Genomic DNA, 49,143 nt, shown 5'->3' on the forward strand with positions numbered 1-49,143 from the left:
CGCGTGGGCTTCGCCGTTGGCAACGAAAGGCTGATCGCCGCACTGGCGCGCGTGAAATCCTATCTCGACTATGGCGCCTTCACGCCCATTCAGGTTGCCGCCGCCGCCGCCATCAATGCCGGCGACGAGGTGGTGCGCCATGCGCGCGACATCTACCACCACCGCCGCGACGTGATGGTCGAATCGTTCGGCCGTGCCGGATGGCAGGTGCCGCCGCCGCCCTCCACCATGTTCGCCTGGGTGCCGATTCCGGCTCCCTACCGGGACATGGGCTCCTTGGAATTCTCCAAGCTGCTGATCGAAAAGGCCGATGTCGCCGTGGCGCCGGGCATCGGCTTCGGTGAATATGGCGATGACCATGTCCGGATCGCGCTGGTCGAGAACGAGCATCGCATCCGACAGGCTGCGCGCAATATCCGCCGGTTTCTTGCAAGCGGCGACGAGGCGGGGCAGAAGGTGGCGTCGGCTGTCTGAGCCGGCACCCGCGTCGCGGGTGGTGCGTGCATCCGGGTGGTGCATTCCAGTGAACGGGCTCCCGGGCGGTCTCGCCCCGGGGGCGTGAAAACGTAGAGGATCGTGATGGCTTCCCCCTTGAAGCTCGGCCTGGCCGGGCTTGGCACCGTCGGCGCGTCGGTCGCGCGTATTCTGGCCGGCAAGCGGGAGCATTTCTCCGATACGATCGGCCGTGCGGTGGTGCTGACGGCTGTCAGCGCGCGCGACCGCAACCGCGACAGGGGCGTGGACGTTTCGGCGGCGGCCTGGTTTGACGATCCGGTCAAGCTGGCGGCCGAAGGCGATATCGACATCTATGTCGAGCTGATCGGCGGGTCCGATGGGCCGGCGCTGGACAGCGTGCGCGCCGCCCTCAACAGGGGCATACCGGTGGTCACCGCCAACAAGGCGTTGCTGGCCCATCATGGCGTGCAACTGGCCAAACTTGCCCAGCGCAAGAACACCACCATCCTGTTCGAGGCGGCGGTGGCGGGCGGCATCCCCATCATCAAGACCATGCGCGAGGCCTTGCGCGGCAACGGCGTCAGCCGCGTCTACGGCATCCTCAACGGCACCTGCAACTACATGCTGACGCGGATGGAGCGCGAGGGCATCGCCTTCGCCGACGTGCTGGCCGAGGCGCAGGGCCTCGGCTATGCCGAGGCAGACCCGACATTCGACATCGGCGGCTTCGACGCCGCCCACAAGCTGGCGATCCTGACCTCGCTGGCATTCGGCTGCGAAATCGACCTCGATGCGATCTACATCGAGGGCATCTCGCAGATCACGCTGGAAGACATCCGTGCGGCATCCGAACTCGGCTTCCGCATCAAGCTTCTGGCTGTGGCGCAGCGCACCGACACCGGCATCGAGCAGCGCGTTCACCCCACGATGATCCCCGCCAATGCGGCGCTGGCGCGCGTGGATGGCGTCGTCAACGCGGTTGCCGTGGATACCGACCTTCTCGGCTCCATTCTGCTGGCCGGCCCCGGCGCAGGCGGCGCCGCGACGGCCTCGGCCGTCCTGTCGGACATACTGGACGTGGCGGCCGGCACCAGCGTCCCGACGCTGGGCATCGCGCCGCAGCAGCTTGCACCCTATCGCCGGGCGCGCATGCGGGCCCATGAAGGCGGCTACTATATCCGGCTGCAGGTCGCCGACGAGGTGGGCGCCTTCGCCGCCATTGCCCGGCGCATGGCGGAAAATCAGATATCGCTGGAATCGATCGTCCAGCGCCGTCGAGAAGACGAGGATGGCGGCGTTCAGCCCGTCATCCTGATCACGCACGAGACGACAGAGGCTGCGGTACGCAAGGCGCTCGATGCCGTGCAACGCGATGGCCACCTGCGGGGAGACCCGCGCATGATCCGCATCGAGAAGCTGGCCTGACAGTGTCGGTTCCGGTTCTTCTGGGAGGCATGGCAATGAGTGAAAGCCAAAGGCAGAGCCCGCTGGACCGGGTGCTGTCCATCGAAATCGCCCGGGTCACCGAGCGCGCCGCCGTGGCCGCGGCCCTGTGGCGCGGCCGGGGCGACGAGAAGGCCGCCGACCAGGCGGCCGTCGATGCGATGCGCCGCGAACTCAACAAGATGCATATTGCGGGGCGCATCGTCATCGGCGAGGGCGAGCGCGACATGGCGCCCATGCTGTTCATCGGCGAAGAGGTCGGCACGGGGCAGGGGCCCGATGTGGATATCGCCCTCGACCCGCTCGAAGGCACCACCATCTGCGCCAAGAACCTGCCCAACGCGCTCACCGTCATCGCCGTGGCCGCCAAGGGCAGCCTTCTCAACGCGCCCGACGTCTACATGGAAAAGATCGCGATCGGGCCGGGCTACCCGCCGGGCGTCGTCAGCCTGCGTCGCAGCGCGTCCGAAAACCTCACCGCGCTGGCGGAGGCGAAGGGCGTTCCGGTGTCGCAGGTCACCGCCTGCATCCTCGATAGGCCGCGCCACGCGCCATTGATCGAGGAGATCCGGGCGCTGGGCGCCGCCATCCGCCTTATCGGCGATGGCGACGTGGCCGGCGTCATCCATACGACCGACCCGGAAGAAACAGGTATCGACGTCTATATGGGCATCGGCGGTGCACCCGAGGGTGTACTGGCGGCCGCGGCGTTGCGCTGCATGGGCGGCCAGATGGAAGGCCGGCTGCAACTCAACACCAACGAAAAGCGCGCCCGCGCCGAAGAAATGGGCGTACGCGACCCCTATCGCATCTACACGCTGGACGACCTCGCCTCCGGCGACGTCATCTTTGCAGCGACGGGCGTAACCGACGGCAATCTGTTGAACGGCGTGCGCATGTATTCCAACCGCATCGAGACGCATACGCTGGTGATGCGCTCCTATTCGCGGACGGTCCGCCACATCCGCGCGCGCCACTACGACCGGGAAAAATTCGGTCTCTGATGTCGGCCTTCGGTACGGAGCGGATTTTCCTCAATGTCGAGCGTTCCCTGGGGGGGCGGCGCTGGCTCCATGCCCTCGACCCGCGATCCGAGGCGCTCGCCACCCAGATGAGCCAGGCCCACGGCCTGCCCGATATCGTTTCACGTGTGCTGGCGGCGCGCGGCATCGCGCCCGATGATGCGGAACGCTTCCTGGCGCCCACCATCCGCGACTTGATGCCCGATCCGTCCAACCTGACCGATATGGACGTGGCCGCGGCGCGTATCGCCGACGCCATCGCGCGCAAGGAGCGGATCGCCATCTTCGGCGACTACGACGTCGACGGCGCTGCATCCGCGGCATTGCTGCATCGCTATCTGCTGCGGTTCGGCATCGAAGCGCCGATCCGCATCCCCGACCGGTTGACTGAGGGCTATGGCCCCAACCCGGCGGCGCTGACGGCGCTGGCCGATGCCGGCGCCACCCTGATCGTGACTGTGGATTGCGGCACGACCAGCCCGGAGGCCATCGCCGCCGTTGCCGGGCGTGCGGATGTGGTGGTGCTGGACCATCATCAGACAGGGGCCGAGCTGCCTGCGGCTCTTGCCGTCGTCAATCCCAACCGGCAGGACGATCTGTCCGGCCTCGGCCATCTCTGTGCCGCCGGCGTCGTCTTCATGACACTGGTTTCCGTATCGCGCGTCCTGCGGGCGCGTGGCGTGCCGAACCTGCCCGACCTGATGGACGAACTCGACCTCGTGGCGCTAGCCACGGTGTGCGACGTGGTGCCTCTGCTCGGCCTCAACCGGGCATTCGTCATACGCGGCATGGCGGCCATGCGCGCCCAGCGCAATGTCGGCCTTGCCGCATTGGCGCGGGCCGCGCGCCTGTCCGGCCCCATCTCGTCGCATCACCTGGGCTTTCTGCTCGGGCCGCGCATCAATGCCGGCGGGCGGATCGGCGATCCGGCGTTGGGCAGCCGTCTGTTGACGGTGGACGACGTCAACGAGGCCGACGAGATTGCCGGTCGGCTTCATCTCCTGAACGAAGAGCGCCAGACGATGGAGCGCGCCATGCTCGATCAGGCCGAGCTGGAGGTTCTGGGCGAGCAGGGGGACGGCCCCGGACCTTCCGTGCTCGTCACCGCGCGCGAAAACTGGCATCCCGGCATCGTGGGGCTGGTGGCGGCACGGCTGAAAGAGCGTTTCAACCGCCCGGCCATCGCCATCGCCTTCGACGCTGCCGGCAAGGGCAGCGGCTCCGCAAGGTCGATACCGGGCTTCAACATAGGCGGGCTGGTGCGCGAGGCTGTGCTGGCCGGCATTCTCGAAAAGGGCGGTGGCCACGCCATGGCCGCCGGGCTGACCATCCGCCGCGAACGGCTCGGCGATTTGCGCAGTTTCGTCGAGGCGGCTGCATCGGACAAGGTAGAGGCGCTGCGCGACGCCGACGGGCTGCGCCTCGACGGGGCGATCTCGGCGCGCGGCCTGACGCTGGAACTGGCCGAAACGCTGCGCCGCGCCGGGCCTTATGGCTCCGGCCACGCGCAACCCGTTTTCGCGATGCCACGCCACCGTGTGCAGAATGCGCAGCTTTTCGGGGCGGGAGGGCATGTGCGCCTGCGCCTGGCTGCGGCGGATGGGGCCGCCGTCTCTGCCGTTGCCTTCAGGGCGGGCGGCACGCCCATGGCAGAGCGGCTCCTGGCCGGCAGCGACAGGCCGTTGCATCTGGCAGGATCCATCACCCTCGATCATTTCCAGGGCCGGGCGCAGGCGGCTTTTCGCATCGTCGACGCGGCCGAAACCGTCGAATGAGAGCTGTTGCGTCAACGCGGCGTTAAGGCTGGGGCGATAGAATGCCGGCCTGTTTGCGACGGCTGGAACCCTCCGATGCGGCTTGGCGCCCCGACCCTACTGCTTCTGTCGACCATCATGCTCGTGTCCGGCTGCGCCTCGGTCAAGCAGCGGACGATGAGCGAGCATGAATGCATGACGCGCGTCATGTATTTCGAGTCCAACCGCTCCAGCGAAGAGGGCATGGTCGCCGTCGGAACCGTGGTGATGAACCGCAAGAATTCGGGTCGCTATCCGGAATCGGTCTGCGGCGTCGTCGGGCAGAAGAACCAGTTTGCCCCCGGCGTACTCACCAAGCCGATGGGCGCCGGGCGGGATCTGGCGGAAGCCACGGCACGCAAGGTGCTGCGCGGCGCGCGGCATACGGGCGTCGGCAACAACGCCATGTTCTTCCATACGGCGGGCTATTCCTACCCGTATAACAACATGCACTACGTGGCCATTGCCGGCGGTAACGCCTTCTACGAAAAGCGCAAGAACCCGACGCAGACGCAGGATATGTTCACCTCCCGCCCATCGCCGCGCTATTCGCCGCGCAGCATCGCGGCCAGCATGGCGCCGGCCGCGCCCCGGCCGGCCCCCTCCGCCATGACGATCGAGGAGCTGATCGCGCAAGGCGGAAGCTACTGACCCCTTAAGGTTGATTATACACCTAAAGTTGTAGTTTCGTCTTGCTGCACCTGCGAAGACGTGCAAGGCTTCGCTGCGATTGTCGAGGGCATTCGCCCAAACCGGACGCGGCAACGCTTGGCAGGCGTATGATCATAGACGACACGCCAGATACCGCCGTTATTGCGGATATCTGCATCGTCGGCTCCGGCCCCGTCGGCCTGGCGCTGGCTTTCCGATGCGCACGACAGGGGCTTACCGTTACGGTCCTGGAAGCGGGCTATCCCGTCTCGTCCGGCCACCGCGCGGAAGTGCCGGCAGTCGAACTTCTGAACAATCATCATGTCGGCGCCGAAACGGCCGTCATGCGCGCGCTGGGCGGCACCGCCAATCTGTGGGGCGGCCGTTGCGTCCGCTTCGACGATATCGATTTTCCGCGGCGCGGCCATGTTTCCCATTCCGGCTGGCCCATCGCCCATGCGGACATGGCCTCCCATTATGCCGAGGCGTTGCGCTTTCTTGGATGCGAGCCCACCGAACTTCCGGTTGACGCGTCCGGCGACAGGACGGTCGATGACGGCAACACCGAGTGGTGGAGCGGTTGCAGCGATATTGCCGCCTTGCACGCGAACGCCATTCGCGACCTGCCCAACCTGAAGATCCATACGGGCTGCGTGGCCCGCCGCCTGATCGTGGATCCCGCGTCCCAGCGTGTCACCGCCATAGAGGTGGAGCGCGCCGGACGCATTGTGCCGGTTGCTGCGGGCGCCTTCGCGCTGGCGGCGGGCGGGCTGGAAAATACGCGGCTGCTTCTGCAGACGCGTCGCGACCGGCCGGATTTGTTCGGCGGGGAAGACGGACCGCTTGGCCGCTACTATTGCGGGCACCTGACGGGATATCTGGCCGAAATCCGCTTCAACGATCCGCGCTTTGCGCGCAGCCTGTGGTTTCAGCGGCAGCGCGCCGGGGGCGTCAGCCGACGGCGCCTAACCCTCGGGCCTGCCGTCCAGATGCAGCAGGAGTTGTTGAATACGGCCTTCTGGCTGGAAAGCTATTCGATCTCGGACCCCGCACATGGCAGCGGCCTTCTCTCTACCCTCTACATGGCGATGAAGGGCCTTTCCGTCCTGCCCAGGGTGCGCACCGGACTTGCGCCCGCAGGGCCGCGTCAGGACGCGATGGCCGGCCATTTCGCCAATCTGCGCCGCTCCCGCATCGATCTGCGCGCCTGCCAGGGCATCGTCCGGCAATTGCTGCGGCGTGGGGTGGAGGGAAAGACATTCGCCCTGTTCAACCCCGAAGGCCGTTACCTGCTGCGCTATCACGCCGAGCATGCACCGAACCCGGACAGCCGGGCCGTTCTGTCTGCCGATGGTCGGCTGGCGGTGGATCTGCGCTTTTCCAACGCCGATCTCGATTCGGTGGTGCGCTCCCATGCGATCCTCGACCGCTGGCTGCAGGCCGAACAGATCGGGACGCTGCACTATCGCGTTTCCCCGGATGCGCTGGTGGAGCACGCCCGCGCGCAGGCGTTGGATGGCTACCACCAGATCGGGCTGACGCGGATGGCGCAACACCGTTCGGACGGCGTGGTCGATGGCGATTGCCGCTCTTTCGATCTCGGCAATCTGTACCTTGCCGGCAGCTCCGTCTTCCCGACCGCCGGTCAGGCAAATCCGACGCTGCCCGCCGTGGCGCTGGCGCTTCGCCTCGGCGATCATGTCGCCGCCCGCGCCAAAGCGCGGTCCGCAGCACCGGCGATGGCGCTCTAGAGCCTGGCCCTGTCTCTTTGCGTTCACGAAGCGTTGTTCTACTCTTCGTCGCGTTCAGTGGGGGGAGGTTATCATGGCTGGTTTCGGTCGTTTGGCGGCAAAGGTGCTTCTTGCAATGCTGCTGCTGGTCGAGGCGGCATCGGCACAGCCGGCCGAGCGCCGCATCGTGCCGACACCGGATGCCGATTATTTCGGCCATGACTACGATATCCTGCGCGACGTCGACGAGAACATCTGCGAGACGGCCTGCCTGTCCGATAATCGCTGCAAGGCTTTCACGCTCAACCGGTCGAGCGGCTGGTGCTTCCTGAAGGAAGAGGTGGGAGAGCTGCGGCAGACGCCCGGTGCGCTTTCGGGCCGCATCGTGCTTGCCACGATTGCCGACCCGAATGCGGTCGCCGCCCGCGAAAAGCTGTTGCCCTTCCTGCCGGCATCGCTGATCGACGAGGCGCGCAATGCCCGGCTGTCGCAGGACGGCCCTTCGAAGGACGCTTCGTCCTGGCTGGCAGAGGCGCGCGATGCCCTGAACACGCGCCCCGACGATTGGGATGCACGGCAGGACAATGCGTCCCTGCGTCGTACGGCGTCCATTTCGGCGTTCGTGCTGGCCGAAGACCCGGCCCAGCAGGCAGAGGCGCTCGATGTCATGGCCACCGCGCTCGGCGAGGATGGCGAGTGGAAGCCGGCCATCGCCGCGTGGCGGCTTGCGGTTTCGTTGAACGCCGACGATGCGATCGCCAGACGGCTCGACGAGGCGCTTGCGGCGCACGGCTTCCGGATCGTCGGCAACAGCGTGGACAATAATGCAGCGACGCCCCGCATCTGCCTGAACTTCTCCGAGGATCTGACGCCATCCCTTTCCGGCGGCGATATTGCGGGCGACTTCCTGTCGGTCGACGGCGGTGACGATTATCCCGTCTCGGCATCCGGCAGCCAGATCTGCGTGGAGGGGGTGAAGCATGGGCAGCGATACCGCATCCTTGCGCGCGCCGGCATCCCGGCCGCATCCGGAGAGACGCTGCCGCATCAGGCCGAAACAAACATCTATGTTCGCGACCGCGATCCCGCAGCGCATTTTGCCGGCAATGCCTATGTCCTGCCGGCCGGCGGCGCGGTTTCCATTCCCGTCACCAGCATCAACACCGACCGGCTGAAGCTGCGCCTGCTGCGGATCGGCGACCGGCAACTGGCCCGGACGATAGGCGAAAGCACGTTCCTGTCGCAGCTTGCCACCTATCAGCTCGATACGATTGCAGGCGAGACCGGCGAGGAGGTCTGGCACGGCGAAATGGATGTCTCGGGCGCCACGAACGCAGAGACGGTGACCGCCATTCCGCTGCGCGACGTGCTGGCCGAGGCCCGGCCCGGCGTCTACATCCTGTCGGCCGCGCCGGCCAACAGGCCGCGCGAGGACGACGCCCCCGCGCAGCAATGGTTCGTGCTCACCGATATCGGCCTGACAACGCTGTCCGGCGCCGACGGACTGACCGTTTCCGCCCGCTCGCTTGGGACCGCCGAGGCGCTGGAAGGGATCGATCTGGAACTCGTCGCCGCCAATAACGAGGTTCTGGGGCAGGCCCGGACCGATGCGGAGGGGCGCGCGGTCTTCGCGCCGGGCCTCAGCGCCGGCGACGGCGGGCAGAGGCCGGCGGTGTTGACGGCTTCGCGGGGCGATGGGCAGGACTTCGTGTTCCTGGATATGACGACCGCCCCCTTCGACCTGACGGACAGGGGGGTGGAAGGGCGTGCACCGGCCGGGCCGATGGATGTGTTCCTGACGCCGGATCGTGGAATCTATCGCCCGGGCGACACCGTCAACCTGACGATGCTGGTCCGCGATGGTGAGGCCCGCGCGGTGGAGGGTGCCGCGCTGACGCTCGTCGTTACCCGGCCCGATGGGGTGGAGTATCTGCGGCGCGCGGTGGCGACGGGCGATGCCGGCGGCACTGCGCAGGCTGTCGATCTGCCCGCCGCAGCCATGCGTGGCGGCTGGCGAATGGCCTTGCACATCGATCCGGAGCGTCCGGCCATCGCCTCGACCAGTGTCCAGGTTCAGGATTTCGAGCCGCAGAAGATCGATTTCGATCTGCCGCAACCGGGGCCCATCGATCCGCAAGCGCCGCCGGAATTGTCCTTCGACGTGCGCTATCTGTTCGGGGCGCCGGCCGCCAACCTGACGGTAGAGGGCGAAATCGTGGTCAGCGCCGTGCGCAGCCTCCCCGGGCTGAGCGGGTGGCTGTTCGGCCTTGCCGACGAGGAGTCGACGCCCGGACGCCAGGCGCTGGAGCCCATTGCCACCGATGAAGATGGCCGTGCGGCCTTGTCCTTGCCCGTGATCGATGTTCCGGGCACGACGCGTCCGGTGTCCGCCGAGTTGATCGTGCGCGTCACGGATGCCGGTGGCCGCCCGGTGGAGCGCCGCGTCGATGTTCCGCTGATTTCGCGTGGGTCGCGGCTGGCTGTCAGGCCCGCCTTCGACGGGTCGGTTCCGCAGGGTTCACAGGCCAGCTTCTCCGTCGCGCTGTTCGGCGAGGATGGGCAGCCAGTGGCCGCACCCGGGGTGAACTGGGTGCTGAACCGCGTGACAACGGATTTTCAGTGGTACTCCACCAATGGCCGGTGGAACTTCGAGCCGATCCGGCGGGTGGAGCGCGTGGCGGATGGTACGCTCGATCTTGCCGGCGGGGACCCGGCGAACCTGTCCGTGCCGGTCGACTGGGGCGGCTACGAACTGGTGGTCTCCGCCCCGGATGCCGTGCCGGCCAGCCTGTCCTTCAATGCGGGCTGGTATGTTGCAGCGGGTTCGGCCGATACGCCCGACATGGCCCGCCTGACACTCGACAAACCCCGCTACAGCGTCGGCGAGGAAGCCGTGGTGCGTATCGAGCCCCGGTTTGCCGGGCGCGCCGAGATCGTCGTCATGCGCGAGGGCGTCATCGGCCGCACGGTCGTGGATGTTCCCGCCGGCGGTGGAGAGGCGCGCCTGCCCGTAACCGCGGAATGGGGCGCCGGCGCCTATGTGACGGCCTTCGCCTGGCGGCCCATGGATATCGAGGCGCGGCAGATGCCGGCGCGTGCCATCGGCCTTGCCTATGCGGCGGTGGACCCGGGGGAAAGGGCGCTGTCGGTTACTATCGAAGCGCCGCAATCCATGCGTCCGCGCCGGCGGCTGGACGTGCCCGTACAGGTGTCGGGGGTGCGCCCCGGCGAGCGTGCCTTCCTGACGCTTGCCGCCGTCGATGCGGGTATCCTCAACATTACCGACTTCCAGCCCCCGTCGCCCGGCGACTGGTATTTCGGCCAGCGCCGGCTGGGTGTCGATATCCGCGATCTCTATAGCCGCCTGATCGACCGCATGCAGGGTGCGCCGGGCTCGGTGCGCTCCGGCGGCGATGCCGGCGCAGATGCCGTCAGCCCGCCTGCGATGGACGAGCTGGTCTCGCTCTTTTCCGGCGTGGTGCAGTTGGACGGTACCGGCCGCGCCGTGGTGCCGCTGGATATTCCCGACTTCGACGGCGAGTTGAAGCTGATGGCCATCGCCTGGAGCGACACGGGCGTCGGCCAGGCCGACGCCAGCGTTACGGTGCGCGATCCGGTGGTGGCGCAGATCAGCCGGCCGCTGTTCCTCGGCCCCGGCGATACGTCGCGCATCGCGCTCGACCTTGCCCATGCCGATGGCCCGGCAGGGGCCGTCCGCTATGCCTTGACCGGCGGCGACGGCGTCCTGCGGCTGGACGGCGCGGTGGCGGGCACGGTCGAGCTTGCCGAGGGGCAGCGGATACGCCGCCTCGTCCAGATGACCGCCATCGACGAGGGGGAGGCCACCCTGACGCTCGAGATGACACCGCCGGACGGAGAGGTGCTGACGAAACAGATGCGCGTGGCCGTGCGTTCGCTCAGGCCGGACGTCGTACGGCGCTCCAGCCTCGAACTGGCCGCCGGCCGCAGCCTGACGCTGGGGCAGGACATCTTCGTCGATCTTGCACCGGATACCGCCTCGGCGACGCTGACCGTGTCGAGCTTCCCCGGCTTCGACGTCGCGGGTGCGGTACGCGCCCTGGATCTGTATCCCTATGGCTGTACGGAGCAGCTCACCAGCCGCGTGCTGCCGATGCTCTATCTCGACGAGACGATCCTGTCGGCGGGCCTCGGCGAGCGGCCCGATATCGGCGAGCGCGTCATTAAGGCCATCTCGGGCATTCTGGCCAACCAGGGCTCCTCGGGAAGCTTCGGCCTCTGGGCGCCGGATTACGGCGATCTGTGGCTCGATTCCTATGTCACGGATTTCCTGTCGCGTGCCGCCGCCAAGGGCCAGCCCGTGCCGGCCGAAGCGCTGTCGCTGGCGCTCGACAACCTGGCAAACCAGGTTGCCTATCTGCCGGAAAAGCCGGACTGGGCGTCCGCTGCCTATGCCTATTACGTGCTGGCCCGCAATGGCCGTGCGGCGATCGGCGACCTGCGCTATGTGGCGGACAACCGCATGGACGAGTTCGCCACACCGCTGGCCCGCGCCCAGCTTGCGGCCGCACTGGCCCTCTACGGTGACCGGCTCCGTGCCGAGACCGTTTACCGCACGGCAGTTGCGAGCGCACTCGACAGCGATGGCGACCGGTTGGGCCGATCCGATTACGGCTCCGCGCTGCGCGATGCGGCCGGCGTCGTGACACTTGGCCTGGAGCAGGACATTCCCGGTACGGATCTGGACCCGCTGGTGCGCAAGGTCGGCATGGAGCGGGCAGCCGCGCGCTATACCTCGACGCAGGACGAAGCATGGTCGCTTCTGGCGGCCCATGCCATCGTAACGCGCGACAAATCCGTGCTGGAACTCGATGGAGAGCGGCGCGAAGGCGCCTATGCCACCCGCTTCGATGCGGCCTCGCTGGCTGCGCCGGCAGCAATCCGCAATGCCGGCGCCAAGGCGCTGACGGCGGAAATCACCGTGCGCGGCAAGCCGACCGTGGCCCTGCCGGGCGAGAGCGCCGGATATGCCATCGCGCGCAGCGTCTATACGCTGGATGGAGCGCCCGCATCGCTTGATACCGTTGCGCAGGGCGACCGGCTGGTGGCCGTCATCGAGGTGACGCCCATCGACCGGCAGTCGGCACGCCTGATCGTCGACGATCCGCTGCCCGCCGGCTTAGAGATCGACAACCCTTCGATCCTGAAGGGCGGGGATGTGGCCGCACTGGATTTCCTGGACCTGACGGACGATGCCGCGCACACGGAGTTTCGGGCCGACCGGTTCATCGCTTCGGTCGACAAGGATGATGGCGACGTCGCGCCGATGCGCTTTGCCTACATCGTGCGGGCCGTCTCGCCGGGCCGTTTCCTGCATCCGGCCGCGCTGGTGGAGAACATGTACCAGCCGGAGCGGCGGGCGCGGACAGAGGAGAGCCTTGTCGAAGTCGTCGGTCCGCTGCAATGAGGGTTGGGCGCTGGCTTATCCTGCCGGCGCTGCTGGCCGTTCTTGTCGGGCTTCTGGCCGTATCGGGCCTCGTGCGGCAGGAGGGCGACAGGCGGCTTGCCGATTGGCGCGAGCCGCAATTGGGGGCCGTGGCGCTGGACAGGAACGGCGCGTTGCTCCGGGTCTTTCCCGTGGATGCGGGCCGATGGCGCATGGATGTGGCGCTGGCCGATGTCGACCCGCGCTTTTTAAGCATGCTGCTGGCCTGGGAGGACAGGCGCTTCGAAGGCCATTCCGGCATCGACTGGCTGGCCATCGGCCGTGCGGCATGGCAGTCGGTGCGGCATGGGCGGATCGTCTCCGGCGGATCGACGCTGACCATGCAGGTGGCGCGCATGGTGCGCGGCCTGCCGACCGGCAGCATGACGGCCAAACTGGAACAGGCCGTGGTTGCGCTGGCGCTGGAACGGCGCTTCACCAAGGACGAAATCGCCAGCCTGTATCTGCGCCTGGCGCCCTATGGTGGGCCGGTGGAAGGGATACGGGCCGCCAGTCTTGCCTGGTTCGGCAAGGAGCCGCGCCGCCTGACGGCAGGTGAGGCCGCGCTTCTGGTGGCGTTGCCGCAAGCGCCCGAGCGGTTCCGGCCGGACCTTTATCCCGAGCGTGCGGAACGCGCGCGCAACCGTGTCCTGGCGCGGATGGCCGAACTTGAAGTCCTGTCGCAGGCCGAGGCCGACCGTGCCATGCGCGAGCCGATCCCGCGCCAACGCCGCGCCATGCCGATGATGGCCGCGCATCTGACCGACAGGCTGCGGCGCGACAACCCCGGCCGGGTGCTCTATCGCCTGACCATCGATGCCGGGCTGCAGGCGCGCCTGGAAGATTACGCCCGTCGCGAATCCGCCAATCTGCCCGGCACCGCCGGGCTGGCGCTGATGGTGGGCGACTATCGCACAGGCGAGGTTGTCGCGCAGGTAGGCTCGGCCGACATGTTCGATCGGACGCGCCAGGGTTATGTGGACCTGACACGGGCGCGCCGCTCTCCCGGATCGACGTTGAAGCCGCTGATCTACGGCCTGGCGTTCGAACGCGGCGTGGCGCACCCGGAAAGTCTGGTGGACGACCGTCCCACCAGCTTCGCGGGTTACCGGCCGCAGAATTTCGACCATGGCTACGAGGGCGTGATGACGGTTCGCCGCGCCCTGCAATTGTCGCGCAACCTGCCCGCCGTGGAGCTGCTGCGCGCCGTCGGGCCGTCGCGGCTTATCCAGCGCATGCGGCGGGCAGGGGCCACGCCGGAGCTGGGCAGCAACAGCCTGCCCGGGCTGGCCATCGGTCTGGGCGGGCTCGGCATCTCGCTGGAAGATCTCCTGCGCCTGTACGGGGGCCTCGCCAATGGCGGGCTGGCCATGCCGCTGTCGTATGAGGAGGGGCCCCGGCAAGGCGGCCACCGCATGCTGTCGCAGGCGGCGGCATGGTATGTGACATCGGTTCTGGCCGGCGCGCCGACGACCGCCAGCGGTCCGCCGGGCAGCCTCGCCTACAAGACGGGTACGTCCTACGGCTACCGCGACGCCTGGAGCCTCGGCTATGACGGGCGGTATGTGGCAGGCGTCTGGGTGGGCCGGCCGGACGGCGTGCCCGTTCCCGGCCTTGTGGGGCAGGATGCGGCGCTTCCGCTGTTGAAGGGTGTCTTCTCCAGGCTTGGCGGCGCCGAGCGGTTGCCCGGGCCGCCACCCGGAATCCTGGCCGCGGGCAATGCCCGGTTGCCGTCTCATATGCGCAAGGTGGGCACTGTGGCCGGGCGGCTTCAGCCCGCCGACGCGCCCCAGATCGTCTACCCGCCAGCCGGTGCCCGGATCGAACTTGCCCCCGGCGCCTCCGGTGCGCCATTGGCATTGAAGGTGCGGGGTGGCCGGCCCCCATTCACCTGGTATGTCGGCGGCCGGCCGGCGCTGTCGGGCGTATTCGGGCGGGAAGCCGCCTATCCGCTGGCGTCAGCCGGCTTTGCCGATATTTCCGTCGTCGACAGCGAGGGGGTTGCGGCCAGCACCTCCGTCTTCGTCGACCAGCCCGTCGAAACGCAGGCTGACGCGCAGGCCGGGCGCGGCGTCGTCGAGGCGGACGGTGGCCCGGTGGAGGTCCGCGATAGCGGCCACCATTGACAGGCCAAGCCCGTTGCCCGGTGTGCTGCGGCTGGAGTTCAGGCGGTACAGGCGGCGGAAGACGTTGCCGCGCTCGGCCTCCGGTATGCCGGGACCGTCATCCTCGATACGCCACAGCACCGGCCCGTCCGCCTGGCCGCGGAGCGTCACGGCGATGCGGGCCGGCGCGGGCGCATGGTTGATCGCGTTCTCGATCAGATTCGCCATCATCTGCGTGAGAAGGTCCGGATCGCCCGAAACCTGCAGGGCGCTGTCCGTATCGAAGGTCAACGTGTGCCCGGCATCGGCCGCGACATCGGCGTAGATGTCGCAGATCCGCGCGGTCAAGGCAGACAGGTCGGTGGTGCGAAACCGCTCGCGGCGCACGCCGGCTTCCACCTGGGCGATGCGCAGCAGGGCATTGAATGTCTCGATGATCCCGTCGGCCTCGGCAATGGCGCCATCCATCGCGGCATCGAACTCGGAAGGCGTCGGCGGATGCGCCTGAAGGCGGTCCAGCCGCTGCCGCAGCCGTGCCAGCGGCGTGCGCAGATCGTGCGCGATGTCGGTGGACACCTGCCGCAGACTGTCCATCAACCGCTCGATCCGCGCCAGCATGACATTGATATGCTCGGCCAGCCGGTCGATCTCGTCGCCGCGCCGCCTGACGGGCAGCCGCCCGTCGAAACGCCCCGAGGTGACCTGCCGCGTCAGCGCCAGGATGGCGTTCACCCGGGCGGCCGGCTCCCGGCTCAAGGCGAAACCCGTGACGAGGGCGCCGATGGCGATGGCGACGCTGCCCACGAGCAGGCAGAACAGGACGATCTCCTGCGTCTCGTGCAGGATATGCGAATTGCGTCCGGCCAGCACCTGATAGGGGCCCATCGTTTCCCCGAAGCTGAACAGGCGGACTTCGTCGTCGCTGTTCATCGCGGCCGCGTCTTTCAGGTCCTGGTCGGCCTGCACGATGGCGTGCGGCAGACGCATTTCCTGCCAGCCTTCGTGCCATACGTCCTTCGGGATATTGCCGGCGATCATCCGCCCGTTTTCGGCCAGAAGATAGAAATCGTCGCCGGGCGCGCCTTCGGCGTGCTCGCTGATGGCCAGCGATAGCTGCGATATGCCGCCGGTGTCGTAGGCCGAGCGCAGCGCCTGCATGTCGTATTGGATCTCGCGCTCCGAAATGCCGCGAATTTCCTGCGTGGCGACGATATAGACGACGCCCAGGATCATCGAGACGAACAGGGTGAAGATCAGCGCATAGGTTCCGGCAAAGCGGAAGGCGAGGGTGCGGAACATGGGTCGTCAGGCTTCCAGTATGTAGCCCGAGCCGCGCACGGTGCGGATGATCTCGTTGCCGAAGGGTTTGTCCACCTTGGCACGCAGCCGGCTGATATGCGTTTCCACCACATTGGTCTGCGGGTCGAAATGGAAATCCCAGACGCGCTCCAGCAGCATGGTGCGGGTGACGAGGCGCCCCTTGTTGCGCATCAGATATTCCAGAAGCTGGAACTCGCGCGGCTGCAGGTCCACCGCGACGCCGCCGCGCGTCACGCTGCGCGAAACGAGGTTCATCCGCAGTTCGCCTGCTTCCAGCACCGTTTCCTCGCGCCGGGCGGGCCCGCGCCGCGTCAGAGCGTTCAGCCGCGCCAGAAGCTCGGAAAAGGCAAAGGGCTTCAGAAGATAGTCGTCGGCGCCGGCCTCCAGCCCCTCGACCCGGTCGTCGACGCCCCCCAGCGAGGTAAGAAACAGGATCGGCGCATCGCGCCCGGCCGAGCGCAGGGCGCGCACCAGCGACAACCCGTCCAGGCCCGGCAGCATCCTGTCGACGATCAGGGCATCGTAATCGCGCGTGCAGGCCAGCTCCATGCCGGACAAACCGTCCGCCGCCCTGTCCACGCCGTGGCCCGCCTCGGCAAGGCCGGCGCCGATATAGCCGGCGATGCCGGAATCATCCTCGATCAGCAACAGTTTCATCCGCCACTCCCGCACACCCGGCATCGACAACTATACGAAATTGTATAGTGCCGGCCAGTCGCCCGACATGCGGGCCCGATACTGCCTTCGCCATCCGCAATTTCGCAGACGGAGGCAGGATGCGTCCTTCCCGACCCGTAATCGGCAGTGTCGCGCTTTCGGCGCTCACCGCCGCCTACATACTTTTCGCAACCAACGCCACGTTCTGGGCCAAGGCGTTCGCCTATTTCGGGGAGCATGTCGAAGCCCTTGCCATGTTTGCGGCGGGGCTGTTCGCGCTGTTCCTGGCGGGGCTCACCACCGTTTCCGTCAAGTATCTGATAAAACCCCTGTTCATCCTGCTCGTGCTGGTCGCCGCTGCGGCCTCCTACTATACCGACACGTTCGGCACGGTGATCGACCGGCAGATGATCCAGAACATCCTGTTGACGACACCGGGCGAGGCGCGCCACCTCGTCTCCCCCGATATGGCGCTGCATCTTCTTATCTACGGGCTGCTGCCGGCCGCCTTCATCGCAGCGGTGCGCATCCGGCACAGGCCCTTCCTTTCCAAGGTGCGGCGCAACAGCCTGGTCATTTTCCCCGCGCTTCTTCTGGCAATCGGCATCGTCTTCGCCAACTACCAGGCCTTCTCCGGCACGTTCCGCGCGCATCGCGACCTGATGGCCAGCCTCAACCCCGTCGCACCCATCGGCGCCGCCGTCCGATACGCCGACCGCCTGACGCGGGAGCGCAACATCGTCGCCGAGCCGCTCGGGCTCGATGCCCGGCAGTCCGAGCGGGTCGCCAGGTCGCAGAAGCCGGTCGTCACGGTGTTCGTCGTGGGCGAGACGGCGCGGGCGCAAAACTTCGGCCTGGCCGGCTACGCGCGGGATACGACGCCGGAATTGCGGGCGCTGAACGTGGCCAGCTTCAACGACGTATCGAGCTGCGGCACATCGACGGCCGTCTCGGTGCCCTGCATGTTCTCGGTCTATCCAAGGGCCGATTATACGGAGCCGAAGGCGCTGGCGACGCAGAACCTGACCGACGTCCTGTCCCATGCCGGGCTTTCCGTGGCGTGGTACGACAACGATACCGGCTCCATGCAGGTCGCCGACCGCATGGCGTACGAGTTTCTGCCCGCAAAGGCCGACGATCGCTACTGCGAGGGCGGCGAATGCCTGGATGATGTCCTCGTCAACCGGCTTGCCGTGGCACTGGATGGCGTCAAGGGCAACAGCGTGATCGTGCTGCACCAGCTCGGAAGCCACGGGCCGGCCTACTCTGCCCGCTACCCGGCCGCGTTCGAGCGCTTCAAACCGGCCTGCCACACAAGCCAGTTCGCCGACTGCACGCGCGAAGAGATCGTCAACGCCTACGACAACACCATTGCCTATACGGATCACATCCTGGCCGAGGCGATCCGCCTTCTGGACAGGCACCAGGAGCTGGCAACCAACCTCTTCTTCGTTTCCGACCACGGGGAATCACTTGGCGAGAATGGGCTTTTCCTGCATGGCGCGCCCTATTTCATGGCGCCCGATACGCAGACCCGCGTCCCGATGATCGCGTGGTTTTCGCCGTCCTATGCCGCACTTGTCGGCCTAGACCAGGGCTGCGTCCGCAACCTTGCCGATGCGCCGCTGTCGCATGACAACGTGTTCCATACCATGCTGGGCCTCTCGGAGGTGGCCACCTCTGCCTATCAGCCGGCGCTCGACATGTTTGCCGCGTGCCGGGGCAGGGCCGGCGGTGTGCTCGCGCAACTGCCGGAGCAGCGTTCATGAGCGCCGATATGGGCTTTCGCACGGCCCCCGCCAAACAAATGGGGCTGCGTCATCTGGCCGGCGCCTTGTCCTATTCGATGGGCGGCCTCCGGCGCCTGATGGCGGAGACGGCCTTCCGGCACGAGCTGCTGGGGGCTGTCGCCGCGATGGGGGGTCTTGCCCTGGCAGGGGCAGGGGCCGGCGCCCTTGTGGGGCAGTTCGTGCTGCTTTGCGGCCTGTTCGCCTTCGAAGCGGTCAACACGGCCATCGAGCTGCTGGTCGACAGGGTGTCGCCGGAGTTTTCGGCCTTCGCACAGCAGGCCAAGGATCTCGGCTCGTTTTCCGTGCTGGCCATGATCGTCGCAAACACGGCATGGGCCGGCCTTGCCTTGTGGCGGGCCCTGGCCGGCTAGAGCGCGGAATGTTGCGTTGCAGTCGGGCCTTGCCGCCTGCTCGACTGTCCCGTAGAGAAGTTTTTGTGAGCTACGCCCTGCGCCTGTTTCTGGTCATCGCCTTCAGCCTCGCGGCAACCCTGACGTCGCGCGCGGGGCTGGTCATTGCCGGCGGATGCCCCTCCAAGCAGGAGGTGCAGCGCAGTTGCCCGGTGGAGCCGGCTTCCGCCGCGCTGCCGATGCAATCCAAGACTGACGCCAAATGCGGCATGGCGGTGCTGGGACGTGGCCACGCGCCGGCGGCACGCTTTGCCGATGGAGCCTGGTTGCCTTCCCATGTGGTGGGGCTGCCGGAAGGCCAACCGCCCGCGCGGGACGACCCGCCCCCTCGAACCCGTCTTTCCTGATCGACGACCAGACCTTCAATGGCAGCCTGCCGGCGGACTTGGGTTCCGCGGGCGAATGGCCTTCCGGCGGCTGCCCGACAGTATGACAGGACAAGACATGAGCAATCACATGGACCGCACCCGGCTGCGCATTCCGGCGCTTTCGGGCTTCTACGGCGCACTCGGCACTCCGGCGGAGACGCTGTTGCGCGTCATCTGCGGCGTCGCGCTGATGACGCACGGCTTTCCGAAAATCCTCAACCCCTTCGGCGCGATCGGAATGGTAGAGGGGCTCGGCTTCTATCCGGGGGTCTTCTGGTCGCCGCTTCTGGCGATCACGGAATTCTTCGGTGGGCTGCTGCTGGCCATCGGCCTGTTCACCCGCCCGGCCGCCCTCGGCACGACCATCGTCCTGCTCGTCACGGTGTGGTTCCACTGGATCACGCGGGGCGAAGGCTATTCCGGCGCCGAGAAATCGATCCTCTGGGCGGCGATCACATTCTACTTCTTTGCCATCGGGGCCAACCGGCACTCGGTGGACGCGAAGCTGGGCCGCCAGTTCTAGACGGCGTATCGAGGCGGCTTCACTGTCGAAGCCGCCTCGAAAACGATGGGTCAGCCCGCAGCCTGGCCCTTGTGGTGCGCCTTGGCGCCGGCACTACGCTGCTTGCCGAAGCCGGGCTTGCCGAATGACGGCTTGCCCGATGCCGGCTTGCCCGACTTCGAGTAGGCCGGCTTGCCGTACTTGCTGAAGGCCGGCTTGGAGAACATCTTCGCATCCGGCGCGGTGCTCGGCGTGATCGTGGCATCGTCGCCATCGGCGTGACGGGCCGCTTCCGCAAAGCCGCCTGCCGCGGATTCCGCCACCTCGAAACGGGTTTCCCGTTCGAAGATGCGGATCGCGCCGATTTCCTGCCGGCTGATCTTGCCGCGACGGCAGATCATGGGCAGCAGCCAGCGCGGGTCGGCGTTGGCGTTGCGGCCGACCCCGACCTTGAACCATACCATGTCACCGGCAGGTCCACGGGCGGCGGGAGCGAAGTCACGTTCCGGACGGCCCTTGCCCATGTCCGAGCCCGGATCGCCGATATCCTCGGCGGCAGGCAGTTTCTGGCGGTACAGCCGCACCAATGCGGCGGCCAGCTCCAGCGGGGAACGGCCCTCGGCCAGCCTCTGGGCCAGCGCGGTCTCTTCCTCGGTGGATTCCCCGGAAAGGAGCGGGTCGGACAGGAAGCGCTCCTCGTCCTTGCGGCGAACGTCGTCCGGCGAAGGCGCCGGGCCCCATTGCGGGCGAACGCTGGCCTCGGCCAGCAGGCGCTCGGCCTTGCGGCGGCGTGCCGGCGGTACCAGCAGCACCGAGACGCCCTTGCGGCCGGCACGCCCGGTGCGGCCACTGCGATGCTGCAGCGTCTCGCTGTCGGACGGCAGCTCGGCATGGATGACGAGGCCCAGATTGGGAAGATCGATCCCGCGTGCCGCGACGTCGGTGGCGACACAGACGCGGGCATGCCCGTCGCGCAGTGCCTGCATGGCGGCGTTGCGCTCCTTTTGGCCCAGCTCGCCCGACAGGGCGACGGCGGTGAAGCCGCGCTCGACAAGGCTTGCGTGCAGGCGGCGAACCGCTTCCCGCGTGTTGCAGAATACGATGGCGCTGCCGGCATCGTGGTAGCGCAGCAGGTTGACGGTCGCGTGCTCGGTTTCATTGGGCATGATGCGGATGGCCTTGTAGGCGATATCCGCATGCGCCTTCGTGCCGTTGCTCGTCTGGATGCGCAGCGCGTTGGTCTGGTACTGGCCAGTCAGGCTGACGATGGATTTCGGCAGCGTAGCCGAGAACAGAAGCGTGCGTCGGCCTTTCGGCGTCGCTTCCAGAAGCAGTTCGAGATCTTCGCGGAACCCGAGGTCCAGCATCTCGTCTGCTTCGTCCAGAACGACGGCGCGCAGCGACGCCAGCGACAGCGCACCGCGCTCGAAATGGTCGCGCAGGCGGCCCGGCGTTCCAACAACGATATGGCAGCCGGCGCGCAGGCGCCGTTGCTCGGTGCGCGGGTCCATGCCGCCGACGCAGGTGGCGATGGAAGCACCCGTTTCGGCATACAGCCAGGTCAGCTCGCGATGCACCTGCAGTGCCAGCTCACGGGTCGGTGCGATGATCAGCGCAAGCGGGGCGGAGCCGGCGTCGAAACGCTCGGCATCGCCCAAAAGGGTCGAGGCGATGGCAAGGCCGAAGGCGACCGTCTTGCCCGAGCCGGTCTGGGCCGACACCAGCAGGTCGCGGCCTTCGGCGTCGGGGCGCAGCACGGCGGCCTGCACCTCTGTCGGTTCGTCGTAGGCTTGTGTGGCAAGGGCGCGCGCAAGCGCGGCGTTGGTGGCGGGAAACGGCATGTCGGCAATCCTTATGAAGGCAGGATCGCGCTCCGCAATCCAACGGCAATGGGTTCGATAGGGCAAGGGGTGCGCCGGCAACGGAAGCACCGCATGCTCGAGTTTTGCCGGATCCTGCGTGCGTCCTACACCAAACCGGACGCAAAGTCACGCGCGACATAAAAATGGGGCGGCCCGCCGGAATGGCGGACCGCCCCTGCAAATGCAGATCGATGCCTGACGCCCGGTGGTGTCAGCTCAGATCGGCGGGCACCTTGCCGCCATTGGCCTTGAGCTTCTGGATAACCTGCTTGTGCAGCCAGATGTTCATCGTGGCGGAATCGTCCGTGTCGCCGGTATAGCCAAGCTCCTGTGCCAGTTCCTTGCGGCTGGAAAGGCTGCTGTCGAGCCCAAGCGCCTTCATCAGATCGACGATGGAGGTTTTCCAGTTGAGCGACTGACCGCTTTTCGAAACCGCATTGTCCAGCACCGCGCCGATGTCCACTTCCGCACTGCCCGCTGTCGATGCCGACGGTGCCGAGGGAGTGGGCGCCGGAGCGGCCTGGGCCGTCGTCGATGGCGATGGTGCCGATGGCGTAGCCGGAGCAGTCGTCGGCTGCGCAGTCGGGGTTGCTGTCGGCTCTGCGGTTGCCGCCGGCTCTGCGGCCTCGGCCTCACCCCAGATTGCGTTCTTGATGCGATCGAAAATACCCATGCTTTGTCCTCCGTTCACAATAAAGAGATTTCTAGGGTCGCAAGCCCAACCTGCAAGCAGGGCAGGGGTTCCATTTGCCACCCGCCGGGAAATGCTACGCCGATCTGATGATCGGTCGTGCGAGCTCAACCTTTAGTTGAGGTCAGACAACCCTTGCGCGTTTACGTCCGGAACAGAGATAGCTTCCCATGAAGTACGCCGATCAAGAGCGTTGTATCGAGGGAGTCTCGTCGCATGGCAAAGGTGGGTGTCGAGCTGGTTTCGGCGTCGGTAGCAGACTGGTCGCGGGAAAAACCGCAACGTCTGTGGGATCCGTCCCGGCGTTTGATCCAGGCGATCCGTAACTATCAGAAGGCCTCGCAGTCATCTGGGTTGCTCCGCGTTTTCCGGCAGCAATGGTGGAAGAACGTGCATCGCTTCTGGTCGGTGGTCACGCAGTGCGAGATCAATCTCGAAGCCGATATCGGCGGTGGCTTCCTGATGCCGCATCCCAATGGCATCGTCATCCATCCCGACAGCCGCATCGGCCCCAACTGCATGATTTTCCAGCAGGTAACGCTGGCAGCGGGCGAAACCGGGTCGCCCAGGCTCGGCGGGCATGTCGATATCGGCGCCGGAGCCAAGATTCTCGGCGACGTGACGATCGGCGACCATGCCGTCATCGGCGCCAATGCGGTGGTGCTGACGGATGTTCCGGCCTACCACACCGCAGTCGGCATTCCGGCGCGCATCCTGCCGCCCCGGAAGGACAGGGTTGAGACAAGGGTTGCGCGCGCGGCGTAAGCCGCCGATCAGGGGGCGATGTCGACCTTGCCCATCGGCGGATCGTCTCGTGGCCGACCGAGCAAATATCCCTGGCCGAAATGGATGCCGTTGGCGCGCAGCCACTGTAGCTGGGTGTGGTTTTCTATGCCTTCGGCGACCAGGTGAATGTTCAGATCGGCCGTCAGGCGGGCAACGGTCCGGATGATGGCTTCCACCTTCCGGTCGGGCAACTGGCGAAGGAAACTGGCGTCGATCTTCAGCCCATCGACGTTGATCTTGCGGACATAACCGAGCGAAGAGTAGCCGGTACCGAAATCGTCGAGCACGAGCTTCACCCCAAGCGCCTTGATCGCCGATAGCTGGTCCAGCGCCTCGTTGAAGAAATCGATGAAGATGCTTTCGGTGATTTCGATGCCGAGTCTCGATGGCGCCAGCCCCGTCTCGGCAAGCACGTCGGCGAGAAGGCCCGGAAAGCGCCCGCTTGCAAGCTGTTGCGGCGACAGGTTCACGTTGACCTGCACGGTAGCCGGCCACTGGCCGGCGGCCTCGCAGGCGCGCCGCAGAACCAGTTCTCCCAGCCGGTCGATCAGCCCGCTTGCTTCCGCCACCGGGATGAATTTGTCGGGTGATACGGCCCCCCGGTCGGGATGCCACCAGCGCGCCAGCGCCTCCAGGCAGACGACCTGTCCGGTGAAAAGATCGACGATGGGCTGATAGACGACGGCGATCTGGCCGCGATCGATCGCCTCGGCCAGCTCTTCCTCCTGAAGCAGCCGGGCGTGATACTCTTCCTCGAGCTCGCGCGTGAACGCATAGACGATGCCTTTCCCCTCGGCCTTCGCCTTGTACAGGGCCAGGTCGGCCATGAAGAACAGCCGCGACGCATCCATACCGTCGTCCTTCGATGCGGCAAGGCCAAGGCTGGCGCTCGGCTTCACGCTGCGGCCGTGCAGCGCCATGCGTGCGGTAATAAGCTCCGACAGCCGGTCTGCCGCCGCGACGCCCTCTTCCAGGTCCATGTCGGCAAACAGCACGGCGAATTCGTCCCCGCCAAGCCGCCCCGCCGCGTCCGACGGCCGCAGGATGGACCGGATACGGTCCGCAACGGTTGCCAGGAGCTGGTCGCCGAGGTGGTGGCCGTAGGTGTCGTTGGTAGTCTTGAAGTCGTCGAGGTCGATGCTGACAAGCACGAAACGTCCGCCATTGCGGCAGGCATCCTCGATCAGGGCCACGAAGGCCTTGCGGTTAAGAAGCCCGGTCAGCCCGTCATGGCGCGCCATATAGGCCAGTTTCCGGTCCGCTTCGTAGCGCTCCGTGATATCGCGGCCGATACCCCGAAAACCGGTGATCTGCCCGTCGTCGCTGTGCACCGGGTGTCCGGTCAACTGGAACCAGCGTTGTTGCGCGCCGCTTCTGGCCGTCGCGGTGATGTCGCGGAAGGCAAGCCCTCTTGCGATGAAGTCCGCCAGTTGTGGATGCCGATCGGCATCCTCGGACGCCTGCATGACGGTGTCGAGGCGCCTTTCGGCGGGCGCGTCGGCACCCCGGCCGGGCAGAAGCGGCAGATTTGCCGGCATCGACCGCAGGTGGCCCCTTGCATCGGTTTCCCAGAGCCAGTCGGAAGACCCCTCCTGAAATTCCCGAAGGAAGATATTCACGGTGGTGATTTCGCGCCGAAGGGCAGCCTGCGCCCGGGAGCGACCGTCGAAGGCGAGGTTGGTGCAGATGATGCCGACGATGGCGTAGAGCGTATAGGAGGTGAAGGCGATGGCTGTGACCGCATCGGCCATGCCCAGAAATGCGACCGCGATGATGGACAGGGTTGCAACCGGCACGAAGAAACTGAAGGCGACGATGGCCGGAACGCAGATGATCGGGGTGGATACGACACCCAGCGCAAGGCCGATGATCAAAGCGTGTTGCCCGTTATCTCCATAGTAGGCGAGCAGGTTGATGAGCGCGCCCCATGCGATGCCGAGCGTGAAATACAGGACGCATGCGCGCTTCAGATAGGCGAATGCGCGGTTGGTGCGCCGCCAGCGCAGCGCCGCATCCATGATGAGCGCGTAGATGAAAAGGATGACGACGCCCGCCAGCGGCAGCAGCGGGCGCTCGAAGGGATGGAAGTTGAGTACGATGAAGATCGCGTTGACGACGCCCGTCGCCGTGAAGAGCATGCTCAGGTAGAACAGCAGGCTTGCCTGGTCGTAAAGCGTTTCGTCGTCCTGGCGCGACTGCGGCGGCTTTAACCGGAGAAGGCGGCGCAGCGTAGCTGCGCCTCTCCTCGACAAAGCCTGGACTGACTCCCAACGCATCACCGCCGCAGCATCCCGTGCACCTTTGGAACGATCATTCCGGTCCGACCCCGGTACTCGGTGTAGGACGCTGCCATCGTCGTATTGAGAAAGCGCCTTTCTTCACCTTTTGCAATTGCGAAGTACCATATGATCAAAGGAGTCGCGACCAGCCATTGTATTCCGCCCACCGCCATCGCCGTCCCGAACCAGAACAGGCAGTAGGCCAGATAGAAAGGATGGCGCACGAAGGCATATGGCCCCGCCTGGTGAAGTGCATCGGGATCGGCTTCGCTGTGCGCCAGTTGCGGCGGCCTGTGGCTTGTGGTCCGGACCGCCCACCAGAACAGCGCCGTCGAAGCGCAGCACAGGGCGATGAAGCCCGCAGCCGGCGCGCCGGCAGTGTCGCCCGTGACCACCAGATACAGAAACAGCAAGGTGGCGATGGTGCTGGCGGCCGTCAGGGCGCGCATGCCGGATGGCATGCCGTCTGGCGCGCGGAAATGTCGCTGCAATCCCCAGCTGAAAGAGGCGAGGGGGATGATGGCGAAGAAGATGACAAGAAACTTCAACATCGCTCAGGCTCCCTTCAGCGACAGGGTTACGGCTTCGCCCTTGAAGAAGCCGTCGAGATTTCCGGTGGAGCCCGCCAGCGGGTCCATGGCGGGTACGGCCTGGCGTACCTTGTCGTATCGCGGGCGGTCGCTTGCCATCAGGCGCATCGGGCAGCTCAGCCCGGGATAGGGGCGCAGGTCGGATGCCGCCTCATAGCCGAGACGGCGGTAGAAGGGCGCGTGGTTGGCGCGCACACAGGCCAGATGCACCTGGCTGTGGGCGCACAGGGCCACATATCCGGCCATGCGATAGAGCAGGAAAACCAATCCCTGGTTGTTCTCGGCCTCGGGGCTGCGAACCAGGCGCGTGACCTCGATACCGCGGCCCGAAAACGAACTGCCCTCATCCCTGTTCAACAGGTCGTCGACTTCGTCGCGGAACGCATCGCGCGCCGGTGAGGTCAGGTCGGTTCCGCGCGCCAGCGTGCAGGTGCGCACCGATGCGATGGCGACATCGCCATCGTAGATCACGATGGTGCTGGCATTCGGCATGTCGTCATAAATGTCCTTGAACAGGCCGGATGCATTCGGCTCGATGTGGCCACCGGCCACATAACTGCGATAGCGGACGCGGTAGGCATCGTTGCGGACCGAATCGGCGACCGCGAGTCGCGCCACATAGTCCTCGGACCGGGCCGCGGAGCGAACCCGGCGCGCCTGCGGCGTCTTGGTCGGTGCTTGCGCTACCGCATCGTGCTGCGATTGCGTATCGGTGGGGAACGGCGACAGAGTATGGTTCATCGATGGGCCTCATTGTTGGAGCAACCCAGTCGGTCGTCGGCCCCGGTGTCGACCGGGGCAGGAGGATGACGATGCGGCCAGGCACCGTTATTGTGACGGCCCCGGTGGGGTCAGTGAAAGCCCCGGCGTCTGGCGGGTATCCCATTTGGTGAAGGGGTCATTCTCCGTGCAGATCTTTCAACCCGTCGAAACCGTCGCCGAGTTTCGCACTTTGGATGAGGGTGATGTGTTGTGCGGATATCTCGACGGGCTCAGCGGCACGCCGTGTGCGCTGGGCGAAGTCTCGCGCGCCTACTGGCATGGATGGCGCAACGGGCTGGTCGATGGAGGGTTCGCAGAGCCCGATTCTGCACAACTCAAGCTGGATGCTCAATTCGCCAGACTGGGCCATCGCCGCCCCGACGGCAGATGAGGCGAAAGGGGCCGCATCGATCCGGCATCGTCACCGGCTTGTCATATCCCCCATGTCATCTGGCGTAGCGCGTTTCACCGTGAACAGGTTTCGATGAAGGACGCCCCGGACACGCTCGCCGACCCGACATCCCGGCATCACGGCTCGCCAAGGGAGGTCGCGCTTGCCTTCCTGAAGCTCGGCTTGACCTCCTTCGGCGGTCCGATTGCGCATCTTGGCTACTTCCGCACCGAGTTCGTGGCGCGCCGCCGCTGGATCGACGATGGCGGCTATGCCGATCTCGTCGCCTTGTGCCAGTTTCTGCCGGGCCCGACGTCGAGCCAGGTTGGGGCTGCGCTGGGGTTTCTGCGGGCCGGCCCATGGGGTGCGTTGGCCGCCTTTGCCATGTTCACCCTTCCGTCGGCGATATGTCTGTTGGCCTTCGCATACAGCGCCGCCTCATTCGGCGGGCCGCTGCAGCACGGCGCCATCCTGGGCCTGAAGATCGTCGCGGTGGCGATCGTCGCCCAGGCGGTTCTTGGCATGGCCCGAAGCCTCTGTCCCGATCGGGAACGCGCAACGATTGCGGTGGCGGCCGTCCTGATACTGGCTCTCGTGCCGGGGGCGTTCGGTCAGGTCGCCGCAATCGCTACCGGAGCCGGTGCCGGGCTTCTATGGTGCCGCTCCGATGCGTCACGGCCTACCGCGCCTCTGAATTTCGGCGTTACGCGCGCCTTCGGCATCGGCAGCCTGGCCCTGTTCCTGGCTCTGCTTGTCGGTCTTCCCCTCATCGCGTCCGCTTTCGGCTCCGATATGCTCGACGTCGTCGACGCCTTCTACAGGTCCGGCTCGCTGGTCTTCGGTGGTGGCCATGTGGTTCTCCCGCTTCTGGAAGCCGCGACCGTGCAAACCGGTTGGCTGTCGACGGATACGTTCCTTGCCGGATATGGGGCGGCGCAGGCTGTGCCGGGCCCGCTGTTTTCCTTCGCCGCCTATCTCGGGGCGCTCCTGCCAAGCATGCCAAACGGCCTTGTCGGAGCTGCCGTCGCCCTGCTTGCGATCTTCCTGCCAGGCTTTCTGCTGCTTGCCGGCGCAATGGCGTTCTGGGACGGTTTGCGAAGCCGTCCAAGCGCCCAGGCTTTTATGCGCGGCGCCAACGCAGCGGTTGTCGGAATTCTTGCAACTGCGCTCTACGATCCGTTGTTTACGAGCGCCATCGTCGACGACCTGTCCTTCGCACTTGGCCTTGCCTGCTTTGTCCTGCTCACCGCCTGGAAAGTCGCGCCCTGGCTGGTCGTCGTCCTCGGTGCGCTCGGCGGCGTCCTGATCGCCGCGCTATGAATAAGGCGGCCGGCGAAAACGCCGGCCGCCTCTACAGTTTTTTGGAAATGTCGGGCCTTTCGATACGCGCTATGCCGCGCGTATCGCGTCGATCAGGCGGGCCAGCGTTTCCAGACCGCGGTCGGTGAGGCGACCCCGGTCACCGTCGACCTCGATCATTTCCGCGTTCACCATTTCGGATATGCCATCCGGATCGGCTCGATGACCCGATCCATCATTCAGGACGACATCCCGGACGATCTCTCCACTCGCCAACTGGTGGTAGGCGGCAAAAACGAGAATGGATAAGCCCTTGTCCGTGATGCTCATCGGCGATCCGCACCCGCATCGTCGTTCAGCGGGTTGCCGGCATCGTCGAGCGGAGCGTCTTCCTCTCCCACTTCGACCCCATCGTCGTAGGTGGGTGACAAGCCCTTCCGCTCGGCCGGGCCTTTGTCCGCATGGGCCGGTTCGTCCGTATGGATGACTTCGGGCCCGTCCACATGGCTTGCCGGGACGGGGTCGGATGTCGGGAACGTATCTTCCAGCGACGTGTCCAGCTTTTCCTCGGTGGTCATCGGGCGGTCCTGGTCGCCCGGTTTCGGGCGCTCGTCGAGCTTGTTCTCGTCTTGATATCTATCTGGCATGACTGCCTCCTGTATTTGCAGCAGTGAAGCGTTGGACGCGATCGGCGCAGCTCTGGTCCGGGTTCAAGCCAGTCCGGGCTGCTCGTCCTCTTCGTCAAGGTGGCCCGGCCGGCCATCATCGCTGGGTAACCGCAGGCCTTCGGCGCCGACATCGTCGATGTCTTCGGCGTCACCGTCCTCGTCCATCTCGTCGAGGTCTTCCTCGACTTCGCGTTCCATTTCGGCCGAGCTGGCATCATCGTCGGTCACGACCTCGCCCGGCTTCAGCGGATTGCCATCCGGCATCTTGTCGTTCGGGTTTTCACCGACATTGGTTGTTCTGGACATTGCATCCTCCGTGCTCCGTTGAAGGAATAAGGGGTGCTGCGCAGCTCCGTTCCGTTGGTGCGACGAACTGGACGCAATGGGATTCCAACAGGCGATCACGCTGCCTCGGCCTGCCGATTTTAAGGACGCCAGCTATCCAATATCTCGACCACGCTTGCCATCTCGATCTGCTCGGTGAACCGTGAGCGATAAAGCTGCATCAGAGCATCGTGCGTTTCATCGGCCGAACTGCAAATGGCGTCGGTGGCCACTATGACCCGGTAGCCGCGATCGACGGCGCCGAGCACGGTGGCAAGAACGCAAACGTCGGTCTCGCCGCCGCTGACAACAAGAGACCGGACACGACTTTGCGACAGCAGACGATCGAGGTCGCCCTCCATCCACGGAGAATAGACCCGTTTATCGATCATCCTGGCCGGGGGAACGAACCGGGCCAGCGGCGGCACCAGATCCACCAACCCCGGATCCATCTGGTCCAGTGTCACATTCGCCCAGCGCCGGTAGTAACGCTGCCAGCTCCCATATGTGTCCTCGGCTCGCGCCGGTGGCACAAATCGGGTGAACACCGTTCGGTCGGCGTGCCGTGACGCCAGCTTTTCGACCGCAGGAAGAATGGTCTCCATCCAGGGGACTTCCCACGGGCCCCCAGGCGCGAAAAGCTGCTGCATATCTACGCATAGATGCACGCAGTCGTCGCAAATCGGGCCATGAACCAACCCCTGAGCACTCATAGCGATGTACCGCCATTGCACCGCACGGCCCCCGTGCCCCAGGTCATCCGAGGCACGGGCGGCGGCGTTCCGTCAGCCGGCAGCGGCAGCGTCCATCCATTGCTTGTGGCGGGATTCATCCGCAAAGGCTTTCTGAAAAAACGCCCGGGCGTCCGGGGTCGCGGTTTCGTTTTTCGAGGCTTGGTCGTACGCCATCTTGGTCTCGATCTCGTTGGTCGACATCGCCTTGAGGATCGTCTTGTCCCCGATCAGCGATGCCAGAGCGACCTTCCCCGTCGTCAGGTACTGTTTGGCGTCACCTTCCTGCGGGGCGGTGGTACCGATTGCGCCCGCCAGCCGCGTCAATTCGCTCACGTGGCTTTCGTGATCGGCCTTGAACTCGGCGATCCTGGTTTTGGAGGCCTGGTCTTCGAGTTTATCGATCGTCGACTCGTACGCGGCGATCGCATCGTGTTCGAGGATAAGCAGGTTCTGAACGAGCTTCTCAAACGTGTTCTCAGTTCCGACTGTGGTAACCATCGGACATCTCCTTCATCGTGTTTCAAGTTAAGTGGCGGGGCTGCGCTGTCTCAGTTGCGCCGCCTACAGGCCGGTCAGGCCGACCAAGGTTGGATCGAACCCGATGTAACCGCTGAGCTGACCTCCGGTGTCGTCGGAAATCTCCCAGGCAGCATCCTGCAGGCCACCCCCGGACGCAGTAATCGTCAGGAAGTTCACGCGCCTGCCATCGGGCAATTCACCTGGGCCAAGCGCGCTCATATGCTCGGTGTAAACGTCGGAAGCCGGGAAATAATAAGCGGCCCCTTCGCGCTCTCCGCTCACCTTCAGGGCCCGCGTACTCGATGCCAGTACCGCATCGTGATGCCTGACCGTCAGATTGCCGGGCACTTCGGAAATCGTGAGATGTTTCAGATCGTCTGACATTGCATACCCTTTGCAGATATCGGCAGCCGCCAAACCGGGCGTGCGCGGAGCAGAGGACCGATGGTTTATTCCGCCGCCTCGAACTCGGGCGCGGCTTCCAGCTGCTCACGTGTGTAACTTACGGTCACATGATCGATGCCGGCCCCGGTCCAGCCCCAACCATCACCGCCTGTTTGCGGGGTGGCAGCGCCGCCCGTCGCAGAGTTGTTTTCAGCGGGCGGTGTCGCGGGCGTCATTGTCGTCGAGCCGGACGGGACTGCAGGCTCCGCAGTGTCACCAGCACCGGCACCGGCACCGGCTTCCGTATTCTCGCTCATTGCGAAGTCGAGCTGATCGACGGCAATTGCCACGTTTTTGGTTCCGACGCCCAGAAACCCGCCGACGCCGACAATGACGGCTTCCACCTGGCCATTGTCGCTCAGCAGAAGATCATCGACGGTACCGATGTTTTCGTTGTCGGCGCCCATCACATTGGCGCCCATCAAACCGGAAGCCAGCATCTGCGTGCCTTCCTGGTACGTGACGAACCCGCCCTGATCGGCAGTGGCGGTAGACGGCTCCGTCGTTGCCGCAGCGCCCGGCTGTGCACCGTCGGCGGGCATCGGTGTCGTTTCTGTTGGGGGTGCCGCCTCTTCGGCCGGAGCTGTATTGGGCACGCTCGTTTGAGCAAAGGCCTGCGTCGCAAGCATGGTGGTGGCAAGTAAAGCCACATGCGCTAGCCGTTTCATGTCGGCCTCCCTTTGAGTGTTAATAACTCAAGGGGTTGCCGGTCGCTTTTTGTTCCGCAGAAAGTTTATCCACGGGGTCAGACTTGCTTAGGCAGGCAACCTAAAGCGCTTAGTGTAATCTGCAGGGCCGTGTCGATGGGCGTTGCGGGTTCAGGGCCGATCGTCGCCACAAGATGAGCGTTCGGCATGCGCAAGGGCTGCTGCCATAGATAACGCATCTCCCTCACCTCTCGGAAGAAGGGTACGAATGGCCATAGAATGGATACCATCCACCACGGAAAGCGCTTGATCGTGAGCGTGCGGTCGCCTGCGGCACGCCGTATCGCTTCTGTCATCGCTGTGCCATCCGGGTCCCAGAACCCTTCCATGTGGTATGTCGCAAAGGCGGGAATGGTATCGTGCTTCTCGATCAGCCGAACCATGATCTCGGCAACGTCCGGCAGGTAGGCCCATTGGTGGCCGATGCCGGGTCTGCCTGGATAGGTGATCGATGTCAGCTTCTGCCCCGGACTGGTGATCCCTTGCGAAAACCAGTTGTTACCGGCGCTCGGGCCGAAGAAATCCCCGGCGCGCAGGATTATGGCGCGGATGCCCTCCGTGGTCGCCTGCTTCAGTCGGCGCTCCATTTCGACACGGATAGCGCCTTTGACCGTCGCGGGGTTCTGTGGCGAGCTTTCGGCAAGCACAGGAAATGCGTCGGGCCCGAAATTGTAGATCGTCCCTGGTAGCACGATCGTGGCGCCGACTGATTTGGCTGCGGCAATTGTATTGTCGAGCATGGGCAGGACGAGCTTGCCCCAGTCGACATACCCCGGCGGATTGACGGCATGAACGATGACGCGCGCCCCGGCGGCAGCCATCCGGACATCGGCCGGGTTCAGGGCATCGCCTTTCACCCACTCGAACTCCGGCTGAGCCGCTGCCGCCGCCGTTGGGTTTCTGGTCATGGCGCGCACGGCCCAGCCGCGTTTCAGCAGGCTGCGGCCAACCTCGCCGCCGATGCCTCCGGTCGCCCCCAGTACAAGAACGTTGTTTACGTGTGAGGATGTCATGTCTCGTCTCCAACAATCGGTAAGAGACAGGTGAGCCTTCTCGGCCAGAAACGAAATTGCATAAATTCCTCTGGCAGCTATACAAAAATGCATGAGCCAGAATGACCCCAACTGGGACCATTTCCGCACCTTCCTGTCCGTCATGGAATGCGGATCGCTGTCGGCAGCTTCGCGAGAGCTTGGGCTGACCCAGCCCACCGTCGGTCGCCACGTCGCCGCGCTGGAAGCCGCCTTGGGTGTTCAGCTCTTCCTGCGCACGCCGCATGGATTGGTGGCAACGGACGCGGCCGAAAGCCTCAAGCCACACGCCGCGCTTGTGGCGTCCGATGCCGCGGCGCTTATCAGGGCGGCTTCAAGCTACGCCCCGAACGTCGGCGAGACTGTAAAAGGTACCGTGCGCGTCAGCGCCAGCGAGGTCGTGGGTGTGGAGATACTCCCGCCAATCCTTGCCGCGCTCGGCGAGGCACATCCGGGCATCGTCATCGAATTGTCCCTGTCGGATGCGGTGGAGGATCTGCTTCGCCAGGAGGCGGATATCGCAATCCGCATGGCCAAGCCGGTTCAGGATGCCTTGATCGTCAGGCGGATCGGCGCCATCCCGATCGCTCTCTTCGCGCATTCCCGTTATCTTCAGGCTCGCGGTGTTCCGGAAAGCGCCGACGATCTGGCCGGTCACAGGATGATCGGTTTCGACAGACAGACGGAGTTCATCCGCGCCATGCGCAAGCGTCTTCCAATTCTGGACAGTATGCACGCCGCGCTGAAGGTGGACAGCAATCTGGCGCAGCTTGCGCTGATCCGGGCCGGCTGCGGAATAGGGGCCTGCCAAACCAGGCTTGCAGCCCGTGAGCCCGAACTCGTAAAGGTTCTGGGTGAGGCCTTCTCGCTGGAGCTCGAAACCTTCCTCGTCATGCACGAAAACCTCGCCAGCACACCCAGATGCCGGGTTACCTTCGACGCCTTGATCAAAGGGATGCTATCCTATGTTCGAGGATGAGGACCAAACCCGATACGGTTGCGCTACTCCAGTGGGCCCGGCTTGATGAACTCCGCAGACACGATATCGCATCACACGCCGGCCAGACCCTGCATCCTCATTGTCGAAGACGATCGGGAGATTGCCGAGATGCTGGCTGCCGAGCTCGGCAACTCCGGTCTTCATGCCGAGATCGCCGGCGACGGACGCGAACTGAATCTGCGCATGAGCGGCACGACGTTCGATCTGATCGTGCTCGACCTCATGTTGCCGGGCGAGGACGGCTTCGCCATCTGTCGCCGCCTGCGCGCAACCAGCACCATTCCAATTCTCATGCTGACGGCGCAGCAGGAAGAAGTCGATCGCATCGTCGGCCTGGAACTCGGCGCCGACGACTATGTCACCAAGCCCTTCAGCACAAGGGAACTCGTCGCCCGGATTCGCGGACTGCTTCGGAGAGCTTCCTACGGCCCGCAGGAACGAAGCCACACAGGGGCCTGGCGCTTCGAGGGTTGGTCTATCGACCCGCAGAGACGGCAACTGCGAAACCCCGAAGGCACGCGCGTCGCCCTGACGACCACCGAATTCGATCTGCTCATCGCGCTCTGCCGCAATGCGGGCAAGGTCCTGTCGCGCGAGGAACTCTTGACGATGACGCATGCCGGACTGGCCGGCCCCATCGAGCGCAGTATCGACGTTCATATCCGGCGGTTGCGCCAGAAGATCGAAACCGACCCCGCAAACCCGACCCTCCTGACCACGGTGCGCCTTGGCGGCTACATGTTCACAGCCAATGTGGACCGGGCGTGAGGTGGCTCCTCGATAGATTGACGCCGCGGACATTATCCGGGCAGCTCGCCATCATTATCCTGCTGGCCGTCGTGCTTGTCGTTTCCATCGAGACCCTGACCGAGCCGTTGCGTGATCGCCTGTTTCCATCCGATGACATGGACGCGATCCTCGATCGCTTGACGATGGTTGCCGAGGTGCTCGGCGATGCCACGGCGCAAGAGCAGAGCTGGCTTCTGGCACGGGCCGCCGATTTCGGATTCGATCTGCAAATCGTGCCCGAAGCCGCGTTGAACGATATGGCCGCAGCATCGACGTCTTTGTCGTTTGCACAAATGGCCATCGAAACGCTGTTCCCGCCCGACCGCGAGATCATGCCCGGAGCGGCATGGCTTATGGTGGATGGACGGCGCGCGCTGGCGCTGCCCGTCGGGCCGGATACGATGCTGCTGGCCACCAACCTGCCGGCGCCACTCGAATCCGACGATTTCACCGGCCCGCTGACCTATTACATCCTGTCCTTTGCAACACTTCTGCTTCTGTTCTCCTTCTATGCCGCGCGTACCATCGTCAGGCCGATCGATCGCATCGTGCATGAACTCGATCGGACGGACGGCATCTCCGAAGAACGGCATATCCGGGAAGAGGGGACACGCGAAGTCATTCGGCTGTCGCGCGCTCTCAACGCCATGCGCGCGCGCATCCGCGCCATGGTGGATATGCGCATGCGCATGTTGCGCGGTGTGAGCCACGATCTGCGCACCCCGTTGACCCGGCTGAAGATGCGGGTCGAACGGGTCGAGGACGAGGCCCTCAGGACATCGATGCTGGCCGACGTCGACCGTATCGACGCTTTGGCATCCCAGACCTTGGCGTATCTGCGTATCGACGCGCGCGGCGAATCCGAAGAGCGGGTCGATATTTCCAGCTTGTTGCAGACCGTCCAGGCGGAGTTTGCGGATGTCGGCCACTCCGTAACGTATAGCGGCCCGTCCGGTGTGGTCGCCATTTGTCGGCCCATGTCTCTTATGAGGGCCATCAGCAATCTGTGCGACAACGGGGTCAAGTTCGGTACCCGTGTCGAGATTACGCTGGACACGCGGGCCGACAAGATCCGTATCTGCGTTTCGGACGACGGGCCGGGCATACCGCCCGACCAGCGATTGCTGGTGACGGAGCCCTTCTTCAAACTCGAAGAGTCCCGTAACGCGCAAACCGACCCGGGCTTCGGCCTTGGGTTGTCGATCGTCGCGGAGATCGTCAAGGCGCACGACGCGACATTGTCCTTCCATGACAACGAGCCGCACGGGCTTGCGGCCTGCATCTGTCTGCCCAGCCGGATCGGCGAGACGGCAATGCGACGATCGTAACAAAACAACATCAAACAAAGCACCGGCAGGGTCGAGGCACGGCTACCAAGGAACGGCCGGCGGGCAAGTCAGCCCGTTCGTTTGCTGGAGGATCACCGTGCGCGGATCATTTGCCGACGATACGCTTTCGACAACCCAGTTACGGCGCAAGCGAAACATCCGCTTCGTCTTCGTGATGGCGTTGCCCTTTTTCCTGATCGCGTCCGGGCCGTGGAGCGTGGGCTCGTGGCAACGCGAGGGGACCGAACATTTCGGTATGATGCTCATCATCGTCGCAATACTGGGTCGGTCCTGGTGCACGCTCTACATCGGCGGCAGAAAGGTTCGCCAGTTGGTGACGGTCGGGCCTTACTCGCTGACGCGAAACCCGCTCTACCTCTTCTCTCTCCTGGCCGTCGTCGGTATCGCCGCCCAGACGGGCAGCCTGGCGATCTCGGCGATCTCCGCTTTCTTGACCATCGCCATCTTCATGCCCGTCATCCAGAAGGAAGAGGCCGAGTTGCTGCGCCTGCATGGGCGGCGCTTCGAGCTTTACCGCCTGGACGTTCCGCGCTTCGTGCCCCGCTTGTCGAACTGGACCGACGCGGCGGAACTGGCGATCGATCCGGATCGGTGGCGGCGTACGGTACTGGATTCGCTCGTCTTCCTTTTCCTCGTCTCGTTGCTGCGCGGCATCGGCCATGTGCAGGAAGCCTTCGGCGGTGCGCTGCTGACGCTCTGGTGAGCCGGGTCTGGGGCGCGCGGTAACCCGCCTTCAATCGCTGCGGCGAAGTGAAGGCGAGATCGTCATATCTCTTAACAAAACTGCATCCTGTGGTTCCGGCGCCTGACATAGGAATCCAGCACCGCAACCGCCTATGCGTCGCCCGTTTCGGTGATGCTCGTAGTTTGTCAGCGCGTATCGGAGCTATCGATGGTCGTTTCGTTCAATTCGGCGCCTGCACGCCTGAATGCCGGCCTCGGCGCCATGCTTGCCATCGGACTGTCCTCCGGTTCGGCCGCTGCCGGCGATCGTCTTGCGCCGCAGTCGCCCGCCCCAGCGGAAATCGCTGCGGCTGCAGAGCCTCATCCTTCACGCTTCGGCCGGCTTTCCCAAAAGCTGGGCGAGTGGGACGTCGTCATAGGCGGCGGGGCGCGCGTCGAGCCCGAATATGAGGGCGCGGACAAGTTCGAGGTTTCCGCCATTCCCTATATTTCGGCAACCTTCGGCGAGTGGCTGAAGATCGACCAAAGCGGCCTGGAAGCGACGCTCTATTCCACCGAACACCTGCGGTTCAGCGGTCTTGTGGGTTACAATAGCGGCCGCTCCGAAGACGACAGCGATTATCTTCTTGGTATGGGCGATGTGGACGAGGGCGCAACGGTGGGCGGCCGTGCCAGCCTTGGTCTGGGAATTGCGAGTCTTTTCCTTCAGGGCGAGCAGACCATCGGCGGCGACGAAGGCTTCGTCGGCGTTGCAGGCATCGAAGTAAGCCACGCAGTCGGCAGGCGGCTTCTGCTCAGCGCCGAGGCGTCGGCAACGGTTGCGGACGACAATCACATGCAGGCTTACTTCGGCGTCGATGCCGCACAATCGCAGCGTTCGGGCTACGAAGCCTATGATGCGGGTGCCGGTCTCAAGCGGATCGACTTCAGCGTCGCGGCAACGGCGCCCTTGAGCGAGAACTGGTTCCTGCGGGGGGAAGCCGGGGTGGGCCTGCTGCTCGGGGATGCCAAGGACAGCCCCATCGTCAGGGACGACGTTCAGCCATCCGGCCTACTGTTGGTTGGCTACCGGTTTTAGTTCAAAGTCTTGAATACCGCGTCAGACCCTCTGCAAGCACGCTTATACATCGCCTTGTCCGCAAGCAGGCCCTCTTGGGGCATGGGACAGTGTCCTGCAACCTGCTGGCGCAAGATTGGCGGCTGCCCTATTAAGGATTCGGTTGGGAGAGAACGAGAGCCGCAGCGTGGAAGACATATTGAGAGGCATCGACACCATAAAGGAAATCGATGCTGTCCCGACCATCCTGCAGGTGGTGTGTGAGGCAACCGGTATGGGTTTTGCGGCCGTCGCGAGAGTCAGCGATAGCCGATGGATCGCCTGCGAGGTTCTCGACAACATCCATTTCGGGCTGATGGCTGGTGGCGAGCTGCCGGTCGAGACGACGATCTGCAGCGAGATCAGGGAGCTGCGGCGCGAAATCGTCATCGATCATGTGGCCGAAGACCCGGACTATGCCGCGCATCATACGCCCGCTCTATACGGCTTCCAGAGCTACATCTCGGTCCCCATCATCCTGTCCACGGGTGAGGTTTTCGGAACGCTATGTGCGATCGATCCCCATCCGCGTAAGCTGAAAGGTACGGCTGCGGTCGGCATGTTCCGCATGTTTGCCCAGTTGATCGCCTTTCACCTCGATGCACACTGGAAGCTTCAGGACACGCGATCCGACCTGGCAAGAAGCCAGTCGGAGCTTCAGGCAAGCGGCGAGAGCCTCGGTGCCAGCCGGGAGGCTCTGACACGCAGCCAGAGCGATTTCCATCAGAGCCAAAACAGCCTGGAGGAAAGCCGGGTCAGCCTTGCAGCAAGTCAACTGAAGCTTTCCCAGGAATTGGCGACCGGTGAGCTGCGCGAGCAGTTTGTCGCCGTGCTGGGACACGATCTACGCAATCCGCTGGCTTCATTTGCATCAGGGGTCAAACTTCTGTCGAGAGATGAAGCCGATCCGAAGCGCATTCGCATATTGCGTCTGATGAACGAGAGCGCCCAGCGGATGGGCGGCTTGATCGATAATCTCCTGGATTTTGCCCGGGGTCGCCTCGGCAGCGGCATTGGCATCGAAATATCGCAGGGCGCCCGTATCGAGCCGGTGCTGACCAAGGTTATCGATGAGATCACGTCGGCGCATCCCGACCGCGAAATCATGACGGACTTCCGATTGGATCATACGATCGACGTCGACGTGGATCGGATCGGGCAACTTTTTTCCAATCTGCTCGGCAATGCCATTACCCATGGCGCACCGGATCGGCCCATCACCATCAATGCCACGGTCGTTGGGAGCTGCTTCGAACTCACCGTCTGTAACAGCGGCGAAGCCATTCCGGATGCGGCCATGGCCAACCTGTTCCAACCCTTCTATCGCGGTAAGGTGCGGCCGTCACAGCACGGCCTGGGCCTTGGACTTTTCATCGCCAGCGAAATCGCGAAGGCGCATGGCGGTACCCTGACCGCCACCTCCGACCATTCCGAGACCTGCTTTACATTCAGGATGCCCGTCGCGGCTCCGGGCCAGCCGAATTGAACGATCGGTGCCGGCCTTCCAGGAGCCCCCGCTCATGCAGATCGCTGCCATCGTATGTGAGCCGAACGCTCGGGTCTCCGCCTGCCGCCCGGTAGGTCTCTATCAATCCGCGAGCTTCGAGTATCTGGACGAATGGGCAGAGGGAGGGGACCAGTCGTGAAACCGGGACTCCTCCATCGGCGAGTATCAGAAGAAGCGAGCGCGCGTCCGGCGCAAGGTCGACACATCGTTCAGGCACGCTGTCGCCGATCGGCTCAAGGCTCACCACCCTTGCCCGGCCGAGTTCTGTGCGCCTAGGCATTTCGAGCCTCGACCGCCTGACATCCCGTGTCGGTTATGAACAGGCGATACGTGGCCCCAAAGCCCCGCACTTGTACCATTTGGGCCAGCCGCAGACCTTCAATGGCTTGAAACTCTTCGGCGTTCAATTCTTCCGCAAAACAGCCGGATTGTATGGAGCGTTGCAGTTTGCGCAGTGCCGTGGTCTCCGCAGCAGTGAGATTTATCACCGACATGAGCTCTACTACCCCCAATCTTGACGTCCGTTCATCCCAACGAAGCGTTTTTCAAAAGGCCGGCTCGGCTGCAACGCATGACCGTTCGGGCTCCCTCGGTAATGTAAGAAAAGCAGCGGCGGACGACGGCGTCATTCAACTATTATAATGGGGATGCGTATTGCTGAAGGTGGAGATATTTGGGGTCGAAGCCGCTTTCACTCTCCAGAGCTTTCACATCGTGAATAATGAGCTCTCGACCGCTCACCGTAATCAGCCCTTTTTCTCGCAGTTTCATAAGGACCCGGTTCGCGGTGACTATGGTAAGACCCATGGTTTCCGCGAGGTCGCCTTGCGTGATCGGCAGGGTGTAGGAGGAGTTGTCGCGAACCTGGCCCACGACGCGCAATCGGATCAACAGTTCGGACAATAGATGCGCGATGCGCTCATAGGCGGATCGTTGACCGAGGTTCACGATCCACTCTCGCAAAACCGCGGCGTCAACAAGCGAAGCCCACCAGAAGGCTCGGCCGATTGCCGGGTGCTCAGTCAGTGTGACGATATCCTCACGCGACATCTCAACGACGTGGCATCGGGAAAGCGTTCCGATATTGTGATCCATCTGGTTGAGGATGAAGACCTGGAAGTCGCAGAAATCGCCGGGCACGAAGAACGCCATAATCTGGCGTCTTCCCTCGGCCGTAAGCTTGTAGCGACAGGCGAACCCGGAAACGATCAGGAATACATTCTCGGGAGTTTCGCCCTCCTGCACCAGATCGTGACGCGCAGGAACCTCGATAATGGGCTTGCTGATACTCTCGAGCAGAGCCCGATCTGCGCCCGACAAGGGGTGAAAGCATTCCAGTTTCCGGATGAGCAGATTGGTTGGGTGCATAAGTCGCATGTCCTCCGCCGAACCGTTTTCGCGCCACGCCGTTAAGATGTCGAACAGCTGGCAGATGAATGGATCTGCGCAGCGGAATTGGCGCGGTGTACAAACGTCGGCCCGGAGCCTTCAAGCGTGCCGCCGCCACTGATTAAAACGCATCGGCGGACAAATAGATGCCACTGTATTTCTTCCATGTCGCTGGCGCGGTGACGATCAACGATGACGTGGGCACTGTGCTTGCGGATGACCATGCCGCATGTCTTACACTTGTGCAGTCGACGGCCGAGGTCGTGAAGGACGCAGGCGACAAGTTCTGCCCCAGCGCCGAAGTAAGAGCATCTGTGGTGGATCGAGACGGACACTCGCTTATGCAGCTCAAGCTAACCCTGATGCCGCAAAGATCAGCGCCCTCCAGGCGCTGACAGGTCGCTGCTACCGAAAGCGCCGATCCTACCGGGGCGGGGAAAGCAGCCAGGCCGCCTAAATCTGGCGGCGGATATTCTCGAGCAGGAAGAGATGAGTTTCGATCCCGGTGACGCCGACGATCGATGCGCCGCGCGCCATGGGATCCTGTCCACTTCGGGCATAGGCTTCGTGGATACGAAGAAGTTCGCGGTGCCCCGCGATCTGCCCATCGATGTACATGGCGTCGAATGCTGCCCCTTCGGCCGCATTCAACTGGTCCAGCATAGGTGCCTTGTCGGCCGGAATCTCGGTAGCACCTGGTGCGGCACCGAAGGCCTTGGCCACCGCTGCCTGTTCCTTGATCTCCATGTCCGCAAAATTCCGAACCGCCGGGCTCGAGGCTTTACGCTTCGCAATCTGGCTCGTGGCGGTGGAGAAATTTCCGTTCAGGAGTGCTGGAAGCTTCGCCTCGTCGGTCGCGGCGCCAGCGGACTGAGCCAATACTGCCACCGGCAGCATGGCCAAAGCGGTCGTTCCGACCGCGGTCGTCATTAATGTACGTCGGTTCATGGGATTTCCTTTCAGCGTGAGCTGGTCGTGCGAATATTCGGACCCATCACCACGAGCTAACAGCAGAGCCGGTGGATGGTTCTCGCCTCGTACGCTTCCGTACAGAACCAACGGTCGGTGTTGATCAGGGCCCGCCCTGTGCAAGTTCGGACCCGTGCCAACGGCGACGCCTATGTTTCGACAAAGGTAGCAGCCCAACGAAATCATAGCCCTTCTGCGACAGGGCACTGGGAGCAATCAGTAAGATTAATGGTTGCTCTGCGGTGGAGTAACGGTAGCTAGACTTCATCGCGTGCCATCTACACGGGCGCATGCGGCTGGGAGATTGCAGGCTCTTGCCCCGAACGTGGACAATCGCGTGGCTCCGATTCCCCAAACCGAATGTCGCAACCGCCTGCTCGCACACATGGATGCCGAAGATTTCGACGCCCTGATCGGAGATGGCGAAAAGGTCAGTCTGGCTCTTCGCTCGACCCTGTTCGAGCACCGCGGGCCTATCGAACACGTCCACTTCATGGAGCGGGGCTTCGTTTCCCTGGTCGCACAGTCGGATCAGGGGCGGATCGAGGTTGGAATGTTCGGACGCGAAGGCGTTACCGGCGTTGCGGCTCTTCTCGACGATGGAAGCAGCGTACTCAAGGCTATCGTCCAGGGAGAAGGCGAGGCAATCCGTTTTCCGTCGGCCCGTTTCCGCGAGATCGTTCTTCAGCGCCCGACGCTGCTGCGCCTTGTGCTTCGCTACATCCACTTTCTACTGACACAAACCGCCCAGACCGCTTTTGCCAATGCCAATTACGGGGTCGAGCCGCGCTTGGCGCGGTCGCTCCTGATGGTTCAGGATCGGCTGGAAACCAACGAGCTGCACCTCACTCATACGGTTCTTTCATTCATGCTTGGAACGCGACGCGCAAGCGTCACCGATGCAACCCACATACTCGAGGGGTGCCATCTGATCCGTGCAAGCCGGGGGACGATCACGGTTCGGGACCGTAAGGGGCTCATGGCGTTAGCCGGTGACGCCTACGGTACTTCGGAAGCGGAGTACGAAAGGCTCATGAGGGCACAGGGGTGATGGTGCGGTTCCGGAATCAGCCGGGTTCCACGCACCATGCCGCAGCTTGGGAATCGCACATACAGGTGCCAGGCGTCGATGTTGCTGGTGCCGGCTACAGGGATCGAACCCGTGACCCCCTGATTACAAATCAGGTGCTCTACCATCTGAGCTAAGCCGGCCCGAGCGCGCATGTAGCACAGTCGCATGCGGCTTGCACCAGCAGAATCTTGCGCGATGCGAATGACGCTTTGAACGATCATCCCTGCTTGTTTTCGGCGTTCGCCTGACGTCATATCCCGCGTCTAAAAAGTTTCGTGTCGGGAGGACATATGGACCGTCGTCAATTTCTGCTGAAGTCCGGGGTTGTGGCCGGTGGGGCCGCGGCCGGTGGAACGCTTGCCGCCCCTGCGCTCGCACAGGAGGCGCCATCGATCCGCTGGCGGCTCACCTCCAGCTTTCCCAACACGCTCGATACGCTCTACGGCAACTGCCAGCTCTTTTCGCGGACGATCTCCGAGCTGACGGAGGGCAAGTTCAAGATCGACATCTTCCCCGCCGGTGAATTGGTGCCCGGCCTGTCGGCACTGGATGCCGTGCAGGACCAGACCGTCGAGTGCGCCCATACCGTGCTGTATTATTACGTCGGCAAGGACCCCACCTTCGCCATCGGCTCGTCCATTCCGTTCGGCCTGAACGCCCGCCAGCAGAACGCATGGCTCTACAATGGCGGGGGCAACGAGGCCATCGACCAGTTCCTGGAGGCCTACAATGTGGTGGCGCGGCCCGGCGGCAATACCGGGACGCAGATGGGCGGCTGGTTCCGCAAGGAAATCAACAGCGTCGAGGACCTCAAGGGCCTGAAGATGCGCATTGCCGGCATCGCCGGGCAGGTGCTGTCGCCGCTTGGCGTCATCGGTCAGCAACTTGCCGGCGGCGACGTCTATCCGGCGCTGGAGCGCGGCACGCTGGATGCCACCGAGTTCGTCGGCCCCTACGACGACGAGAAGCTCGGCTTCTATCAGGTTGCGCCCTATTACTATTATCCCGCCTTCTGGGAAGCCGGGCCGACCGTCCATTACGTATTCAACAAAGCCAAGTACGAAGAGCTTCCGCAGTCCTACCGCACGGCGCTCGATACCGCGGCCAAGGCCTGCAACATCTCGATGCTGGCCGATTACGATACCAAGAACATGACGGCCATCCGCTCGCTCGTCGGCAAGGGCGTACAACTGCGCGCGCTGCCGCGCGACGTGATGGACGCGGCTTACGACTCTGCGCAGGCGCTGTATCGGCAGCTCGACGAGACCAACCCGAAATGGAAGGCGCTCTACGATCCCTGGAACCAGTTCCGCTCACAGAGCTATGAGTGGTTCCGGGTGGCCGAATATACGAACGATACGTACAATTACAGCCGTCAGGCGGCCGGCAACTAGCGTGCGGGGCGTCACGAAAATCGTCTTGTGTAAACGCAACGTCTAAGCTTCACTCTCAACGTGGGCGGGAGATTTCTCCCGCACCACTGAGGGGGGAAGGGTTTTGAACAGACGTCGTTTCTTGAGAGGTGCAGGCGCGGGCGCCGCATCGGTGGCCGCCCTGGCCACGCCAGCTTTAGCGCAGAGCCAGCCGGAAATCCGCTGGCGCCTGACGTCCAGCTTTCCAAATACGCTGGATACGATCTTCGGCGGTGCCAAGAGCCTGTCGGATACGGTGAAGGCGCTGACAGGCGGCCGCTTCACCATAGATGTGTTTCCGGCCGGTGAACTCGTGCCCGGCCTGGCCGCGCTGGACGCCGTGCAGGACGGCACGGTGGAAGCCTGTCACACGGCAGCCTATTACTACGTCGGCAAGGATCCGACCTTCGCCATCGGCGCCACCATCCCCTTCGGCCTCAATGCCCGCCAGCAGAACGCATGGCTTTACCAGGGCGGCGGCAACGATCTCTACAACGCATTCCTGGCCGATTACGGCGTCATCGGCGTGCCCGGCGGCAATACCGGCGTGCAGATGGGCGGCTGGTTCCGCAAGGAAATCAACAGCGTCGCCGATCTCGACGGCCTGAAGATGCGCATTGCCGGCCTTGCCGGCCGCGTGCTGGAGCCGCTGGGCGTCGTGCCGCAGCAGCTTGCCGGCGGCGACATCTATCCCGCGCTGGAGCGGGGCACCATCGACGCAACCGAGTGGATCGGCCCCTATGACGATGAGAAGCTCGGCTTCTACCAGGTGGCGCCCTACTACTATTACCCGGCCTTCTGGGAAGGCGGCCTGACCGTGCACTTCATGTTCAACAAAGAGCAGTACGAGGCCCTGCCGGACGAGTACAAGACTGCCCTGCAAACGGCAGCCGCCGCCGCCAACACCAATATGCTGGCGCAGTACGACGTGAAGAACATGAGCGCGATCCGCTCGCTGGTCGGCAAGGGTGTCCAGTTGCGGCCGCTGCCGCGCGATATCCTGAATGCCTCCTACGATTCGGCCATGGCGCTCTACGCCCGGCTGAACGAGGAGAACCCGAAGTGGAAGGCCATCTACGAGCCGTGGAGCCAGTTCCGCTCGCAGACCTATGAGTGGTTCCGCGTCGCCGAATACTCGTACGACACCTATGTCTACGGACAGCAGGCCGCCGGAAAGTAGCCGTTGCGGCACGCCACGCGCCGGATGTTGAAAAGGGGCCTCGCGGCCCCTTTTTCATGATCAGTTCGGCGCTCCGAAGCTGGGCGCAGGTGGAGCCCCGAAGCTGGGCGCGGGTGGCGCCCCGAAACTTGGCGCGGCAGGGGCGCCGAAACTTGGCGCGGCGGCCGGTCCGCCGGTTTCGCCGGGCATCGGAATGTTGAGCTGGATGCTCGCCGGGTCGATGACCGCTTCGGGTGTCAGGAAATACGTCACCGACTCCGGCCAGAAGATCAGGATCGCCACCAGCACCAACTGCAGGCACAGCCAAGGGATGGCACCGAGATAGATGTCGGACGTCTTCACCTGGGGCGGTGCGATTCCGCGCAGATAGAAAAGCGCGAAGCCGAACGGCGGGTGCATGAAGGATGTCTGCATGTTCACGCACAAGAGCACGCCGAACCAGATCAGGTCGATGCCCAGCGCCTCCGCCACAGGCACCAGCAGCGGCACCACGATGAAGGCGATCTCGAAGAAATCGAGGAAGAAGGCGATGAAGAAGATGAAGATGTTGACGAAGATCAGAAAGCCGACCGCGCCGCCGGGAATGTGAGACAGGAGATACTGGATCCAGTGCCCGCCATCCATGCCCTGGAAGACGAGGCTGAAGACGGTGGCTCCGAGCAGGATGAAGACGACCATCGCCGTCAGCCGCATCGTCATCGCCATGGCTTCGCGGATCAGGCGCCAGCTCAGGCGACGGTGCATGGCGGCAAGGATCATCGCGCCGACGGCGCCCATCGCGCCCGCTTCGGTCGGCGTCGCCAAGCCCATGAACATCGTGCCGAGCACGACGAAGATCAGCACCAGCGACGGCACCATTGCCTTGGCGACGCGCCATAGCAGCTTCCAGCCGGTCATGGTGCGCGCCTCGGGCGGAAGCGGCGGCATCATTTCGGGCTTCAGGCGCGACAGGACGAAGATGAAGGCAAGGAACAGCAGGATCTGAAGGATCGAGGGTCCGATGGCGCCGGCATACATGTCGCCGACCGAGCGGCCGAGCTGGTCGGCCAGGATGATGAGCACCAGCGAGGGTGGAATGACTTGCGTGATCGTGCCGGACGCGGCGATGACGCCGGTGGCCAGCCGCATATTATAGCCGTAGCGCATCATGACGGGCAGCGACACGACGCCCATGGCGATCACGGAGGCCGCGACCGTGCCGGTGATCGCGCCCAGAACCGCGCCGACCAGGATGACCGCATAGGCGAGCCCCCCGGGCAGGGGGCCGAACAACTGCCCGGAGCCTTCCAGCAGATCTTCCGCAAGGCCGCACCGCTCTAGGATCGCGCCCATGAAGGTAAAGAAGGGGATCGCCAGCAGAAGATCGTTGGAAATCGTACCGTAGAACCGCAACGGCAGGGCGTTCAGCAATGCGGGGCTGAAATGATCGAAGACGATGCCCAGAACGCCGAACAGCATGCCGACGGCCGCCAACGAAAAGGCGACGGGAAATCCGATCAGAAGAAAGACGATCATGCAGCCGAACATCAGCGGCGGCATCGGACCATATTCGAACATGCGTCTTAAGTCTCCTCCCGGGGGGCGCTGCTTGTATTACTGCAAAGGTTTTTCGTAGCGCGTCTCGAGCGTCATCAATCCCTGCAGGGCCGCAAAGCGCTTGATGAGTTCGGACAGGCCTTGCAGAAACAGAAGGCCGAAGCCCAAAGGCAGGGTCGCCTTCGCGGGCCACAATGTCAGGCCGCCGGCATTCATCGAGGTTTCGCCGCTCGTGAAAGAACGCCAGAAAAACGGCCAGCACAGCCAGAACAGATAGAAGATCACCGGCAGGTACAGGACCACGAGGCCGAATATGTCCACCAGCAGCCGGTTGCGGGTCGACAGGGCGGAGTAGATCAGGTCCACCCGCACATGCTCGTTCAGCTTGAGCGTATAGGACGCCCCAAGAAGCACCATCCCCGCGAACATGTACCACTGGATTTCCAGCATCGAGTTCGAGCTGACGTGGAAGAGGTATCGCGAAATGGCGTTCCCCGCGCTGATCAGCACGGCAAACAGAACGAGATAATCGGCAATCACCGCGAAGCCGGCGTTCAGCCGGTCGACCGCGCGCGAAAATGCAAGTAACGCCCCCAAGCATCCCTCCCTGTCACGGCCGTTCTGGGTGGTTGTCCGTGATTTGGGGGCAGCATGGCATCTGGCGGGCGCTTCCGCTACGAAGAATGGCGTCGATATGGCGCGCTTTTCACAACCGCGTCTCCCATGTGACACAATTGCATGAGGGCGGCGCGACGACGGGGCGACGTGCGTATGCAGGAAGCAAGGCTGGAGCGGCAGGCGAGGGAGGTGGAACAGCTCCGCCGTCGACTGATGTTCGAGCTTCTGGTGCTGGAGCGGTTGCGCCAGCGCTCCAACCCCGGCGCACCGGCTGATTCAGAGTCGAAGCTTATGACTATGCACGAGATTCTGCGCCGCGCCGAAGCGCGTGCCGCGTGGCGCCTGCTGTCGGATTGTCCGGAAAGCCTGTCCGCTCAGGCCTGCGACAGGTAACGCCGCGCCGCGTACAGCGATACTGCAGCGGCGTTCGATACGTTGAGCGAGCGGATGGCCCCCGGCACTTCCAGACGCGCCAGGGTGTCCACCGTAGAGCGGGTCTTCTGCCGCAGCCCCTTGCCCTCGCTGCCAAGAACCAGCGCCACCTTGCCCGCGCCAAAAGCCGGCTCCAGCGCAACAGGCCCGTCCGAATCCAGGCCGATGGTCTGGAAGCCATCCTGCTTCAGGGTTTCGAGGGCGTCGGCAAGGTTGACGACCTGGATATAGGGAATCTCTTCCAGCGCACCGGATGCGGCCTTGGCCAGCACGCCCGATTCCTGCGGCGAGTGCCGGCTGGTGGTGATGACCGCACCGGCGCCGAAGGCCGTGGCCGAGCGTAGGATGGCGCCCACATTATGCGGATCGGTGACCTGGTCGAGCACAAGCACGAGGTCCGTCTTGCCAAGTTTGCCAAGGCCGGGGCTTGGCAGGGGCTGGGCTTCCAGCAGCACACCCTGGTGCACGGCATCGCCGCCCAGTTCGCCGTCGAGCTGCCGTGGATCGACGATCTCCACAGGACAGGAGATGGCTTCCGCCTCCAGCCCAAGCCGGTTCATGGCATTGCGCGTCACGCGCAGGCGAATCGCCTTGCGCCGTGGATTGGCCAGCGCGGCCGCAACCGTGTGGAGGCCGTACAGGCGCACGATGCCATCGTCGGTGGCGGCAGGCGCCGTTTCACGGGCGCGATCGCGATGGACGCGCCGCAGCCTTGCATAGTGCGAATCTTTGGGTGTGTGGGACGGGTGATCGTTCATGCCCGCTCATACCGGGTTTGGAGCCTTCGTGGAAGCGCCCTCACAAGCGGTTTTGCGCAGCGGAACAATGGCCTGGCCGGCCCGTCCGCGCTTTTGTGTGCGGCCCTGTTGACAGAAAGGTCCCGTCTCTTCATAACGCCGCCCGAAGCAGCGATGGCCTTTCGGCGGCGCCGCTTCGATGCCAGGCTCCGGCAAGGCAGGTACGGAGGGATGCCCGAGTGGTTAAAGGGGACGGACTGTAAATCCGTTGGCTTAGCCTACGTTGGTTCAAATCCAACTCCCTCCACCACTGCCTCGGACAGCATGGCGTTTCGGACGTGCGCGGGTATAGCTCAATGGTAGAGCAGCAGCCTTCCAAGCTGAATACGCGGGTTCGATTCCCGCTACCCGCTCCACTCCCCGGTTCATGACATTGCTGCCCGGCGGTGCACCTCGCTCATCTCTTTGCCGCTAATCGGGCGATCAACTGCGAGGCGCTTGTTTTTATCATTGCAAGCCTATATGTCGCGCCGCAGTTCTCAGAGAGCTAAGCGTCAGGAAACCGATACATGGCC

The 49,143-nt window shown here is 64.3% G+C and carries 46 protein-coding genes, 3 tRNA genes and 1 pseudogene (1 of these 50 only partly in view); 28 read left to right on the forward strand and 22 right to left on the reverse strand.

Features of this window, described 5'->3' with window-relative positions; genetic code table 11:
• The 8 genes from AUL31_RS02475 to pbpC all read left to right on the forward strand — a co-directional run.
• Positions 1 to 474 carry the 3' end of an LL-diaminopimelate aminotransferase gene (locus AUL31_RS02475; RefSeq protein WP_060600780.1) on the forward strand. Its footprint begins 735 nt before the window's first position, so only the last 474 of its 1,209 coding nucleotides appear in the window; its start codon lies beyond the left edge, outside the window; it ends in the stop codon at positions 472 to 474.
• Between the two features lie 105 nt (positions 475 to 579).
• Complete coding sequence (locus AUL31_RS02480; RefSeq protein ID WP_060600783.1) at positions 580 to 1,881, forward strand: homoserine dehydrogenase; 1,302 nt, start codon at positions 580 to 582, stop codon at positions 1,879 to 1,881.
• A gap of 29 nt (positions 1,882 to 1,910) precedes the next feature.
• A complete protein-coding gene (gene glpX, locus AUL31_RS02485) occupies positions 1,911 to 2,903 on the forward strand; it encodes a class II fructose-bisphosphatase (RefSeq protein ID WP_060600974.1) in 993 nt (330 codons plus the stop codon).
• Complete coding sequence (recJ, locus tag AUL31_RS02490) at positions 2,903 to 4,696, forward strand: single-stranded-DNA-specific exonuclease RecJ (protein WP_060600788.1); 1,794 nt, start codon at positions 2,903 to 2,905, stop codon at positions 4,694 to 4,696. The genes glpX and recJ overlap by 1 nt, the downstream gene beginning before the upstream one ends.
• Positions 4,697 to 4,771: 75 nt before the next feature.
• A complete protein-coding gene (locus AUL31_RS02495) occupies positions 4,772 to 5,365 on the forward strand; it encodes a cell wall hydrolase (RefSeq protein WP_082646747.1) in 594 nt (197 codons plus the stop codon).
• Positions 5,366 to 5,493: 128 nt separating this feature from the next.
• Positions 5,494 to 7,116 (forward strand): FAD-dependent oxidoreductase, encoded by a 1,623-nt coding sequence (locus AUL31_RS02500; protein ID WP_060600792.1) that lies wholly within the window; start codon positions 5,494 to 5,496, stop codon positions 7,114 to 7,116.
• 73 nt (positions 7,117 to 7,189) lie between these two features.
• On the forward strand, positions 7,190 to 12,541 hold the full coding sequence (locus AUL31_RS02505) for an alpha-2-macroglobulin family protein (protein ID WP_060600794.1): 5,352 nt from the start codon (positions 7,190 to 7,192) through the stop codon (positions 12,539 to 12,541).
• On the forward strand, positions 12,538 to 14,685 hold the full coding sequence (gene pbpC, locus AUL31_RS02510; protein WP_073468977.1) for a penicillin-binding protein 1C: 2,148 nt from the start codon (positions 12,538 to 12,540) through the stop codon (positions 14,683 to 14,685). Before AUL31_RS02505 ends, pbpC begins: the two co-directional genes overlap by 4 nt.
• On the opposite strand, the pseudogene AUL31_RS20640 reads toward pbpC, so the two are convergent.
• Together AUL31_RS20640 and AUL31_RS02520 are read right to left on the reverse strand one after the other, a co-directional pair.
• Positions 14,659 to 15,963 (reverse strand): annotated as a pseudogene (locus AUL31_RS20640) (sensor histidine kinase); the annotation flags it as partial. The gene pbpC and the pseudogene AUL31_RS20640 sit on opposite strands and share 27 nt — an antisense overlap.
• 6 nt (positions 15,964 to 15,969) lie before the next feature.
• Positions 15,970 to 16,641, reverse strand: coding sequence for a response regulator transcription factor (locus AUL31_RS02520; RefSeq protein WP_060600802.1), 672 nt, complete (start codon positions 16,639 to 16,641; stop codon positions 15,970 to 15,972).
• 119 nt (positions 16,642 to 16,760) lie between these two features.
• Here AUL31_RS02520 and AUL31_RS02525 point away from each other — a divergent pair, with 119 nt between their 5' ends.
• The 4 genes from AUL31_RS02525 to AUL31_RS02540 all read left to right on the forward strand — a co-directional run bounded on the left by AUL31_RS02525 (position 16,761) and on the right by AUL31_RS02540 (position 19,732).
• Positions 16,761 to 18,410 (forward strand): phosphoethanolamine transferase, encoded by a 1,650-nt coding sequence (locus tag AUL31_RS02525; protein WP_060600806.1) that lies wholly within the window; start codon positions 16,761 to 16,763, stop codon positions 18,408 to 18,410.
• Positions 18,407 to 18,802 (forward strand): diacylglycerol kinase, encoded by a 396-nt coding sequence (locus tag AUL31_RS02530; RefSeq protein WP_073468979.1) that lies wholly within the window; start codon positions 18,407 to 18,409, stop codon positions 18,800 to 18,802. The genes AUL31_RS02525 and AUL31_RS02530 overlap by 4 nt, the downstream gene beginning before the upstream one ends.
• Before the next feature lie 65 nt (positions 18,803 to 18,867).
• Positions 18,868 to 19,188 carry a hypothetical protein gene (locus AUL31_RS02535; protein WP_060600809.1) on the forward strand — a complete coding sequence of 107 codons (321 nt, stop codon included), beginning with the start codon at positions 18,868 to 18,870 and terminating at the stop codon, positions 19,186 to 19,188.
• Positions 19,189 to 19,285: 97 nt separating this feature from the next.
• On the forward strand, positions 19,286 to 19,732 hold the full coding sequence (locus AUL31_RS02540) for a DoxX family protein (RefSeq protein ID WP_060600812.1): 447 nt from the start codon (positions 19,286 to 19,288) through the stop codon (positions 19,730 to 19,732).
• A gap of 50 nt (positions 19,733 to 19,782) precedes the next feature.
• Here AUL31_RS02540 and AUL31_RS02545 read toward each other — a convergent pair whose 3' ends face one another.
• Both AUL31_RS02545 and AUL31_RS02550 read right to left on the reverse strand, forming a co-directional pair.
• The gene (locus AUL31_RS02545) at positions 19,783 to 21,552 is read right to left on the reverse strand and encodes a DEAD/DEAH box helicase (RefSeq protein WP_060600815.1); all 1,770 of its coding nucleotides are present in this window, start codon (positions 21,550 to 21,552) and stop codon (positions 19,783 to 19,785) included.
• 232 nt (positions 21,553 to 21,784) lie between these two features.
• Positions 21,785 to 22,246, reverse strand: a complete 462-nt coding sequence (locus AUL31_RS02550; RefSeq protein WP_060600818.1) for a DUF3597 domain-containing protein — start codon at positions 22,244 to 22,246, stop codon at positions 21,785 to 21,787.
• 234 nt (positions 22,247 to 22,480) lie between these two features.
• Between AUL31_RS02550 and AUL31_RS02555 the strand changes: the two genes are divergently transcribed.
• Positions 22,481 to 23,029 (forward strand): serine acetyltransferase, encoded by a 549-nt coding sequence (locus AUL31_RS02555; RefSeq protein ID WP_060600822.1) that lies wholly within the window; start codon positions 22,481 to 22,483, stop codon positions 23,027 to 23,029.
• Between the two features lie 8 nt (positions 23,030 to 23,037).
• Here the strand turns inward: AUL31_RS02555 and AUL31_RS02560 are convergent, their stop codons facing one another.
• From AUL31_RS02560 to AUL31_RS02570, 3 genes are read right to left on the reverse strand one after another with little or no spacing between them, the layout of a single operon-like run.
• Positions 23,038 to 25,326, reverse strand: coding sequence for a putative bifunctional diguanylate cyclase/phosphodiesterase (locus AUL31_RS02560; RefSeq protein WP_060600825.1), 2,289 nt, complete (start codon positions 25,324 to 25,326; stop codon positions 23,038 to 23,040).
• Positions 25,326 to 25,880, reverse strand: coding sequence for a methyltransferase family protein (locus tag AUL31_RS02565; RefSeq protein ID WP_060600830.1), 555 nt, complete (start codon positions 25,878 to 25,880; stop codon positions 25,326 to 25,328). The genes AUL31_RS02560 and AUL31_RS02565 overlap by 1 nt, the downstream gene beginning before the upstream one ends.
• 3 nt (positions 25,881 to 25,883) lie before the next feature.
• Positions 25,884 to 26,660: an N-acyl amino acid synthase FeeM domain-containing protein gene (locus AUL31_RS02570; RefSeq protein ID WP_200801660.1), complete on the reverse strand. Its 777-nt coding sequence runs from the start codon at positions 26,658 to 26,660 to the stop codon at positions 25,884 to 25,886.
• A 166-nt stretch (positions 26,661 to 26,826) separates the two neighbouring features.
• On the opposite strand from AUL31_RS02570, the gene AUL31_RS19875 reads away from it, so the two are divergent.
• Positions 26,827 to 27,072 (forward strand): hypothetical protein, encoded by a 246-nt coding sequence (locus AUL31_RS19875; protein ID WP_073469067.1) that lies wholly within the window; start codon positions 26,827 to 26,829, stop codon positions 27,070 to 27,072.
• 93 nt (positions 27,073 to 27,165) lie between these two features.
• Positions 27,166 to 28,392 carry a chromate efflux transporter gene (gene chrA, locus AUL31_RS02580; RefSeq protein ID WP_060600836.1) on the forward strand — a complete coding sequence of 409 codons (1,227 nt, stop codon included), beginning with the start codon at positions 27,166 to 27,168 and terminating at the stop codon, positions 28,390 to 28,392.
• Between the two features lie 69 nt (positions 28,393 to 28,461).
• On the opposite strand, the gene AUL31_RS02585 is transcribed toward chrA, so the two are convergent.
• The 8 genes from AUL31_RS02585 to AUL31_RS02620 all read right to left on the reverse strand — a co-directional run bounded on the left by AUL31_RS02585 (position 28,462) and on the right by AUL31_RS02620 (position 32,780).
• Complete coding sequence (locus tag AUL31_RS02585) at positions 28,462 to 28,701, reverse strand: hypothetical protein (RefSeq protein WP_060600840.1); 240 nt, start codon at positions 28,699 to 28,701, stop codon at positions 28,462 to 28,464.
• On the reverse strand, positions 28,698 to 29,018 hold the full coding sequence (locus tag AUL31_RS02590; RefSeq protein ID WP_060600844.1) for a hypothetical protein: 321 nt from the start codon (positions 29,016 to 29,018) through the stop codon (positions 28,698 to 28,700). The genes AUL31_RS02585 and AUL31_RS02590 overlap by 4 nt, the downstream gene beginning before the upstream one ends.
• Before the next feature lie 63 nt (positions 29,019 to 29,081).
• Positions 29,082 to 29,345 carry a hypothetical protein gene (locus tag AUL31_RS02595; protein ID WP_060600848.1) on the reverse strand — a complete coding sequence of 88 codons (264 nt, stop codon included), beginning with the start codon at positions 29,343 to 29,345 and terminating at the stop codon, positions 29,082 to 29,084.
• 119 nt (positions 29,346 to 29,464) lie between these two features.
• Positions 29,465 to 30,076: a cysteine hydrolase family protein gene (locus tag AUL31_RS02600; RefSeq protein WP_073468980.1), complete on the reverse strand. Its 612-nt coding sequence runs from the start codon at positions 30,074 to 30,076 to the stop codon at positions 29,465 to 29,467.
• Positions 30,077 to 30,148: 72 nt separating this feature from the next.
• Positions 30,149 to 30,595 (reverse strand): DUF2383 domain-containing protein, encoded by a 447-nt coding sequence (locus tag AUL31_RS02605; RefSeq protein WP_060600854.1) that lies wholly within the window; start codon positions 30,593 to 30,595, stop codon positions 30,149 to 30,151.
• Between the two features lie 63 nt (positions 30,596 to 30,658).
• A complete protein-coding gene (locus AUL31_RS02610) occupies positions 30,659 to 31,000 on the reverse strand; it encodes a DUF427 domain-containing protein (protein WP_060600857.1) in 342 nt (113 codons plus the stop codon).
• A 65-nt stretch (positions 31,001 to 31,065) separates the two neighbouring features.
• Entirely contained in the window at positions 31,066 to 31,728 is a 663-nt protein-coding gene (locus AUL31_RS02615) for a PRC-barrel domain-containing protein (RefSeq protein ID WP_082646748.1), read from the reverse strand.
• A gap of 77 nt (positions 31,729 to 31,805) precedes the next feature.
• A complete protein-coding gene (locus tag AUL31_RS02620) occupies positions 31,806 to 32,780 on the reverse strand; it encodes an NAD(P)H-binding protein (protein ID WP_060600865.1) in 975 nt (324 codons plus the stop codon).
• 91 nt (positions 32,781 to 32,871) lie between these two features.
• Here AUL31_RS02620 and AUL31_RS02625 point away from each other — a divergent pair, with 91 nt between their 5' ends.
• The 6 genes from AUL31_RS02625 (at position 32,872) to AUL31_RS02650 (ending at position 39,202) form a co-directional block, all read left to right on the forward strand.
• Positions 32,872 to 33,777 carry a LysR family transcriptional regulator gene (locus AUL31_RS02625; RefSeq protein ID WP_060600868.1) on the forward strand — a complete coding sequence of 302 codons (906 nt, stop codon included), beginning with the start codon at positions 32,872 to 32,874 and terminating at the stop codon, positions 33,775 to 33,777.
• Between the two features lie 45 nt (positions 33,778 to 33,822).
• Positions 33,823 to 34,566, forward strand: a complete 744-nt coding sequence (locus tag AUL31_RS02630; RefSeq protein ID WP_060600872.1) for a response regulator transcription factor — start codon at positions 33,823 to 33,825, stop codon at positions 34,564 to 34,566.
• Positions 34,563 to 35,915, forward strand: a complete 1,353-nt coding sequence (locus AUL31_RS02635) for an ATP-binding protein (RefSeq protein WP_073468981.1) — start codon at positions 34,563 to 34,565, stop codon at positions 35,913 to 35,915. Before AUL31_RS02630 ends, AUL31_RS02635 begins: the two co-directional genes overlap by 4 nt.
• A gap of 97 nt (positions 35,916 to 36,012) precedes the next feature.
• Positions 36,013 to 36,639 (forward strand): methyltransferase family protein, encoded by a 627-nt coding sequence (locus AUL31_RS02640; protein WP_060600878.1) that lies wholly within the window; start codon positions 36,013 to 36,015, stop codon positions 36,637 to 36,639.
• Between the two features lie 189 nt (positions 36,640 to 36,828).
• On the forward strand, positions 36,829 to 37,698 hold the full coding sequence (locus AUL31_RS02645; protein WP_060600881.1) for a MipA/OmpV family protein: 870 nt from the start codon (positions 36,829 to 36,831) through the stop codon (positions 37,696 to 37,698).
• A 178-nt stretch (positions 37,699 to 37,876) separates the two neighbouring features.
• Positions 37,877 to 39,202, forward strand: coding sequence for a GAF domain-containing sensor histidine kinase (locus AUL31_RS02650; RefSeq protein WP_244489299.1), 1,326 nt, complete (start codon positions 37,877 to 37,879; stop codon positions 39,200 to 39,202).
• 293 nt (positions 39,203 to 39,495) lie between these two features.
• Here the strand turns inward: AUL31_RS02650 and AUL31_RS02655 are convergent, their stop codons facing one another.
• Together AUL31_RS02655 and AUL31_RS02660 are read right to left on the reverse strand one after the other, a co-directional pair.
• Complete coding sequence (locus tag AUL31_RS02655; protein ID WP_143190110.1) at positions 39,496 to 39,717, reverse strand: hypothetical protein; 222 nt, start codon at positions 39,715 to 39,717, stop codon at positions 39,496 to 39,498.
• Positions 39,718 to 39,859: 142 nt separating this feature from the next.
• On the reverse strand, positions 39,860 to 40,591 hold the full coding sequence (locus AUL31_RS02660) for a Crp/Fnr family transcriptional regulator (protein ID WP_060600890.1): 732 nt from the start codon (positions 40,589 to 40,591) through the stop codon (positions 39,860 to 39,862).
• A 167-nt stretch (positions 40,592 to 40,758) separates the two neighbouring features.
• Here AUL31_RS02660 and AUL31_RS20855 point away from each other — a divergent pair, with 167 nt between their 5' ends.
• Positions 40,759 to 41,007 (forward strand): DUF6894 family protein, encoded by a 249-nt coding sequence (locus AUL31_RS20855; protein ID WP_060600893.1) that lies wholly within the window; start codon positions 40,759 to 40,761, stop codon positions 41,005 to 41,007.
• A gap of 58 nt (positions 41,008 to 41,065) precedes the next feature.
• On the opposite strand, the gene AUL31_RS02670 is transcribed toward AUL31_RS20855, so the two are convergent.
• A complete protein-coding gene (locus AUL31_RS02670; protein WP_159439782.1) occupies positions 41,066 to 41,560 on the reverse strand; it encodes a DUF4142 domain-containing protein in 495 nt (164 codons plus the stop codon).
• A 358-nt stretch (positions 41,561 to 41,918) separates the two neighbouring features.
• Here AUL31_RS02670 and AUL31_RS02675 point away from each other — a divergent pair, with 358 nt between their 5' ends.
• Entirely contained in the window at positions 41,919 to 42,632 is a 714-nt protein-coding gene (locus tag AUL31_RS02675; protein ID WP_060600986.1) for a Crp/Fnr family transcriptional regulator, read from the forward strand.
• Positions 42,633 to 42,717: 85 nt separating this feature from the next.
• Here the strand turns inward: AUL31_RS02675 and AUL31_RS02680 are convergent.
• Positions 42,718 to 42,793 (reverse strand) — tRNA-Thr (locus tag AUL31_RS02680).
• Positions 42,794 to 42,943: 150 nt separating this feature from the next.
• On the opposite strand from AUL31_RS02680, the gene AUL31_RS02685 reads away from it, so the two are divergent.
• Together AUL31_RS02685 and AUL31_RS02690 are read left to right on the forward strand one after the other, a co-directional pair.
• Positions 42,944 to 44,047, forward strand: a complete 1,104-nt coding sequence (locus AUL31_RS02685) for a TRAP transporter substrate-binding protein (protein WP_060600899.1) — start codon at positions 42,944 to 42,946, stop codon at positions 44,045 to 44,047.
• Between the two features lie 103 nt (positions 44,048 to 44,150).
• Entirely contained in the window at positions 44,151 to 45,245 is a 1,095-nt protein-coding gene (locus AUL31_RS02690; protein ID WP_060600901.1) for a TRAP transporter substrate-binding protein, read from the forward strand.
• A 60-nt stretch (positions 45,246 to 45,305) separates the two neighbouring features.
• On the opposite strand, the gene AUL31_RS02695 is transcribed toward AUL31_RS02690, so the two are convergent.
• Together AUL31_RS02695 and AUL31_RS02700 are read right to left on the reverse strand one after the other, a co-directional pair.
• Positions 45,306 to 46,802, reverse strand: a complete 1,497-nt coding sequence (locus AUL31_RS02695; RefSeq protein WP_060600904.1) for a TRAP transporter large permease — start codon at positions 46,800 to 46,802, stop codon at positions 45,306 to 45,308.
• Between the two features lie 36 nt (positions 46,803 to 46,838).
• Positions 46,839 to 47,378: a TRAP transporter small permease subunit gene (locus tag AUL31_RS02700; RefSeq protein WP_060600909.1), complete on the reverse strand. Its 540-nt coding sequence runs from the start codon at positions 47,376 to 47,378 to the stop codon at positions 46,839 to 46,841.
• Between the two features lie 168 nt (positions 47,379 to 47,546).
• On the opposite strand from AUL31_RS02700, the gene AUL31_RS02705 reads away from it, so the two are divergent.
• Positions 47,547 to 47,792, forward strand: a complete 246-nt coding sequence (locus tag AUL31_RS02705) for a hypothetical protein (RefSeq protein ID WP_143190111.1) — start codon at positions 47,547 to 47,549, stop codon at positions 47,790 to 47,792.
• Here AUL31_RS02705 and rlmB read toward each other — a convergent pair.
• Entirely contained in the window at positions 47,774 to 48,589 is an 816-nt protein-coding gene (gene rlmB, locus AUL31_RS02710) for a 23S rRNA (guanosine(2251)-2'-O)-methyltransferase RlmB (protein WP_060600915.1), read from the reverse strand. The two genes, AUL31_RS02705 and rlmB, sit on opposite strands and share 19 nt — an antisense overlap.
• A gap of 204 nt (positions 48,590 to 48,793) precedes the next feature.
• Between rlmB and AUL31_RS02715 the strand changes: the two genes are divergently transcribed.
• Positions 48,794 to 48,878: transfer RNA gene (locus AUL31_RS02715), tRNA-Tyr, on the forward strand.
• Between the two features lie 32 nt (positions 48,879 to 48,910).
• Positions 48,911 to 48,984: transfer RNA gene (locus AUL31_RS02720), tRNA-Gly, on the forward strand.
• The last annotated feature ends 159 nt before the right edge of the window (positions 48,985 to 49,143 follow it).

Origin of the sequence: Aureimonas altamirensis (assembly GCF_001463885.1) — a bacterium.
Lineage (GTDB): Bacteria > Pseudomonadota > Alphaproteobacteria > Rhizobiales > Rhizobiaceae > Aureimonas > Aureimonas altamirensis.

Coding starts and splice junctions, on each gene's coding strand:
- AUL31_RS02605 (WP_060600854.1), bottom strand. CDS start 30,595: ATGGTTACCACAGTCGGAACTGAGAACACGTTTGAGAAGCTCGTTCAG.
- AUL31_RS02695 (WP_060600904.1), bottom strand. CDS start 46,802: ATGTTCGAATATGGTCCGATGCCGCCGCTGATGTTCGGCTGCATGATC.
- AUL31_RS02685 (WP_060600899.1), top strand. CDS start 42,944: ATGGACCGTCGTCAATTTCTGCTGAAGTCCGGGGTTGTGGCCGGTGGG.
- AUL31_RS02590 (WP_060600844.1), bottom strand. CDS start 29,018: ATGCCAGATAGATATCAAGACGAGAACAAGCTCGACGAGCGCCCGAAA.
- AUL31_RS02620 (WP_060600865.1), bottom strand. CDS start 32,780: ATGACATCCTCACACGTAAACAACGTTCTTGTACTGGGGGCGACCGGA.
- rlmB (WP_060600915.1), bottom strand. CDS start 48,589: ATGAACGATCACCCGTCCCACACACCCAAAGATTCGCACTATGCAAGG.
- chrA (WP_060600836.1), top strand. CDS start 27,166: ATGAAGGACGCCCCGGACACGCTCGCCGACCCGACATCCCGGCATCAC.
- AUL31_RS02480 (WP_060600783.1), top strand. CDS start 580: ATGGCTTCCCCCTTGAAGCTCGGCCTGGCCGGGCTTGGCACCGTCGGC.
- recJ (WP_060600788.1), top strand. CDS start 2,903: ATGTCGGCCTTCGGTACGGAGCGGATTTTCCTCAATGTCGAGCGTTCC.
- AUL31_RS02610 (WP_060600857.1), bottom strand. CDS start 31,000: ATGTCAGACGATCTGAAACATCTCACGATTTCCGAAGTGCCCGGCAAT.
- AUL31_RS02600 (WP_073468980.1), bottom strand. CDS start 30,076: ATGAGTGCTCAGGGGTTGGTTCATGGCCCGATTTGCGACGACTGCGTG.
- pbpC (WP_073468977.1), top strand. CDS start 12,538: ATGAGGGTTGGGCGCTGGCTTATCCTGCCGGCGCTGCTGGCCGTTCTT.
- AUL31_RS02500 (WP_060600792.1), top strand. CDS start 5,494: ATGATCATAGACGACACGCCAGATACCGCCGTTATTGCGGATATCTGC.
- AUL31_RS02495 (WP_082646747.1), top strand. CDS start 4,772: ATGCGGCTTGGCGCCCCGACCCTACTGCTTCTGTCGACCATCATGCTC.
- AUL31_RS02595 (WP_060600848.1), bottom strand. CDS start 29,345: ATGTCCAGAACAACCAATGTCGGTGAAAACCCGAACGACAAGATGCCG.
- AUL31_RS02540 (WP_060600812.1), top strand. CDS start 19,286: ATGAGCAATCACATGGACCGCACCCGGCTGCGCATTCCGGCGCTTTCG.
- AUL31_RS02570 (WP_200801660.1), bottom strand. CDS start 26,660: ATGAACCATACTCTGTCGCCGTTCCCCACCGATACGCAATCGCAGCAC.
- AUL31_RS02630 (WP_060600872.1), top strand. CDS start 33,823: ATGAACTCCGCAGACACGATATCGCATCACACGCCGGCCAGACCCTGC.
- AUL31_RS02505 (WP_060600794.1), top strand. CDS start 7,190: ATGGCTGGTTTCGGTCGTTTGGCGGCAAAGGTGCTTCTTGCAATGCTG.
- AUL31_RS02565 (WP_060600830.1), bottom strand. CDS start 25,880: ATGTTGAAGTTTCTTGTCATCTTCTTCGCCATCATCCCCCTCGCCTCT.
- AUL31_RS02530 (WP_073468979.1), top strand. CDS start 18,407: ATGAGCGCCGATATGGGCTTTCGCACGGCCCCCGCCAAACAAATGGGG.
- AUL31_RS02585 (WP_060600840.1), bottom strand. CDS start 28,701: ATGAGCATCACGGACAAGGGCTTATCCATTCTCGTTTTTGCCGCCTAC.
- AUL31_RS02670 (WP_159439782.1), bottom strand. CDS start 41,560: ATGAACCGACGTACATTAATGACGACCGCGGTCGGAACGACCGCTTTG.
- AUL31_RS02655 (WP_143190110.1), bottom strand. CDS start 39,717: ATGTCGGTGATAAATCTCACTGCTGCGGAGACCACGGCACTGCGCAAA.
- AUL31_RS02625 (WP_060600868.1), top strand. CDS start 32,872: ATGAGCCAGAATGACCCCAACTGGGACCATTTCCGCACCTTCCTGTCC.
- AUL31_RS02560 (WP_060600825.1), bottom strand. CDS start 25,326: ATGCGTTGGGAGTCAGTCCAGGCTTTGTCGAGGAGAGGCGCAGCTACG.
- AUL31_RS02520 (WP_060600802.1), bottom strand. CDS start 16,641: ATGAAACTGTTGCTGATCGAGGATGATTCCGGCATCGCCGGCTATATC.
- AUL31_RS02525 (WP_060600806.1), top strand. CDS start 16,761: ATGCGTCCTTCCCGACCCGTAATCGGCAGTGTCGCGCTTTCGGCGCTC.
- AUL31_RS02645 (WP_060600881.1), top strand. CDS start 36,829: ATGGTCGTTTCGTTCAATTCGGCGCCTGCACGCCTGAATGCCGGCCTC.
- AUL31_RS02660 (WP_060600890.1), bottom strand. CDS start 40,591: ATGCACCCAACCAATCTGCTCATCCGGAAACTGGAATGCTTTCACCCC.
- AUL31_RS02550 (WP_060600818.1), bottom strand. CDS start 22,246: ATGGGTATTTTCGATCGCATCAAGAACGCAATCTGGGGTGAGGCCGAG.
- AUL31_RS02615 (WP_082646748.1), bottom strand. CDS start 31,728: ATGAAACGGCTAGCGCATGTGGCTTTACTTGCCACCACCATGCTTGCG.
- glpX (WP_060600974.1), top strand. CDS start 1,911: ATGGCAATGAGTGAAAGCCAAAGGCAGAGCCCGCTGGACCGGGTGCTG.
- AUL31_RS20855 (WP_060600893.1), top strand. CDS start 40,759: ATGCCACTGTATTTCTTCCATGTCGCTGGCGCGGTGACGATCAACGAT.
- AUL31_RS02545 (WP_060600815.1), bottom strand. CDS start 21,552: ATGCCGTTTCCCGCCACCAACGCCGCGCTTGCGCGCGCCCTTGCCACA.
- AUL31_RS02555 (WP_060600822.1), top strand. CDS start 22,481: ATGGCAAAGGTGGGTGTCGAGCTGGTTTCGGCGTCGGTAGCAGACTGG.